Below are 57671 nucleotides of genomic sequence, written 5' to 3'. Positions count from 1 at the left end.
ACAAACTTGCTCATGAACGCATCATAAATGTCTTCATGGACGTATAGACGGGAACGCGCTTCACAGGATTGACCTGAGTTGTAGAAGATACCAAATAACGAACCATCGACCGCAGCATCCACATCCGCATCTTCGAATACAAGACTAGGAGACTTACCTCCGAGTTCAAGTGTGACTCGTTTTAACGTCTGCGATGCTTTGCCCATGATGTCTTTGCCAATCGGCGTTGAACCTGTAAATGCCACCTTATCTACTTGTGGATGTTCCACTAAAAAGTTCCCTATTTCCGAACCTGATCCAGGTAGGATATTTACAACCCCTGCCGGTACACCTGCTTCTAAACAAATTTCTCCCAGAATGATAGCTGTTAACGGCGTAAGCGATGCCGGCTTTACAATGACAGAACACCCGACAGCAATTGCAGGGGCCACTTTCCAGGCCGCCATCATTAAGGGATAGTTCCACGGAATGATTTGTGCACAAACCCCCACTGGCTCTTTCTCCGTATAGTTATGGAATTGCCCTGGGACATTGTTAACGGTTCCACGGTGGCCGACAATTGCACCCGCATAGAACTCAAAATCCTCAATTGCTTGAGTCACTTGACCTTGTGCAGCATGAAGCGATTTACCCGTATCGAGGATTTCCAATTCAACAAGTTCATTGAAACGTGAACGCATAATCGCAGCTATTTTATTCAATACCTGTGAACGACGTCCAACGGGGAACTTCTTCCACTTTCCATTATCAAACGCATCTCGGGCTGCGGCTATCGCCTTTTCCGCGTCTTCTGCTGATGCTTTTGCTACTTCTGCGATGCGTTCATTCGTTGCAGGATTATAGATGGTAATCGATTCGCTTGTACTACTTTTCACTTTTTCTCCATTAATAATTAGATGGTAATAGGACCGCTTCATCGATTCTTGTTCGATCGTATTGTCATGTGTTTTTGTCATTTGATGCTTTTCCCCCTATTGTCCTGAAAAAACAGGTTTTCTTTTCTCCATAAATGCGTTGACGCCTTCACGATGATCTTGTGTTAGACCTGCAATTCGCTGACCTTGGGCTTCTTGTTCAAGATAATCCTCAAAGGACAGCACTGTAGTCGCTTTCAATGATCGTTTGATTAACCCAATTGCGGTTGTTGGTAACGCGGCAAGTCGAGTTGCGAAAGCGGTTACGTCTTCATCCCATGTATCCACTGGAATAAGTCGGTTCGCAAGCCCCATTTCCACTGCCTCAACAGCGGTCACTTTCACTCCTAATATAGCGAGTTCAGCCGCTTTTGAATGCCCAACGAGTTGCGTTAGATAGTAGAGATTACCGGAATCCGGAATTAGACCGACATGTATAAAGGCGTTGACAAAACTTGCACGTTCTGACAAAAGTCTAAAATCACAAGCCAACGCTAGACTGAACCCCGCCCCTGCTGCTACCCCATTTACCGCAGCGACAATCGGTTTGTCGCATTGTCTCATTTGCTTCATCATCGGGCCGTAATGGTCTCTAACGACTTGACCATGATCCATCTGTTCATCCACTTCTGCTAAATCCTGCCCGGAACAAAATGCTCGTCCCTCTCCCGTTATCACTACGCAGCGCACTTGTTCATCGACAGAAGCTACTTTGATGGCCTCTTTGATTTCACGATTCATTTGCGCGATAAAGGCATTTAATTTGTCTGGTCTATTTAAGGTGAGCCACGCAATTCCCTCTTTGACTTCGTAACGTATCGTTTCAAACATGCCGTCACTCCCTACTTTCCTTGATAATCCGGTTTTCTTTTTTCAGCAAATGCACGCATCCCTTCTTTTTGATCCTGCGATGCGAAAAGAAGGTAGAAATTTTTCCGTTCATATTGCATGCCCTCATACAAAGGATAATCCACTGCTTTATTCACCGAATCTTTAATAAGGCGTAGGGAGAGTGGGGGCTGTTTGGCTAGTCGATTGGCGAATGTCATCGTTTGTTCCATTAATAGTTCAGGTGCCACTATTTTGTTAATCATCCCGTGTTTGAGGGCGATTTCTGCGGAAATACGTTCACCTGTCCACAGCCATTCCAGCGCTTTCGTACGGCCGACTAGTTTCGTCACCCGTTGCGTTCCTCCAGCGCCCGGCATGACGCCAAGGCCAACTTCGGGGAATGAAAACTCTGTCCCACTAGCTGCAATTAACAGATCACAACAAAGTGCAAGCTCGAATCCCCCTCCAAAAACGAAGCCTTTTACAGCACCAATAATCGGTTTTTTAATCAGTGCAAAACGGTCCCAATCGGCAAATTGGTTTAACAATTCAAGACTGATGGGATCATCATTTGTCATCTCTTCTATATCGGCCCCAGCAGAAAACGAACGCCCTTTTCCAGTGAGGACAATCACACGTACGTCTTCCTCGCCATCAAAACGTTCCATTGCTGTGATAATTTCATGAACCATCTTCCGATTCAATGCATTTAATTGGCGTGAACGATTCAGTTCAATCACCGCAATGCTCTCCGTCACTGTTGTTTCAATGAATTCAAAGCCAGCCACTACGCATCCTCACCAATCATTAACGTGACAAGATTACCCGCAAACCCCATCAAGTCTTTACCGGATGCCTTTCCTTCAGCTGAACGTAACCCTTGCTGCAACGCTTCAAGACTGTCATACTCCATCTCACATGTGAGGTAATACTTCCCTTCTCCTCCCATTGGAGAACCCGTCACTTTTGTCACTTTCATATCGCGAAGACCAGGAATTTTTGCGGTTAGCGGGGCATGTACATTGAAATAATGATCATCAAAAGCCTCTTTGTTTTCAGGGTGTTTGTATAATGCGATCAATTTAGCCATCTATGATTCTCCTCACTTTATAGTAGTGTTGACACGGGTTTCATTGCCTCAAAGACATTTTTACAGCTCTTGCAGTACAAAATACTTCTGCAGGCAGTCGGTCCAAAAATGTTTTCCAGTGATACATAATCTGATCCGCAATAGGCGCAATCCACATGCCAGGAGCCATCTTCTTCCACATAGCTTGGCGGAGGTGCGATGCCAAACTGTCGTAAATTCACATGACCCTGTTCTGTGATGCGGTCCGATGTCCATGGCGGATGAAAGACGAATTCTACTTCAACAGCCTCAACCCCAGGCATTTTTTTCACCGCATGTATCGTATTCGTTTTAATAAATTCAAGAGCCGGACAGCCCAAAAAAGTAGGGAGTAGCGTAATCCTCACGTCATTTCCTGTCGTTGCGACTTCCCCTACCATACCCAGGTCCACAATACTCACTGAGTCAATTTCCGGATCCTTGACATGCATCAACACGTCCAAAATACGGTCGCTTGTTACATTAATTGAAACAGTCATTTCAGCCCCCCCTGTCCTTGTTCCTTTTTACCAAACGGCTACTGGATCCAGCTTGTATACTTCGGCAAGTGTGAGGAGCGCTTCATCCAAATCGGTTGTATGCTCACCATTGCGTCCATTTTTCACGGGATGATCAGGAATCTTGGGCACTGCCATTTGAAGGGCTCCGAATACTGGGCCAACGTTAGCGATCCATTGCTTCTTCAAGTCTTCTTCACTACCGATTAAGGCATGATTCTCAATCGCTTGCTGCTCGTTTCCAAAAGAGAATAAATCGCCAAAGTCATCCATGACAAGGGTGATGGCAGCATTCATTTTACTTTTGGCCACATCCGTCGAGCTCATCAATTGCTTGAACCACGTTTCCCAGTGCAGGCGGTGATAATACAGTTCCATCCTCACTTTTACCGCCACTTCGGCAACAGGCTTGTACGAGCTTGCGCATAACGCATCGATTTTCACCTTTTTTGCCTGCGTATAAAAATAGCTTCTTGCAACTTGATAAGCCCAATCGTATTTTGGCGTTTCCATATAGTACCCTTCGCCATTCACCCGTTCTATCAAAATGCTATTTTTTCTGTCATATGCAGGGCGTAAATGCGCCAGATCATCTGCTCGTCCAACCCCGACATCTTCGAGTAGCTGATAGAACATTGCCGCGTGGCCCATGCTGTCTTGGCTAATGGACGAGGAAGCGACGTCTTCTTCAATGTGGGGAGCGAGTCCGAGCCATTCCGAACCACGGTAGGCATACAAAAAATCGTCATCTGCTAATTGGAATAACAAACTAGTGATGGCAGCTTTATATTCTGGGGTCATACAATCGTCTGCCGTAGTCACTTCCGATCCCCTCCCCATGACAAAATCTCTTTTTCATCTAGCACTTGCTGCTCGTATTGGCGCCACTTTTTCTTTAAATAACCGTAGCCTTTTGTTGTCCGATACTCCTTATTGTCAAGCCTAGCAAGCGTCATTTTCTCTTCGGCATCCATTTTTCTAACGTGTTTTCGATTTACAATCCAAATGTCTGTAACCGGCTCGCGTCGCATGAAATTTTCCTGTGCCAAAACGAGTGCCATATCTTCATTTGGAGCCAGCAAGCTGAATTGGTGTTGGTATGCCGCGTTCGGTGTACGCTTGCTAAATACTTCATATTCTTGATAAAACGTTATTTCTTTGCCCATTTTCTCTGACTCCCTTCATTAGTTAACAACCACACTCAATGCATCACGCACCCATGCATTCTGTTCATAGGAGGTACGACGCAAGTTCAAACGTGCTTGAGAACGAGGACCTTCATTTTTTATGATTTTCTTGAATTCATTCCAATCGGGCTGTTTGTACGTCCACATTTTGCTCTCGGCATCGAATCCTATGGTCGGATCTGGAATGGTCAATCCGAGTGATAAAATGCGCGGGATGTATTTATCGAAAAAGAGTTGCCGGAACTCTTCGTTTGTTTTCGTCCGAATTTTATATTTCAGGGTCAAATCTTGTTTCGAGGAACCGGTTGTTTCTTTGCTCGCAGGTCCAAAGAACATTAGCAACGATTCCCACCAATAATTAATGGAGTCTTGTATCATCGCTTTTTGCTCACTGGTCCCTTCTGCCAGTGCTATAATAATCGATTCCCCATGCTGAGCATGAAATACTTCCTCCGCACAAATACGCTGCAATGCTCTACCATAAGGTCCGTAAGAAGCTCCTAGCATATTGGTTTGTGTAATAATAGCAGCCCCATCAACGAGCCATCCAATAATGCCCGCATCCGCCCATGTCGTTGTTTTCATATGGAATACATTATGAAATTTTAAGTCCCCATTGAATAAGTCTTGCATTAAATCCCCACGATTTTTTCCATAGGGCTTCAGTAAATCTTCGGAAACGCGGAGAAGCAGTTGGCCATGTCCCATTTCATCTTGAACCTTTGCCATGATGCCTAACTTTCGGGTAAGAGACGGCGCTTTCGGCACCCATTCTTTTTCAGGAAGGGCCCCCATAATTTCGCTCATACCATGCATAGAAATCAATTTTATCAACGTTTGTCGGTATTCTTCAGGCATCCAGTCATCTGCTTCAATTTTGTCGCCAGCTTCAATCCGTTGCATAAAGTGTGCGTAATTTTTTTCATCTGTGTTTTGCAAATTGGTCATCACATAGCCTCCCTACCCTAAGCTATGTGTGATGGACAACATATATCACACATTCATCGCCTTACTTCTAAGGAATAAAAAAACCTATCAGCTATTCATAGTTGAATGGCTAACAGGTTCTACCGCAACACTTTTCAGATGTCTTGCTGTTTTAGCTTTAACACAGCGTATCGATGGATGGCGTCTTTTTGGAAGAAATCGCGATGATTGGTAGTACGTCTGTTGATTAACCAAAATCACCTCGTATATAACTTGATCAAACACTAGGCGCTACGTGTATAGGTACATGTGGGACGCTTTGAATTGAATGACTTCTATATAATTACCAAGATATCTGGATGTGTAGAAGTGCGACGTTGTCGCATTTCTACACATTTTTATCGGTAATCGTATGGTGGTCCTTCATCCGCCGCTCTCCAAAATCACAAATACACGAAATGCTAGAGCTTTTTGGGATGAACGAATAGCATACTTCATACCGAGAGAAGAGCCTCCAAAGATACAATTTTGGCGGCCGAGGCTTTCTCTATGGCTTTTTCTTCTTTCATTTAAGAAGTATCATTTTCTATAAGACATCACAGGAGGAATTGTAGTGCATTCCTCCTGTGATATGGAGCATACTCTTTGCTAAAAGTAAGAAAGAAACGCATTGTATAAAGTACTAGAGCGCCCGAAATTGTATTTTCGGGCATTTACATTCTTTATAGAACGACATCTATTCTTACCTTTCAAATAAACTGCATTTTTCACTTTAACAATGTTGGGACGCGACAGGCAATTAATCACAACAAGATAACCGAAAATAGTGTCATGATTAATTTGCCGAAAGCGGACCGGAAATGGACTAGTGAATTAGAGTTCCCAATCCCTTCACACCAGTATTTCCCTCAAAAAAATGATTAATTTACAGATGTGTAAATCTGCGTGGCATTAATTAACAGGGATTGAAAGGAAATATTATGCACAGGATACGCGCATGGAGGTGATTTATTTTGCCAGATAACAACGATAGAAATCAGAACCGCAACCAACAACAAAATCGCAACAACAATCCAAACCCAAATGATATGCGCGAAGAATTCGGCACTGAGTTTGACATTGATCAGTTAAACAATCAAAATACTAATAATCGAAAACAAAAAGATGCACGCAAAAACCCTTTCGAAAACAGATAATAAATCAGCAAAAAAAGAAGACAGCAGCATCGTGCTACTGTCTTCTTTTTTGCTTTATACTAGATAATTCAACAAGTAGGTTTCCCATCAATAAGATGATATTCGACGTCCCTATCACTTATACAGGGACAGGTATCCGCTTAGGAGGGAAGCCTTTCCTATCTAGTCTGTAGGGCATACTGGGCGATGGTTAGTCATAAATGAGGAGAAGGCCTGGTTCATTGCGTATCAGAACCAAGCCCCCTCATCCAAAGTTTTTATCATTTTACAAAATCGTTTTACGGAACAACCTCGAACAAGGGTTTAACATGTGGATCTGCCGCAATATGTTCAGGGAAGATAAAGCCCTTTACATCACGTGAAAGTTCGATATCTAATTGTTTGAAGCACTCATCTATGAATTCTGAACACATATAGTCCTCATCATCTTTATGTTTTCCGATACCTAAACCGATTCGTGCAACAATCTTAGCAATTTCCTCTTTATCATAATCCCGATTCAGCAAGTCAATCGCTCTTCCACACATTTGCTTTACTTTTTCCTGATCAAATTCTGGACTTGCCACTACTTCATGTCGACCGATATACATTTCACCTTTATACTTTTCCTTACTATTTTCATAATTGTAAAGGTAATGCGTTAAAGGAACCACTCTAACACCATCGTCTTCTACACTTTCTATGACAAGGACATGGTCATGCCAACTAACTAACAAAGCGACATGACTAAATAGGGAGTCTGAAAACTTTTTAATGAGCTCACTCACCACATAACGACCGCTACATAGAAGAATATCCCCTGTCCGTATTTCATTTTTCGCTTGTTCAAAAGCCGTTTGTTGAATGCCCGTAAATTTACTCGTCCCGATCGATAATCGCCCCTTCCTATTATCTACTTACAAATTGGGTAGAATGAAAGCCCCGTGGCAAGGTCGCTACCACTACCTTCAGAGTTTGATATCTCCGGGTCCCTTAATAACATAGTCCCTTACCGACTCTAATTGATGGATGGGATCGTGGCTGCGCAAATCCCCAAAATCAAGACCCGTCAGCGTTTCAATTTTTGTAATGGGCACTTGATACGTTTTATATTCTCCATACGCAAATTCCAAGCTGTCAATCAGATTTTTTTGTGTCTGCAAATAAGCCGTTGCAGAGAGGTTACCGTCTTCCTTCACCATGACTGCTATTTTCCAAAACTCTTCCGGTATTTGAACGCCTCTGTAAATAATGTCATCCATTCGGAAAATAGGACCTGTAAACACGGATACTTTAAGATTCGAGTTCTCCGCATTTTCTAAAATATAATTCTCTAAATCCAGCCAACTTTTTTGATTCAAATTACTGTGCTGAGGTGCACAGTTTGTAAAATGGAATGTATCCGCATTTGCCTTTTTCGCCACATCGCCCCAAACAGGATCACGCCGGCGGACAAGATGTCCTCGATCGAGCGAATTACTTTTATATAATTCAGGTCCGCACTGGTACGCTGTATCGATACGGGAATCGAGATACCATTTGTCATTGCGTCCAACACTCACCAATTGCTTGCCGTCAATATTCACCACCGTATAATAGGCTAAACGGCGTGACTTACTCATGACAATTGAAAAATGCGTGTAATGAAGCACGTTACTTCCATCCTTTAACAACGCAATATCCTGCTCAAGATCCGACCGGAATAGCGGGTACATCACTTCATGTTCCTGACCAAGAAATCGCGTGTCATACCCCATTAAACCTTCGTACCATGACTTGTCCAATTCCCCAACTACCATCTCTTCTTCCGATTGAATGGGTACTTCCCAACCTTTCACAATGTCAGTCAACAATGATTTCTGTTCATCATTCATGTTCGGACTTTTCCCTTTGACAAACTGAATAATACTGCTGATGCGAATGCCTTCATTCGCTATGAATTCAGTCCGATTCTTTGGATCTGGTACGCCTGCATGATGGAGGGAGATGACAATCCATTCATCATTAAAAACAGGTGAACCTGAGGATCCCGGCATAGTGTCGGTCGAGTAATGAACATAATCGTCAAATACATCCATCATTTTGTTCTCCCTAATCGCGACAGCTTTGGGCGCACCCGAAGGATGTTGAATAATGGAGACATATTCACCAACCAAGCCGTTGCCCTTTTGTGGGATAAGCGGCAGGAACCCAAAATCGCTTACATTTGTGCCATCCACAGACACTTCTTCTATCGCAACTAATGTAAAATCTAGCTTCTGATCGGTTATAAAGAAGCGCTCAGGTGTAAAACGGAAGCTTTTCATCGGGCGTTCTCTTAAGTCGAGATCCACTTCATAGTTGAATTGCGCAACACTGTACTGGGCAGAATCGTAGCTCTCCAGAACATGATTATTTGTCAGTACTAAAGATGGGGAGACTAGAAAGCCAGTAGCATGTCCAAGAACTCTGCCTAAACGATCGCGGATCACAATTCTACAAACTGGTTTGGCTGCTTGGAGGCCCGCTTCCAGATATGAAATAGGAAATAGGTCACTTTGGCCAATAATGCGCTCGATAGCAAGTCCATCTCGTGGATCAATTAGCGATTTACGGAGTGCGACCCGCTCAGGCGTATCTACTTCCAAAGGATTTTTTGTTTGTAGATCACTAGCCATACGTTCACGCTTACCAGAACGCGCGATAAAACGCTGTAATGCCTGTTGTTGTTGCAAATCCGAACGATCGGCATCCAAAACCTGAAGCTTTTCAAGACGTTTAATGGACATGATTACCCTCCTAAAGTATAAAACTATATTTTATTCAGATGGTTATGACTATTCTATCATCTGGAGCAATTTTATAAAAGTTACTTTTTCAGGGTAATGCAAAAATCATCTAGGATGTCCAAATGTCCTGGATGATTTTTTGGTCATTCTACTAACTGGTTGTACATTTTATCCTGTGAACAACATGTACAACAGCTAAATTCCCAACATTTATTGTAATAATTCGACATATACCCATTTCTTGAACATATACTTAATAGAAACACGTGTATCTTATTCCTAATTCCCGCCAAACAGCATCTCAATTTCACATGATGCTCACAAAATGTACAATCAATTGTCAGTTATCTTTACTAGCAAGAAAGAAGTAACCGTCCTCCCTCGGCAAAAGTGCGGATGATTACTTCTTCTCTCATAAACAACTGCTTTTTCTAACTGACCATGGTTATTGTATGTCACATTTTTTATAATATGATGAACCGCCAACAGAAGTGCTTCGTCTTATTACTATAGCCGTTGGTCAACATCGCTTTCTTCGCATAAGGTCAATGAAAAAATGATGCACTTTCTTTTTCATAGTTTGCAGATCTGGCACTCGAAATGTAGAAAACGCCCACAATTCACAGGTATTATGTATCAATATATATATACAACTCTATCAATTCCTCTTCAGACACAGTCATATAGAATCAAAAAACTTCCTATTCAATAAGACTTATGAATCTATTATTCAAACTATTCATATTTATATGGACTGAATAGTCAGATAATGGTATGCTTTATTTGGAATTACTTCTATTTTATTACTTTAATCCACTTAAACCAAATCAACAATTAGCATATATTTCTAAATTTTCCACACCAAATGGACATATACCCATTTATTCCACATATACTATATAGAAACTCATCTTAGAATATGACTCAACTTTTTGAAGACTGTGTGACAAGTGAATAGGCACACTACATTGAAGGGAGGTGAAAAATTATATTGGAGCTAGGACCACTAACATCGTATTTGGTAGACACTCCAATTGAAAGGTGGTGAAAACCAATGACAACGTTCGAAACACTGAGCTTACTCCTTCAACTGTCTGGTGGATGGATTGCTGCTATGTCAGTGTTGTTGTCAGTCGTCTTCTTCTTATCAAAAAAGAAGTAACCGTCCTCCCTCGGCAAAAGTGTGGACAATTACTTCTTCACTCACGGAAAACTGCTTTTTCTAGCCAATCATTGACACTGTCGCACGGTGTGCAACATCATTTACGCATTCGACTTACCCACTAATTGTGTAAGTTCGAATACGCTAACGCCCAATCCCTTTTTATTGTATGTTCCATTTTCAAAAATATGATGTATTTCAGATGAATGAATTTAAAAGCAATCCAATCACATAATGAGGAGGTATAAGATGGAAAAGTATGCACATGTAATTCCATACGAAGTGATCGAAACAATAGAAGAGGTCAACGAAGTTCCCGAGGGTGTAGTGTTAATTCAGGCACCAAAAGTTTGGAGCGAAACGAAAGGAAAAGGGATTACCGTAGCCATTCTTGATACAGGATGCGATCAGAATCACCCTGATTTACAAAATCAGATTATAGGCGGTCGAAACTTTACGGATGATGATCAAAGCAATCCGAGTATATACCTCGATTACAATGGCCATGGCACGCATGTTGCTGGAACGATTGCAGCCCTGCAAAACAATGTAGGCGTAGTCGGAGTTGCCCCCGAGGCAAGTTTGCTGATTGTAAAGGTGTTAAACAAAAAGGGTTCGGGACAATATGAGTGGATTACCAATGGCATCAATTATGCAATCGAACAAAAAGTGGATATCATCTCTATGTCACTAGGTGGTCCGCATGATTCACCTGACCTTCACGACGCGATCAAAAAAGCAGTCGCTAACAATATCCTTGTCGTTTGCGCAGCTGGTAATGAAGGAGACGGCGACGATAAAACCGATGAATTCGCCTACCCTGGCTATTATAACGAAGTCATATCTGTAGGTTCGATTAATAACAAACGACGCTCTTCCAATTTCACCAATTCTCACAACGAAATCGATGTTGTTGCCCCGGGTGAAGCGATACTCTCTACCTATTTAAACGGAAAATATGCGAAGTTAAGTGGAACTTCCATGGCTACCCCTCATGTTTCTGGCGCACTGGCCCTGATTAAAAATGTAGCAAACAACCGTTTCGAACGACAACTTACCGAACCAGAGCTCTATTCCCAGCTCATTAAAAGAACCGTTCCACTAGGATTTTCGCCAAAACTTGAAGGGAATGGACTCGTGTATTTAACAGTACTTGAGCACTTGGCCGATGTATTTGAGCGTGAAATGGAAGACTTGGTTTTGCATGCACAATGAGGTAGATAATCAGTGGTGCTAGGTGCACAGATTGATTTCAAGGATCTGTGCACCACGATTTCATAGAGTAGTCAGTCTTGTACACAAACGGCTGATTACTCTATGTCTGTTTATGCTAGTAAAGGGTACCGGGGGCCCCAGTACCCTTTACTATTTTACATATAATTCAAGTAATGGACCTCTACCCTGTAAATCAAACGATTGATCTGCTTTTGTAAAAACGGCTTCACTTTTCCATTATAGTCCTCTAGGGATCTACAGTTATAACTCTCATGCAAATATGCCGTATAGCGGCAAGTAATCTCTAGCGATTGTGTATCGCCAGCAGTTAACGGTCGCTCGGCTGTTTTGATAATTTTCATATGTACACGATCATTTTTTATATAAATACCCGATGTAGGCACTTTGTCTTTTGACAAAAAAGAGATAATTCCTTCCGCATAAATCATTCTACTTCCTTCCCTCCCATCCATCGTGATAACAGGCAAGAACAGCGCCCCACTGATTTAGGTTATCTGCAAATAGTATATCATAACCATAGTTAAGACGAGTTACTGCGCTTGGATGGTATAATTTGGAGTGACTGCTCGAGGGTGAAATCTTATTAATCCTTACTACCACTTACAAACCTGCAATCACAAAAACACCCATCCCATACTATTTTCAGGGATGGATGTTTGCTTTTGTTGAGTATCAGGTTCACGCTTTTTACTCTAACTCGTCGTTCGTGTTGTCTTTTTGCTCATTCGGTTCATCGCTCCCACGATAACGATGATAAGGGAGAATGTTCCAAGTTCGCGCTTGTAAATGCCCATCATCCAGTACTTTCGGAATGTCCGCAAGAATCTTTTTAGCGACATCCAGTTCACGTTGAGATTCTTCCTTATCCTGATACAAGAATTCATCGGAAGCGGCGATTGGTGCCTGTGCCACTTTTTCCTCCAAATCCTGAATGACCATTTCCTGTTGGACGCGTAATGACGCCCTGGCGTCCGCAATCCATTCCGGCTGCAAATTCCGATTGATATCACCGACGCTGCTATACTCGTCAAAGATGTCCCGATAGATTCGATCCGCATTCGTGCGGACATCCAGGTTCGCCGCCTCCAAATCAAGGTTTGTTAGGTCCTCCACCGTCAAAGGCTTAATACGCTTTCTTCCACCGAGCCTTGTCCTTTCCAAATAAAAAGGGAATATACTTTTAAGCGTTTTACCAACCGGTGAAATGGCTCTTTCAAACGCATCAAGCCCTTTTGGCTGCACACCTTGCATCGCAATACGGGCAGATTCAGGACGTACAATCTCCTTCGGCGGCATAATCCCATGGCGAAGCATTTCTCGTATGCCCGTACCAGAAATATTTATCCGGTACTGTTCATCATGCGGACAGGACTGCCCTGTAGCTGGACTATCACAACGTGTGCAATAGAATACTTCATGAAACAGTCGAATTTCTATGCCTAACTCTTCCGGTTTAAACTCGTCAAATATACTATGGCTTGCATACTTATCATAATAATCACCAATTCCCGCATGATCACGGCCAATAAGTGCATGCGTACATCCATAATTCTTCATGATTAAGGCATGCAATACAGTTTCTCGTGGCCCCGCAAAAATATACGTCACCCGTAAAGGTGCAAGAATGGATCGACCTTGCGGGTAATACGTATCCAAAACACTTCGATAAGATAACATTCGGAATTCATGACGTGTATACTCACGCTTGGCCATCTCAACTAAAGGTTGAAGAAGCAAGCCATCCAATTCTTCCAATGCGTTCTTATGAATGTACTCATGACCCCTATGCAAAGGGTTGGCCCCTGTTATAAAACCAGCCGTAGTCCGAAACTTTTTCTCTTCATAAAATGTATGCCATGTATCTTTTGGCTCTAGACGAAGCTTTTCGAATGGTCCCCAATCCACTCGCTGTAATAATCGAATAGGGCCCCCTAAAGACACATCGCCCATTCTTCTATAAATCGCATCTACCCCCGGGTGATTACGATCCGTCGTCCCAAAGAGAGATGACGCCCGCTGTTCCTTATCATACTGAAAAATATCTTCTATTTGCAAAATAGCAACAGGTTCATTATTTTCATCGGCCAGTGTTACTTCATCCCCAACCTTCAGGGATTTCACAATTTCCTTGTTCCGATTCCCGATAGGTGCAAAGCTTAGCGGCGCAGGCCATATTGTCCCATTTGCTAACCGCCCTTTCGTAAGAACCGAATCATAATCTACTTCGTTCATAAAGCCCTCATTAGGCGACAATACCCCCGTCGCGATCATTTCAAGCGTAATCACAGCCTCCATGTCTACCCGGATCGTTGGTAGTTGCTTGGCTCTGATTAACTCCTCTTCCTGCTCTTTTCCCGTCACTACTTTATCCACCAATTTGCCGCCATGTGGCTGCTGCGGATAATTTAGAAACCTATTTTTCTCCGGTACATTTACCATCCCATTCCATCCCCTTTTAAAATGGTTATCTACACCCACAGAAAAAAAATCCGTAGTCTACCTGTTACTATACTATTGTATTTTAATAAAATCAAATACTCTGAAACTTCAAATGATTATTGGTACCTGAATTAATTTCATAATAGAAATATTGGACTTAATATCCGAACAAAGTTGATTTGCGCTTCAGTCGGACGCTTTCCGCGGGCACGGCCTCAGCCTCCTCGTCGCTCCGCTCCTGCGGGGTCTTCAGCTCGCGCTGTTCCCGCTGGAGTCCCCGCCTTACGCTCCAATCAACGAATGTAGTAGGTAATATTGGTGACTGAATAAATGAATAACCCTATAAGCGTTCGGGTTCTTAAACGTCATAGGTAATTATGAAATTGACTCATCTATGAACTTTTCCATGTAAATTTCATCAATATACTTGCAGGTTACGTTACGTCACCATTTACACTACATACATACCATAAAGGATGCGGAGGAATCGTATTGAAACATCAAAAGTTATTTTTTAACCAATCACCGTGGTCGTGGAAAGAATTTGCTCAGCTACTCATTCTTGTGTTAGTGCTTATCCCTTTTTTCGTTGAGTATTTATTGATGAATTACTTGTCTGCATCATTTCAAAATGAGTTGTATGCCGGAACCTTAGTTGGATTTATCATGTCAATCCTGTTTATGTGTGGACTTTATTTGATCGCGTTAAAGCCTAAACAGCTCGACTGGCGTGCAGTAGGTTTAACCCGTTTCCCTAAAAAATATTGGGGGCCGATTGCTGGATGGACAGTCATTTTAATTGCAATCAGTCTTGCGTTGGTGCTGATTATGGAACTAATGGGGATAGGCGTGGAGAATAGCAAAACGGAGAGTATTCAATCTCAAGTAACACCCTTACATTTCCTGATTGCTTTCGTGTCAGCATGTATCATTTCGCCAGTCTATGAAGAGATATTTTATCGGGGGTTTCTTTATAGACTGCTAAGAAGTAAACGAGGTATTGCTACAGGGATGCTCGTTAGCTCATTCATTTTCATGATCGTTCATATTCCTACCTATAACGTCTTGCCAGTAACCTTTGTATCTGGACTAGTCTTTTCATGGACTTACGAAAAGACTGGGTCTGTGCTTCCAGGCATTATTATGCATGGCACATTTAACGCCATTGCCCTTATACTGACTACTTTTTCATAAATAAATCAAACACCGTTTGCTGTAGCAAACGGTGTTTATCCATTTTTCAGCCTAAAGAGCTTGCTCGATAAATTCGATCATAGCGGGTTTAATGGGATAGAGTCTTAAATCCGATGATGCTTTTTCAGATTTCCTGACTTCCCAGAACTTATCCATCAATTGTTGATCTCCGAGAAATGTTTCTTCGGACAGGATACCCATATCATCCATGATTAGCTGCATTTCTACCGATTGTGGTGATAACTGCTTTTCCATGCACAGCTCAATTCGTTTGATCAAATTTAGCCATTTCTTTGTGGTTAAATCATCCTTTTCAAGTTTGGGAAGTTGCTTGAGCAACATTTGTTTTTCATCTACCGTAAAATATCGCTGCCAATTACGCTCATTTTCTTGCTTGACTACTAAGGTAAGTATGTCTTCCCAATTGATGGATCCTTCCAATTTCAAAACATTTAATAAGGATGTCGTATGTTGAATCGATTTGTGTACGCTGTCCGCTTGTTCTTCCAATAAAGATTTATGCGCCAACAAAACGGATGTAATCGATTTTTCGGTTACGATTTTCTTACTATCCTCAAGAGACAGTGAAAGTGATTTCAACAGCAGAATTTTTTCAAGTGCTAAAATATCTTCCTCTGTATAAAATCGCTTGCCTCCTTCCCCTTTTCTCGATGGTTGGACTAGACCAATTTGGTCATAATACCGTAGTGTTCTAACAGACACTTGTAGACGTTTCGACAATTCCCCCGTTGATAAATAATTCATTGTGTCCCCCTCACAAATTCAGCTTTATCACTTGCTAGATTTTCCCCTGTTACCTCTCTAGTATAGACTAATTACTTCCAAAGTTCTGATGATTGATAGTTTAGATTTTCAAATTGCGCAAATGCGAATTGATAAAAATAGATAATTCGTCGTAAAGATGTATACGACTATTACTTTTCTTTTCATTCTTTACATTCTTGTTAGTTGTTAGCTGTCTGTTAGTCGTCTGTTACCTTTCTGTTAGTTGGATTATTGTCATCTAACACGAGCCCGTTATAAACTCCCATTTCACAAGGGTTTGCAGCCTTTTGTCAGCTGTTGAAGCGTCTGTTAGAATTTCGACTGTTGCACCATTTTTCTAGCCGATGAAGAGCGTCCGCAAAAATTGTATAAGGTACCTACGCCATCCCGTATTAGGAAAGTTAAGCACATAAAACAAACCGCTCCACCACTATTTATCTACAAAAAATCTCGTTAATTGGCGTATCATACTCCTTAAAAATCTCTCTAAATAACGCCTTGTCAATCAGTTCACGCAAGACACCATCGAAATAGCCGGGGATATTCCGGATATTCTTACGCTTCGTTGCTTGAACAGAAATGTGAAGGGCTTGGACGGCTAAATCCTCAAATAACTCAGTTTGATCCTCGTAGATACTGAACTTCAATAGGCGCAGGGACTGGGCACGATAGACACCGAATAGTCGGCGTGCTAGTGAATCTTCTCCGATGGTTGTAGAAAGAAGTGCCTTCATTTTCCCAAACAGCGTTGTAGGAGACTGTTCCGCAGGAGACGTTCTCTTAAGATCTTTAGTAGTTATAGATTTAGAAAATAACGGTTCAGTTTCAGGCTTGTCCTCTTGCGAATTACTGTCACAAGGCTTTGCCACTTTCTCTGGTGTGGTCATTTTCGACTGGTCATGGAAGGGTAAAATACTGTAAATATTAGCGCCAAGACCGTTCATGATGGGACGGATGTAATGGATGCGTTCGATGATGCCAAGCTTTTCTAACTTGCGGATGGCGCGGCGAACAGTGACATTTGACTTGTCCACAGTCGTTGCAATGGTGTCGTGTTTCAAATGGGCGGCGCCGTATTTAACGGAGTAGCGACGGATCATATCGAGCACAGCACGGTCAGTTTTGTTAAGATCGTTCCAGTTGGCTGTTAGATGTCGATTGACTGCTTCATCCATATCGTGCTTGTTTGTGAAGTGTGCGTAATTTGTTAGGTAAGTGGTCATGATTATAATCCCCTTTATTCTTTAGATAGAAGGAAATCATGCAATCGGATACAAAATCGTGAAAATAATTTTTTAAGTTGGCTCCTGACAATTTAGTCGTTGGACATACACCATTTCCTGTTCGTAAAAATCAATAAAAAAAGTAGTACAAACCATGTTCTTGGTTTGTACTACTCCTGATCGTCTATTTACTTTTTCTAACGTTTTTACATCCTTTACATTTACTTACGTATTGTTTTTAATGCAGTTGTCCAAGGGATAACTTGATCTAACATTTGATTTACAGACGCTGCTTGCACGTCCGCTGGTTTGAATACTGTCCCGTTTTCGAAGTCAGTAAATAGGGATAGTGCTGGGTGTACGCGAACATGCGCTATAAGTAATTCACTTAAAATACCGCGTAAGTGTTCTGCTGCACGAGCCCCACCTACTGAACCATACGATACAATACCAGCTGCTTTATTATTCCACTCTGCGCGTAAATAATCTAACGCATTTTTTAATGCGCCTGTGATTGAGTGGTTATATTCTTGAACGATGAATACAAATCCGTCGCAACCATTAATTTGTGTTGACCAAGCTGCTGCGCCTGATGCATCCCCGCCTGGTTCACCTAATAGTGGTAATTTGAAGTCTGCAATGTCAATGATTTCATATTCAGCGTCTCCGCGTTTGTCTGCTAGTTCTTTCACCCATTGTCCTACTTGTGGACTAACGCGTCCTTCACGTGTACTTCCTAAAACAATTCCAATTTTCAACATATCATTTCCTCCTATTTGCTCTTCATTTGTGTTTAATCCAAATAACTTTTTAATGAAACTCATTGTTATACCTCATATTCTTTTGCAAATTTGAAATCTGTTTCTTACTCAGCGATCTGTCGTACTCCTCGATGCTTGGAATCCAAATTCCTCAAGTTGTTTCGTCCATTCATCCTGCATTACACGAGCCTCTACGCGAAAGGTAACGTGATGAAACTGTACCATATCGGTCGTACAATTGGTCATGTCGTATGATTATCTACAATAACTTAGGCACGGTTCCATCACTCACCCCCTTTCAAGTAAATGATACCTTTCTTCTGAATTCACATCTTTAACATGGAAGAATTTTTCTAACATGCATTCCAACTATCACAACTATAAACTGTACTTAAAACAGTCATCGCATACGTTGTGCCAATTGATATTCAACCTTTTTTCCAGGTTGTAGAGTAAGGTTTTTCACAGCGTTATTAATTCCACAATCCTGCGTTTTCTAGTTTCTTTTTACCTTTAAAGGCAAAAACGATAGCTATTACATTCAAGATTAACATCGTCACAATGGCATATAGCACATATGTGTAACTACCTGTTATTTCAAAAATATAGCCATATCCAGGTAATGCAACAATTCCTGCGACTGCTAATCCTATAACTGCTGAAGCATATATTTGACTGTATTCTTTATTGCCAAATAAAGCTGTTGTTAATAGTGGTCCTAATGTTCCAAGTGACGCAACAACAAAGCCATAAATCCCGATCGCCAAATTAAACATCAATGCGTTTTCTGGAACTAGTAGAAGAATCCCGACAGGAACTAGACCTAAAAGCATAGCGAAGATCGCTGTATTTTTCGCGCCAATCTTATCACTTAATACACCGAAACTTAACGCGCCTATTAACACACCTATCTGCCAACCACCCATTGCACTACCAGCAAACTTGACATCATAACCTAAGCCCATTGCGAAAGGTGCAACGTGCTGACCAAAACTACTGATGGCTGTGATAAAGAAGAAAAAGATCAATAATGAATAAAATGCACTAGATTTTTTTGCTACAGAAGCGGTAACACCTCTATTTGTAACTGTTTGTGCAGGATTCTTATCCATTTTATCCCCTTCAAGCGCTCCATAAGGCTGTAGCCCTTTTTGTTGAGGAGCCATTCTAATCGTTAACAATACGATTGGAATAACGATAGCCATTACGACTAAACCTAACGTAATATACGTAGTTCTCCAACCTTCATTAGAAATCAAGTTACCTGCCATAGGTTGAAGGATTGCGCCGAATATACCGCCTGAGGCAACCATAATTCCCATTGCCAAGCCATTATGTTTTTTAAACCAGTTATTGATTAATACTGGGCCCGCCATTTGAGTCACAAAAATTGAACCAATTGACATTGGGATACAGAACAAGTACCAACCCCAAACAGAATTCATAAGCCCGAACATGGCAAATGATCCTGCTTGTAAAATAATTGCAGATATTAAAACCACTCGAATATCATACTTCGCCATGATTTTACCGGCGATTGGCAAGAAGAGCATTGTGACAATGGATGAAATACTAAAGTATAAAGTTAAGCTACCCATCCCAATGCCTAAATCCTCAGTAACAGGCGTTAAAAATAATCCACCTGCTGTCATAATTCCTCCTTTTGCCAAACCGACCATAATGGCTAAACCTACTAATAACCACCATGCATAGTGGATTTTTTTCTTTGTCTGACTCATGATGCAATCCTCATTTCACAATTTATTTAATTACTGTTTTGTTAAGCAAAACGGTATTATTGTCAAAATCAATAAGTAATCTTTATGTCTAATTTGAAATTCACCTATTTATTATGTGAATGCCCTTTGTTTGAAGGGCATTCACCCCGTTATATTTATAAGATTTAACGTAATTTAATGGAACCACCATCTACCATGATTGTTTGTCCAGTAATATAATCGGAATCTTCACTCGCTAAGAATACCGCAACTCGTCCGATATCATTTTCAAGTTCTCCAAGTCTCCGTAGAGGTATTTTTGAAAGCATTCCTTGATAATACTCTGGATTTTCTTCAGCCCATTGAAGCATTCCAGGCGACTTAGCAATTGGAGCAATTAGGTTTACATTGATACCAAATGGTCCGAATTCATTAGCAACTACACGAGTAAGTGCGCGAATAGCTTCTTTTGCTGCAGCATAAGACGCCTGATTAGCATCACCATTAATACCCGCGCCAGACGCAAAGTTAATGATTTTCCCTTGTGTTTCTTTTAAATAAGGAAGAGCTGCTTGCATAAGATAGAAAGTTGGATAAAATCCAGTGTTAAAGGATAAATCAAGGTCTTCTTGTGTTGTTTCAAGGAACGGCATGTTTCTTGAAGCATGCGCATTATTCACTAAAATATCCAGTTTCCCATATCTTTCAATAACCCTTTTGACGATGTCAGCTAATTTGTCATGTTCCGCAAGATTCGCTTGAATGAACATGGATTCTGATTGATATTCCTGTAATTTCTTAATAGTTTGGTTTCCTATTTCTTCATTTAAGTCGACAATTACTACTGTTGCTCCTTCTTTCACAAAAGCAGTTGCCATACCCATACCAATTCCACCTGCTCCACCAGTAATCATTGCGATTTTCCCTTCAAGTTTTTTCATTATGATCTTCTCCTTTGTTTTTAAATTATTTTTAAGTATCCTACAACCATTTTGAAACTTAGAATTACCACTCATCTAACTTGTCCCTTGAAAAAATTTACCATCCTACTAAAAATGACAGTACTTTCAATGCCCACCACCAATCAATAGAATTAATAAGGAACTTTTAAGCAACAAGTTACTTTATGTAACCATAATAGAATGAAATCTATAATGTGTCAACAATATGAACTCGATTGATTAGTCAACTGTATAAATGATTTGATATAAAAAAGAATATGATATACATAACTAATAGTTATCTTGTTATTAATAGTACCTTCTTTCTAAACCACTTATGTTTATAAGGAGATGTTCGTTTTGAGTGCTAAGCGCATTGAGGGAGCCAATCAAATTCGAGGAGAACGAAATAGATCAAACTGTTTACTTCGTATGATACTTGTTATTTTCCGATAGCCTTATCGATATTTCGGTGCAGTCTGAGTGCGTCATTATTCGAATCACACTGGATTTTTAGTTTCTAACTAGACTAAGCACATCTCAATTTAATTCATTCTTACTTCCACTGGATAACTCACTATTTTCCCCCAAAAAAAACCTTTCCAGTTGTATAATTCGGGTTTCAATACCCGTTTTTCAACGAAAGGTGTTTTGGTTTGTCTCATTTTTTATTCAGTTTTCGATGTATCACAAACTATAGTCTAGAAAGTTCAGATGAGCGCCTAAATAGTGATACCTGTCTCCCAGAATGTAAGCCCATTGGGGTGTTTAAATTGCATTTGACACTTTTTCAGCAATTACATATATCATTATTAGTGAGAGAATTTAAAGAGGCGAGAGTACTAAGTACTAGAACAATTCAGTGTTAAATGAGAACACGACAGTTTATTCAAAGAGCATCGAACAAAAAAACACTGAAAATCCGCTGATGGATTTTCAGTGTTTTTCTTATTGAATGAGTCTATCAAGTCGGTCAACATGGTTCCTGTTATCCTTTTTTCCATCCCACTGGCCAACTCATTAAAACTGAATCGGAAGATCCCACAGAAATGATCGATATGCATCAAAATAAAGATGAATAATTTACCCACCGGATCATCGCTGAATTTAAAAACGGAGATAGCATTCCTCCCATCAATCATCTCCATTGGGATCCTACTTTTTTTATTTGAATATGATCCTTACTTGTCTCCATCACTTTTATATTCTAAAATATCTCCTGGCTGACAATCTAACGCTTCACATATCGCTTCTAAAGTAGATAATCGAATCGCTTTCGCCTTCCCATTCTTCAGGATCGAAATATTTGCCATCGTGATGCCAACCTTCTCCGAAAGTTCCGTTACACTCATTTTTCTTTTAGCCAACATTACATCAATATTGATAATAATCGCCATTGTTTTCACCTCAGACCGTTAAATCATTTTCTGATTTTATTTTGATCGCTTCTTGTAAAAGTCTTTGGAGAACAGCAGCAAAGACGCCAATCACCATTGAAGCAAAAATGATGACCATTCCGATTACGATGACACCTGGAGCATCGTCTGCCTCCGCCAAAAGATAAAAGAGTGGCATGCCTATCACAAACAAGCTACTAATTGCGATTGCACAGTATTTGATTGTCTTCAAAGCTCTTACAGATAATTCCGAGAAGGCTTTATTTTTGTCAATATAGTTTAACAGTTTAAAAGCTTGATACAGCGCAAAGTAAAAAGGTATTGCTGCTGCATACAAATCGATACAAATTAGATATTTCAAAAAAGCCATATCTGGATATAATTCTGCTGTAAAACTCGCGATCTCAGGCACTACAAAAATGCACAAAGCAAGAATTGGAATTCCCATTAGTATAACAGCTATCCTTAAAAATAAGGTTGTTCCTCTTTTCATAAAAAGCACCTCGCTGATTTATTTTTTATTCACATTTTCCCCTAATCATCTTTTTTACTTGATAAAAAAATAACAAAATCACGTTATTTCACTTCATATCGTCAGGTCATTTTCTATCCGTCGATCCAGTGCTTCTTGTAACAGCTTTTGAAGAAGTGTCGCAAAAGCTGCAATAATGCCTGAAGCCACTGTGCCGATTAATCCCAGCATAATCACGCCCGCTCTATCCCCTTCCATAAATAGTGCGATAAAGACGATTGCTAGTACGATGGAGATACTAATTGTGATTGCGCAGTATTTGATCACCTTCAATGCATGGACAGCTAATTCTGAGAAGGCCTTATTCGCATCTATGTAGGTTAGCAGTTTAAATGTTTGATACAACGCAATAAAAAATGGAATAGCCAATCCATATGAACACGCTAAAAATGGATATTGCAAGTATGCAGTCTCTGGATTCGCTGCTGCATCCCTACTCGCTACCCCAGGCAACCAAAAGAGACACAAAGCAAGAACCGGAGTCGCCATAAGAAAAACAACTACCTTCAAGAAAATGGTTGAACCTTGCTTCCGTTTCATAAAATCACCTCACTTATTGATTGCTAATCTGATTTTAGCATCATATTTATCGTTTTGCAATAAATAATTATTCATTATCAATAGTTTTTATCGATATCATTATATTTCAGCTGAAAAAGCATTCCTCATACCAAAGAAATGCTAGTCACTTTAAACTGATTCAAACCCAAAACACCTCTTGAAACTATTTTCAGGGGGTGATGCCATTACACTTTGCGAACAACAATTTCTTCATCCTCAACACCAACATGGACTTTTCCAATGTTTTCTTCCAAAACGAGGTCCGTTAATGGATCTTCAATTTTATCTTGAATAACTCTGCTCAGTGGTCCGGCACCGAAGCGCTTGTCGTACCCTAGTTTGACCAATGCTTGTTTTGCTTCCAAAGAAATCGTAATGGCAATATCATTTTCTTCAATGGTTACTTGTAAATCTCCAAGCATCAAGTACACGCTATCAAGTGAATTTTCTGCGATCCCTTTCATTTTCACTTGTTTCGCTACTTATAATTTTGTCATAGGAATTTCTGTTTTTTCTTCTACAATTAACTCAATATCTGCAACCTTCACTTTTACTTGCGGGGTATCCCCTTTCTGTTTCGCTTTGTACAATTGTTTACGCAATTGGATTTCCTCATAACATAAATTTGCCGCTTGCTCATTTTGTTGAAAGACTTCGTTTAAATGCGTTCCGATTGAATCCGAATCGGATGACGTGTTTCATCATTATGCTTATATACTTTTATCGAAAATTACGAAAGGTAGAATAACAAGGTTTTCCATTGTATAATTAATAAGAAGTGCTATACTTTTTATATTAATTAAATACTCCCATTCACTGATGGGGTAGAGGTCGCAACTTATAAGAGTAGGACGGACGAGATTCAATGACATTTAGGACTCCGTTTGAAAGGATAAGTTGCCGAAGTTTGGATAGATCATTGTCTATTCATGCTGGTGATGTGTTCGAAGAGGGACATCATTGTCACGTATTTTACGTGGAGAACTATCTTCGGAAGGATTAATCGGACTTATATTATTCAGCCGTCGATTTTCTTCGATGGTTGTTTTTATTTGCCCTAAAAAATTCAACCTTCCAACAAAAAAAGGAGTGTACAACTTGGCGAATTCATCAACGTCATCGAATCCAACACAATTAAAAAGAACACTGAAGGCACGCCACCTGATGATGATTTCTCTTGGAGGATCGATCGGAACAGGCATTTTCTTAGCAAGTGGTGGTGCAATTCATACTGCCGGTCCTGGAGGGGCACTCGTTGCCTATGCAGCTGTCGGGATTATGGTTTACTTCTTAATGACAAGTCTTGCAGAGATGGCAGCTTTCATGCCAGTCGCGGGTTCATTCAAGGTCTACGCGACAAAGTTCGTTGACCCAGCATTTGGGTTTGCAATCGGCTGGAATTACTGGTATAACTGGGCGATTACGATTGCCGCTGAACTTGCTGCAGTTGTATTGATTATGAAATTCTGGTTTCCAGAAAGTCCTTCATTTATTTGGAGTGCACTTGCACTTGTCATTATGTTCGGCTTCAACTATATGTCTGTCAAAGGATTTGGGGAAGCTGAATTCTGGTTTGCGCTGATCAAAGTCGTGACGGTCATTATCTTCATTATTACTGGATTTTTAATGATTTTCGGGATTATGGGTGGGGAATTTATCGGCTTTACCAACTTTACAATTGGAGACGCTCCGTTCAACGGCGGGTTCTTTGCGATTCTTGGTATTTTCATGGCTGCAGGTTTTTCATTCCAAGGAACAGAATTACTTGGGGTAGCAGCTGGTGAGAGTGAAAATCCGGAAAAAGCAATCCCAAAGGCCATTAACTCTGTATTTTGGCGAATCCTTCTTTTTTACATCTTATCGATTTTTATAATCGGATTGATTCTTCCCTATACAGATCCCCGATTATTGAGTGATGCAATTACAGTGAGCCCGTTCACTCTCGTTTTTGAACGCGCTGGATTTGCATTTGCTGCATCCGTTATGAACGCAATCATTTTAACGGCTGTCTTATCCGCGGGTAACTCGGGCATGTATGCCTCGACTCGAATGCTTTGGGACTTAGCGCGCGATGGCAAAGCACCACGATTTTTAGGGAAATTAGATAAAAGAGGCGTGCCGGTTAATGCATTAATTGCAACTACGCTGGTTGGTTCCCTTGCATTTTTATCTACTTTCTTCGGAGATGGTGTTGTCTATATCTGGTTGTTGAACGCATCCGGAATGGCGGGATTTGTTACATGGCTCGGTATTGCCATTAGTCATTACCGCTTCCGCAGAGCCTATGTTGCGCAAGGCCATGACCTAAAAGACCTTCCGTACCGCGCAAAATGGTTCCCGATTGGTCCTTTACTAGCGTTGGCTCTCTGTATGTTCATTATTTTAGGTCAAAACTTTCAAGCCTTTATGGGCGGCAAGATCGATTGGAATGGGGCATTCGTTTCCTATATCGGACTACCTCTGTTCTTGGTCGTTTGGCTCGTCTATAAAGTAAAACATAAAACGAAGTTAGTTCCATTGAAAGATTGTGATTTTGAAAATAAATAATGATAAATAAAGTAGCTGAGTGTTCAGCACTTAAAAGCCTCCTTCCACGATGAACAATCGCAGAAGGAGGCTTTCCTTAATAAATATGGGTAATGCCATTATAATTTACGAACAACAATTTCGTCATCCACAATAGTTCCCTAGCGTTTCAAGCATGGTGACGGATTCATGTACGGTCTGATTGAACCCGACACTTACTTTTTTGTCGCCCGTTCCGGCGTTACTCGTCATAATGATGACCGTTTTACCCTCACGGTTCGAGACTTGGATCCTATAGACAGTTGCACATGCCTAGCTCACAAAAACAGGCTATTTCATTTGTGATGAAACAACCTGTAAGCGTTGATATATTAATGTTTTTATTAAGATTAACGTTTTGATAAATGCGGATGACAAAGTGCACCAATGAAAATATATATTTTACATTCGGTGTACATTCACTAACCAAAAATCACATTAAAAAAGTTAGTAAGTGACACCCATACTGCGCGCCTGTAAGGTCCAGATCTTTCTTAAGCCAACCGAAGATCTGTTATCATCGTTCCTTCAAGCGCGGGGTGTCTTTCAATTCTTGAATCGTCTGCGCCCCGATTCCGAACATTGACATCCGGAGTTCCATTTCCCGGATTTTCATCACCTCAAGTACATCTTTTGTGCTCTGGGTCGCTTCCTTCAATATGGAACGCCCGAATCCGACCAGATCGGCACCCAACGCAATGGACTTAGCGCCATCCAGCCCCGTCCGCATCCCACCGCTCGCAATCAGCGGACGGTTCCCAATCTTGCCGCGAACCATTCGGATGGATTCCGCTGTCGGTATCCCCCATTCGCTAAATGCTTCAGCGGCAACACGAAGGATCGGGTCGTTGGCGCGGAACTTTTCCACCTGACTCCAAGAAGTGCCTCCCGCTCCGGCGACATCGATAAACGCAACACCGGCCTCACATAACTTTTGGGCTGTCTGGCCATCGATTCCCCATCCGACTTCCTTGACCCCGACTGGAACTTCCAGCACGCTACACAGTTGTTCTATCTTCTGTAATAACCCTTTAAAATTCGTATCTCCCTTTTCTTGTATCACTTCCTGAATACTATTCAGATGAAGGACAAGCATATCCGCCTCAGTGATCTCGATAATTTTCCTGCATTCCTCGACACTGTATCCGTAATTGAGCTGAACGGCGCCCAAGTTTGCAATGATAGGGACACTCGGTGCGTACTTCCTCATAAGGAAAGAAGATGGATGTCCATCGCTATCGAGCAGCGCCCGAGTGGACCCGAGCGCAAGGGCCCATCCCCTTTCTTCTGCCGCTACAGCCAAGTTTCGGTTAATGTTCTCGGCTAGGGCTGTCCCACCCGTCATGGAACTAATAAGGAACGGTGTTTTGCATGCAAAATCAAGAAAAGCGGTTTCAATGGAGATGTCGTCAAAAGCGATTTCCGGGAGTGCATTATGGATAAACGCAAACGACTCTAATCCTGTGGAAATCGACTCCCCCGTCACTTTTTCGTTCAACGTAATTTGAATATGATCAGATTTTCTTTGCTCGATTGAATTGGTCAACGCCAACACCTGCCTTTACTATCTAGATTCGTACAAATCTCGTTATTGCTCTATGTTGTAGCCGGCAGATTGCAACACATACAAGCCCTCTACACTTGAGATGAATGAATTCGAACTTCTTCCACCGTTTGTTCTACTTCTGCACGTGTCATTTTTTCGCGCCCCTCTTTCATCGCTTTTAACGATTTATGAGCCAGGGCAAGCGGCAGACGACAGAATAATAAAATCGTTTTCTTGTTAAGAGACTTCATATATTCATCTGCTTTTGCCAGGTTTTCCTCTGCATAGTCGAATAGTTCTTCACGGTTCCAGCCTTCGGGTACAAAGCTTATCCCACGTTCATCCAAATCTTCCTTCTCATTGCGTAAAATATTTACCGCCTGTAGACCACGCCCATAACCGATAGCAAGTTCCCGATCTGTTTTGTCTTCGCCATAGAACTCCCAAAGGTCCGACAGCATGACACCAACAAGCCCTGCAACGTAATATGTATAGTCATCCAAATCTTCACGTGTGCGGATTTCCCAGTTTTCTTTTGCCCATTTCGCCATTCCATATGCCATTTCACAAACAGCGCTTGTCACAATTGACAAGGCACCTTTCGGACAAACTTGCAGCCATTCTCCTAAACGAAGTGTCACTTCAGGCATTTGCTCTTTTGTTTGTCCAAGAATATTTAAATACGCTTCGTTATCAAATGGTTGTTTAAATAATTCGCTTATTTGCATTAAAATCGTGCTTTTCACATCATTGTCCAATTCCTCATGATCTTCAATCTCATCAATTGCCCGAAATACTAAATAGGCAGATGCAACCGAATACTTTAACTCTTTCTGCAAAAAAGTAATCGGAATATAAAATGTACGACTCGTCTCTTTTAGCACACGCATTGCATCTTTCGGAAACATACTCATTCTAATTCAGTACCTCCCTGTATAAATCTGACTATACTCATTATCGTAACTCAATTTTCAAAAAAATTCACTAAAAAAAGCAAAAATAACGCATATATAACCAAGAGATTGATAAAAAACGCTTCCGCTTTCTAAATACTCCCCTTCGGCACTATTCTTATTGAATCGTGTGGGCGCACTGATGCCTAGAAAACCGCTTACAATAAGTTTCATTTGACATCATGTCTCTTGATTAACCATTTACTTGCATAAATTGTAGGTAAGCAAAGGCTTGAAACCACTATTTTCACAAGACTATTTCCGGTTCGCTTCCGTCGAAGTATTCACGACATCATTACCGAGGAGAGAGTGTGTTTAGAAATGACCTTGTCATTTCTAAACACACTCTTTTTGGTAATCTTGGTGCAAATAGTTGCCTGCCGCGTACCTACAATGCTTAAGTTAAAAATGCGGTTACTTTGAAACACAAGAATAGATAACCTTCTACAGAGATTGTAAGTGCCCGAAGATGCAATTTCGGGCACTCTAGTACATTGTACAATGTGTTTCTGCCTTACTATAAGCAAGGTTATGAATCTTATCATAGAAGAAATACACTACAATTCGTCCTGTAAAGTCCTATTGAAAGTGAAACTCCCTAACATGAAAAAGGAAAAGCCCATGGCGAAGGCATCAGCGGCCAAAATTATATCTTTGGCCGCTTCTCTCCAAGTAAAAAACCCGCTATTCCCTCGTTCCCAAAAAGTATTAGCACCTTGTGTATCTGTGATTTTGGAGAGCGACGAATGAACAACCACCATACGATTACCGTAAACATGTATAGGGATGCGGCGAAGTCGCATCCCTATACATAAAAAATAGCACGGTAATGGAATAGAAGTTGTTAAATCCAAAGCAATCCAAAACAGCAATTATACATGGAGTACCTAGTAGTAGATTAAGTTTTACTGGTTAATTTTAGTTAATCAACACGCGTGATTTGACATATAAAAACTATTCCATTATTGTTTATGTAGACCAATCACTATAATTTGGAGATGGATAGCATGTCAAATAAAAACCAATCACGTGAAAAAATTTTGCAAGCAGCGACGCGATTATTTCATTTAAATGGTTACCATGCAACTGGTTTAAATCAAATTTTACAGGAAAGTGGCGCTCCGAAGGGCTCCTTATATTATCATTTCCCCAATGGCAAGGAGCAGTTAGCTGCTGAGGCCATCCAATTATCTGGACAGATAATTGCAGCCGATATTCGGACACGTTTAAACGCTTTTGATGATCCCATTGAAGCGATTCAATATAATATTCAATTGATTGCTGAACAGTTTAATCAGGTCGAGAAGCTAGCCGAACTACCTACTGTACCACTTGGTTTACTCGCAGCTGAAACGGCACTAGTCAATGAAAATTTACGACAAATCTGCGAAGAAACCTTTGATATGTGGGATAACATTTATATTGAAAAATTAACGTCAAGTGGTTATTCAGAAGAGCGTGCACGGTTAATTAGTATTACGACGAACGCACTCATTGAAGGCGGCGTAACACTTTGCTTGACGAGAAAATCAAGTGAGCCCTTATTACAGATTCAAAAGATGATTCCTTTATTACTTACAAAGTAAGTAAAGGAACTTCTTTCCGCACTAAATTATATAGACCAGTCTAATAACACGGTTTTACAGAAAGGAAGTTTATTTTGACATCTTCAGAAATTGTACAAGTTCGTAATCCGAAAGCTATGGCTTTTGCCCTCATGATTGGGGGTTTTATCGGGTTGTTTGGTGAAACAGCCTTAAATATGGCACTCACAAATATTATGACCGACTTCTCTATCTCAGCTGCTACAGCACAGTGGCTGACTACTGGTTATTTATTAATGCTAGGTATTCTTGTGCCTATATCATCATTGTTAATTCAATGGTTTACAACCAAACAATTGGTCGTTACCTCATTGTGCTTTTCTATTGTAGGTACGATTTTAGCAGCTTTAGCCCCTAACTTCGTTGTTTTATTGATAGGACGTATCATTCAAGCAGTTGGGACAGGTATATTATTACCTTTAATGATGAATGTTATTTTGCTTATTTTCCCGATTCATAAACGCGGGGCCGTCATGGGAGTCTTGGGCCTTGTGATGACAACAGCCCCTGCCATCGGACCTGCTCTATCAGGTATAATTGTCGATACGTTAGGTTGGGCGTTTATTTTCTGGATTAGCCTTGTGCTTTATCTGGCGCTAATCGTATTTGGTCTTAAACAAATCGATAATGTCTCACAAATTACGAAACCAGCCATTGACGTCGTATCGATTGTCTTTTCTACACTTGGTTTTGGTGGGTTAATTTATAGTTTAAGTTCTGTTGCAGAAAAAACATTCACTTCTGCACACGTCTATATTCCATTTATCATAGGATTCACTGCCCTTGTTTTGTTTATCCTACGTCAATTTAAGATGAAACAACCCATGATCAATTTACGTGTATTTAAATATCCCATGTTTACAATAGGAACGCTGTTATTGTTTATTGGTATGCTTCTTATTTTATCAACGGCTATTTTATTGCCACTGTATTTGAAAGGTTCTTTACTGCTGAGCTCAGCAATAGCAGGACTTATTCTTATACCCGGGAGTGCCACGAATGCGATATTGTCTCCGGCGATAGGTAAATTATTTGATCAATTTGGCGCGAAGAAAATTTTACCACTAGGTTTTCTTCTAACAGTGATCGCAAGTGTGCTATTTGTTCTGACGCTTTCTACTGAAACACCGATTTGGCAAATCATCGTGTCATGCATGATTTTATTTGCCGGGATTTCGATGATTATTATGCCGGCACAAACAAATGGTTTAAACGAATTACCACGTGAGTTATACGCAGATGGTGCTGCTGTGATGAATACCTTACAACAAATCGCAGGTGCAACCGGGACTGCATTGGCGATTACATTAATGGTCAGTGGACAGAATTCGCTTCTGGCAAGTTTCCCCGGATCTACAGCAGCTGAATTATTGGCTGCAGGCACAAAACACGTTTTCTTCTTCATTACAGCATTCGCTGTTATAGGTTTTATCACATCACTATTTTTGAAACGCGTTCGCGTATAACAATAAGAGGGACTCAAAACCTCTAAATCAGCAAAGCACCCCACTGAAAAATCTTCAGTGGGGTGCTTAATTTTATGATACGATACGTACAACAATCTCTCCTTCCACAACATCGACATGGACTTTTCCAACGTTTTCTTCTTCCAATATAAGATCCGTTAATGGATCCTCAATTTTGTCTTGAATGACTCTACGCAATGGTCGAGCTCCGAACCGTTTGTCGTAACCTAGTTTGACCAATGCTCGTTTTGCTTCCGAAGAAGTCGTAATATCAATCGCATTTTCTTCAATGGTTGCTTGTAAATCCACAAGCATCAAGTCCACGATTTCAAGTAAATTATCTTCTGTTAATTCATTGAATGGAACAATCGCATCGAAACGGTTGAGAAATTCCGGTTTGAAATAGTTCCCTAGTGTTTCCAGCATGCTGACCGATTCATGTACGGGTTGATTGAACCCGACACTGACTTTCTTCTCACCCGTGCCTGCGTTACTGGTCATAATGATGACCGTATCTTTGAAGCTAACTGTTCGGCCATGCGAATCCGTTAGTCGACCATCTTCCATAATTTGCAGGAACATATTTTGAACGTCTGGATGCGCTTTTTCAATCTCATCCAACAGTAAAATGGAATACGGATTGCGGCGAACACGTTCCGTCAATTGACCGGCTTCTTCATGCCCTACATAACCTGGGGGTGAACCGATAATTTTAGAGACCGAATGTTTCTCCATATATTCACTCATGTCGAGACGCATTAACGTGTCGCGTGAACCAAATAGTTCTTCTGCCAGCACTTTTGTAATCTCCGTTTTACCAACACCTGTCGGACCAACGAATAAGAAGGAGCCAATCGGACGGTCTTTCGATTTCAGTCCTGCTCGACTACGACGAATCGCTTTGGCAATTTTATCGACCGCATCTTGTTGTCCAATCACTTTTTCACCAAGACTTTTGGCGATTCCATTCATTTTCGCCTGTTCAGCTGCTTGGAGTTTTGTCACAGGAATCCCCGTCTTTTCTTCTACAATCAACGCGATATCCGCAACCGTCACTTCCATTTGCGGAGCGTCTCCGTTCTGTTTCGCTTTGTCCAATTGTTTACGTAATTGGATTTCCTCAAAACGTAAATTTGCCGCTTTCTCGTAGTCTTCCTTTTCTGCCGCCTGTTCCTTTTGTTGAATGACTTCATTTAGACGTGTGGCAATTGCCTCCGAATCAGCTGACGTATGTGTCAGATTTAAGCGTGCCCCTACTTCATCCATCAAGTCGATTGCTTTATCTGGCAAAAATCGATCTTGAATATAACGCTGTGATAAGGTGACAAAAGCTTGAACTGCTTCATCGGGATAGCGTACTTCATGGAAATTCTCATAACGATCTTTAATGCCGTTCAGAATTTGAATCGTATCTTCTGCAGACGGTTCCTTCACAATAATAGGTTGGAATCGGCGCTCTAGTGCAGCATCCTTTTCGATTTGACGATATTCTTTCAACGTCGTTGCGCCGATAAGCTGTAAGCCGCCTCGTGCTAATGCAGGTTTCAACAGATTACCAGCATCCATTTGCGAGCCTTCTGCAGTACCCGCACCCACAAGCAAGTGAATTTCATCGATGAAAAGAATGACATCTTTGCGCGTCTGCAATTCTTCGATCAATTGCTTCATTCGCTCTTCAAACTGCCCGCGGATACCCGTATTCGTGACGAGAGAAGCGACATCTAACAAATACACTTGTTTATTCATCAGTTTCGCGGGTACATCGCCCTCGTGGATTTTCACAGCAAGGCCCTCGGCGATGGCTGTTTTACCGACACCCGGTTCCCCGATTAACACCGGATTATTTTTATTTCTTCTATTTAATGTTTCAATAACTCGCTTCACTTCTTGATCACGTCCAATGACGGGGTCAATCCGCTCTTCCTTGGCATCATCAGAGATATTTTTACCAAGTTGGTCCAACAAACCATTGCCAGGTTGTTCCTCAGCTTGTCTGGTTTGTGTTCTTGCTTGTGGACTGCCGTTTGCTTGAGAAAAATACTGGGCATCATTGCTAAATGACGGCATTTTCCCTGCAGTCAATTGGCCTTGGATATCTTGAAAACACGTGTGACAAAGATGAATTTGCATCCCTTGATGATTCACCTGAAGTCTCAAACTCATCGTCGCGTCGTTTGTACCACAATGTTGACATTTCATATGTGTTCCTCCTTCATATGATCATTTGACTTTGACTATATTTAACCTTTGACCATATTATATACTGACCTTTATTGACTTTCAAGTTAGATGCTTGGGTTTTGCTGTTTGTTAAATGACTACAATCAGCCATTGGGTTATGTTAACTATATTGACTTCATACAAAATCAGTAGCAGCAGCGAATTGGTTCGTTCATATAATAATGTCTGGTTGATTGCCTAGCCCTTTAATAAAAAAAAGGTATCTAATTTGACATAAATAATCCATTCTACGCCGCTCTGCGCTAGGGGATGCCTCCCGTGATAAGCCGGACAGAAGGTCACTGTCAGTCTTATCACTTCGGCTACCCCTGTTAGGCGCCTTCGCTGTAGATTTGATAAAATCATGGGTTCAACTACTACTGCTATGGGGTCTATTTTAAAAGAGAATTCTCCACGAACAATAGAGACTAGCGAGGATAGGATATCGCATTCTTGTTTGCGAAGTGTGGAAATAAATCCGCGGATTTGGGCAAATTGTGTAGCCCCTTCAATTGTACAGAAGTGGCCTGATACTTTCTGTTTCACTTTCATCATTGGGATCTACTACTTTCTATACAACTTATGATTTTTCCATAATCTCCAGCGAAGGCGTCTACTGGGGTAGCCGAAGCAATGAGACTGACAGTGGTTTTCTGTCTGGCTCATTGCGGGAGGCATCCCCAAGAGCCGAGCGGTGTTGATGGAGTATCCTATTTAAATCTATATTGATAAAGATGAGTTTATTAGATAGATACCCAAATAGAAAATTTTGAAACAATTCATGTACCTAAGTAATAAAAAAAAAGCTTAACTCCTTTTGAGAGTCAGCTTTTATAGAAGCATCAACATAGATTCGAAAACCCTTTACACTACGGTTAAAGTTGCTTCAAACCTGTTTTTTTAACTTCCAGATTTCTGTCGCATAATCTTGAATTGTCCGGTCGCTGGAGAACTTTCCTGAATGAGCGACATTCGTAACACTCTTATGGAGCCAAGCCAATTTATCACGGTACGTCTGCTCCACCAACTCTTGGGTTTCAAGATAAGGCTCAAAATCTTTCAAGACAAAATAGGGATCATTTTGAGATAGAATATTGTAATAAATATCCTTAAACTCAATTTCATGCGATCCAAATTCACCGTGATTTAATTGATTCAAAATCCGGCTAACCCTGTCGTCCGTATTGTAAATATCTGTAGCATTATAACCGCCATGTTGATAGTAATTCAATACCTCATCCGCTTTCAAACCGAAAATGAAAATATTTTCACTGCCAACGGCCTCTTTAATTTCAACATTTGCACCATCTAGCGTACCAATGGTTAAAGCGCCGTTCATCATCATTTTCATGTTTCCGGTACCTGATGCCTCTTTACTCGCAGTCGATATCTGTTCACTAATATCGGCTGCCGGTATGATTTTTTCAGCAAGGCTGACATTATAATTTTCTAAAAAAACAACTTTCAACTTACCTTGAATACCCGCGTCATGATTGACAATCGAGGCCACCTTATTAATAAGCTTGATGACTTCTTTCGCTAAATGGTAGCTTGGTGCCGCCTTTGCCCCGAAAATAAACGTGCGGGGAATCATATTTAGATTTGGATTTTCTTTTAATTCATTGTATAAATAAATAATGTGGAAAATGTTAAGCAACTGACGCTTGTATTCATGAAGCCGTTTAATTTGTACATCAAAAATGGATTGATCATCCACTAAAATCCCCGTACGGTCATGAATGAGGTCAGCTAATATTCGCTTATTGTCATGCTTCACTTGATCAAACTTCTCTAAAAATGCAGCATCCTTCGAGTACTTTAATAAGCTGATTAGCTGTTTAGGGCGTTGTATCCACTGCGGACCAATGGACTCCGTGATAAGTCCCGACAATTTAGGATTTGCTTGTAACAGCCAACGGCGATGGGTGATCCCGTTCGTCTTATTATTAAAACGATCTGGGAACAATTCATAAAAATTCTTCATTTCCTTTTTCTTTAAAATATCCGTATGAATTTGCGCGACACCATTTACACTGAAGCTGCCTACTACTGCGAGCCGCGCCATGTGGATCTGCTCATCAGCGATAATGGCTAGCTCCGGAATTTTCTCTCTCAGGTCCTGATGATCAAACCAGAGTCCTTGACAAAATCTCTCGTTAATTTCATTAATAATCATATAAATACGTGGAAGCAAATGCTCCATCATTCCTTTTGGCCAAGTTTCAAGTGCTTCACTCAATGTTGTGTGATTCGTGTAAGCAATTACTTTTGTCGTAACTTCCCAGGCGGCGTCCCAACCGAAATGCTCTTCATCCATAAGTATTCTCATTAGTTCAGGGATTGCTAGCGTTGGGTGAGTATCATTCACTTGAATAACCACTTTTTCAGGTAAATACTTTAACGATTTTTGATGATTCTTTTTAAAGTCCTTAATGATACTTTGTATACTGGAAGAAACAAGAAAGTATTGTTGCTTTAAGCGCAACTCTTTTCCTTCATACTTCGAATCATCCGGATATAAATAACCGGAAATTTGCTCAATCGAATGCTTGTGATCAAGGTCATGGTAATAGTGCATCCCTTCTTCGGATGAATCATCCCGATCTAGTCCTACTGATTCTGCACTCCAAAGACGAAGTGTATTGATCACTTCATTTTTATAGCCAACAACAGGAATATCATAAGGGATTGCCATGACTTTATCTGTGTTCGTGTGTTTAAATTCGATATTTCCATCATTCCGCTGAAACATATGTACGTCTCCGTGAAAATGAATGCAAATAGCTTCGTCCTCTTTCCGCGTTTCCCAAGCGTACTGATCCTTTAACCAATAATCTGGAAGTTCAATCTGGTTACCATGGATAATTCGCTGTTCAAATAAACCATAGCGATATCTTATTCCGAAACCGTGTCCTGGATATTTAAGTGAGGCTAATGAATCAAGAAAGCAGGCCGCTAACCTACCCAAGCCGCCATTCCCTAAACCTGCATCATGCTCATGGGCATAAATGTGATCAGGGTCGAACCCTAACTGCTTTAGCGCCTCATTTGACTGTTCAAGCATGCCACAATTAAGCAGGTTACTTTCAAGTAAACTGCCAACTAAAAACTCCATCGATAAATAGTAAACTTGTTTACAGCTTTTCTCGTTATATTTTTTTTGAGTCGATTGCCAATGCGGTAAGATCTCTTCATTGACGATTGAAGCAATTACATAAAACATATCTTTACCAGTCGCATCCGCTACTTCTATTCCGTTTTCTGCTTGTAATTTGCTTATGATCCGTTTTTTGAACTCATCCACAGTTAGTTCAAGCAAAATTCTGCCCCCTATACATATATTGTCAATAACTGGTCATATATCGTCGCATAATCCCGCGCTGAATCCTGCCAGCTGAACTGACTTTTATTCACATTTTTACTCAACACTGACCACTGATGAGAATCGTGATAAATTCTTAGAGAATAGCGTAGGGTGGCCAATAAATCATCTGCATTGTAATTTGTAAAACTAAATCCATTTCCTTCACCCGTTATTTCGTTAAACGGTAGAACTGTATCTTTCAGTCCCCCTGTCTCCCGCACAATGGGTACCGTTTTGTACTGTAAGGCAATGAGTTGAGCTAATCCACAAGGTTCAAACTTTGATGGCATTACAAAGAAATCGGCACTTGCATATAATTGTCGCGCCACTCCTTCATCAAAAGCCAATAATGTCACAACTTTGTTTGCATGATAATTAGCCGCTTCCGCAAAATACGTTTCAAATTCTTCATCGCCAGTTCCTAAGATAATGAATTGAACATCCTCATGTAGAAAATCATCTAAAATATGTTGAACAAGATGCAGCCCTTTTTGTTCAACAAGACGAGTTATAATCACATAAAGGGGCTTTTCAGCGGCAATCGGCAATCCTAGTTTCTTTTGGAGTATCATTTTATTTTCCTTCTTTTTAGCTCTTGAAGAACGGTATTTAACTGCAATTGCCGGATCCGTTTGTGGATTATATTCTTTGGTATCAATACCATTCAGCACACCGCTTAAATCAGCAGACCGCTCCACAAGAAATGGATGTAGATCCTCACCATAATAAGGATCTTTTATTTCTTCTCCATAACTAGGACTAACGGTTGTGATTTTATCGGCATGAAACAAACCACTTTTTAAACAATTCAACATCCCATTCCATTCAAAACCACCGATATGCTCACGTGATAGATCAAAGAAATCCTCATAAATGTCAATTGGCATTAGCCCTTGGTACTTAATATTATGAATGGTCATGACCGTTTTCAAATCGGCAATTGGCTGAATAATTTTAGCAAGCGCAACCGCCATACCCGCTTGCCAATCATGTGCGTGGAGTACGTCTGGTTTAAAATCTAGATGCGTTAAGGCTTCAATAACAGCACGGCTAAAAAACAAAAACCTTTCACCGTCATCATAATACCCGTATACCCCTTTACGGGTGAAATAATACTCATTTGAGACAAAGTAATAGATGATATTGTTATATTCTAATGAATAAATACTTGCTTCCGAATTACGCCACCCTAGTGGTACGTTGAAACTCATTTGAAACTCCATTTGAGTTCGCCATTCTTCTGGTATTTCATCATACAGCGGAAGAATCACGCGCACCTCGATTCGTTCATTCTCTTTTAATGCTTGTGGAAGTGACCCAATCACATCTGCTAATCCACCGGTTTTAATAAATGGTGTACATTCCGAAGCTACAAATAATACGTTTCTCATATGAAATCTTTCCTTTCCACCCACGATTTCTTAATTTACATGACTTGTCTCTTGGCAACGACATAGGGTTTATCCTTCGATCCGATTAATTTTTGATTTGCGGTCACATGAACGTCTTTATCTAATATCACATTCTCCAAATAGACACCTGCTTCAATCGTACAACGTTGCATGATAATCGAGTTTTTTATCGTGGCGCCTTCTTCTACAGTTACACCTCGGAACAATACACTGCCCTCTACCTCGCCAGCAATGATACAACCATTTGCCAGAATTGATTTTTTGACACTCGCTTCATTTCGATATTTCGTAGGTGGCTGATTCCCAACTTTTGTTTTAATAAAGGGTTGTTTATAAAACAGTGCCTGATAATTTCCCTCGGATAATAGATTCATATTATGCCGATAAAAACTCTCGATTGAATTCATAAACACACCATACCCGTTGTTCTTAAACGTTTGAACCTTTAACTCAGCAAGATTTTCTTTAATTCCATTTACAAAGAAATGATCTTGGTGATGTGCGATACATTTATCAACTAGCGTCATTAATAAGTCTTTGTTTATGATATAAACACCTGTGAAAAGGTTTTTATTTTCCTTATCATTTGTGATCGTAGTAACCCGTCCATCTTCGTCTGCTTCTATACGAAAAGCAGAATCATGTTCTGTATTTAACGTCTCGACATGAGTAGAAATCAGCGTTACATCTGCTTTATTATCCAGATGACTTTTAAATGCCTCTTGATAATTGGTATTTGAGATAAATTGACTTCCGCTAATCAGCACATAGGAAGACTTTCCACGATCAAAGTAATCACGGTTATTGTGAAAAAAGCTCAAATCGCCTTTGGAAATATCAGATGGGTCGTTCCAGTCCGGTGGCAGAATAAACAAACCTCCATTCCGCTCGTCCATCTCCCAGCTATCACCTGTTTGAAGATGGTCCATTAAGGATCTATATTTATTGCGGGTGAAAATCGCTACTGACTCTACATCAGAATTCCTCATATTGGAAAGTGGGAAATCAATCAAACGATAACGACCCGCAAAAGGAATTGCGGCACCACTACGAAAATAAGTTAATTCATGAAAAAAGTGATGCTCGTGTTCCAGATTAATAAGACCCATCATTGTGTTCATCGATCTTTGCCCCCTTAAATTGTCTAGTTAAGTTGAAATAAAGATTCCCTTCAAATCCGCTACGGCGCTTGGGGGAGGAAGGATTGAACTGCATCCTTCCCTGATGCCTCCCGCGATAAGCCTAATAGAAAACCACTATTGGTGAGCGATTGAACTGCATCGCTCCTTTGTCTTATCGCTTCGGCTACCCCAGTAAGGCGCCTCCGTTGGAAATTAGGTGGGAATCACAAATTCAACATCGATAGTCCTAATAACTTAATGCTAAAATCCCCTTCAGTGTTTGTTGATTAATCACGCGCGGCTCTTCATCAAGACCGACGCTAATCTGTGTTCCTTCAGGAATTTTTGTGTTTTCCATTACAATCACGCGTTCTAAAATCGAGTTCTTCCCTACCTCCACGCCTGGGTACAAGATGGATTGTTTAATCATGCTATCTGGGTGAACCACTACATTTTCAAATAATACGGAACTGTCCACTGTTCCACATACCCAACACCCCGAATTGATCAATGAATGCTTCACAACTGCCGTTTCACCGATATACTCTGGTGGGATGTTCGTTTCGTTGGTGTATATTCTCCAGTTGGCATTGTTTAATAATTGACTCCAATCTTTATCGAGCAAGTCCATATTGGCTTCCCAATAGCTTTCGATTGTACCGACATCCTTCCAGTAACCTTCAAAACGATAAGCATACAAGCGAAGACGATCATTCAGCATCGCTGGAATAATATCCTTTCCGAAATCATGACTGGAGTGACTATTTTCTGCATCCTTCAATAAATAGGATCTTAACATTGCCCATGAAAATATATAAACACCCATCGATGCTAGGTTATTTTTTGGTTTTTCCGGTTTTTCATCAAACTCGTAGATTCGCATGTTCTCGGTCGTATTCAAGATTCCAAAGCGTGGCGCTTCTTCCCAAGCCACCGGGATTGCAGAAATGGTCACATCAGCGCCCGTTTTTTTATGATTATCCAGCATTTTTGAATAGTCCATTTGATAAATATGATCACCCGAAATGACGAGGACATATTCGGGGTCATGTCGGTCGATAAAATGAATGTTTTGATAGATTGCATCGGCGGTACCAGAATACCAGTCTCCTCCGTTTTTCGCTGTATAAGGGGAAAGTATCGTCACACCTGTATGTTGCCGATTCAAATTCCACGGTTTACCATTCCCAATATGCTTATTTAATTCGAGTGGTGAATATTGAGTCATTACGCCCAATGTCTGAATCCCCGAATTTGCACAGTTACTTAACGTGAAGTCAATAATTCGATACTTACCACCAAAGTGCACTGCTGGCTTCGCTAAGTTATTCGTTAATTCACCTAAACGTTTCCCTTCTCCGCCAGCCAACAGCATGCCTACACAATCTTTCATTAATTAGCCTCCTCGATACATTCCGTTATTTTTTTGCATTTAAAAATCGTCATAGCTAAAGGGGGTACCTTTATTTTTATATGCTGTGACAATGTGTGCCATTTTTTCGGGATACTAAAGTGGTCAGCATCGCTTACCTGTCCAGATCCCCCAAATTGAACAGCATCTGAATTAAAGACTTCTTGATAAGTCCCAGGAGTTGGCACGCCAATTTTATAGTCAAAACAAACATTCGGCGTAAAATTGCAGACAATAATAAGTTCATCTCCTGGGCTTGTACTACGTCTGCGGAAAGCAATCACACTTTGATCGATATTATGAGGATCAATCCACTCAAACCCTTCGGAGTCGTGGTCTAATTCATAAAGTTCTGGATATTCCAGATAGAAATGATTGAGCGCTTTTACATAGTTAAACATCGCTTGATGGAGAGGATAATCCAATAGATGCCAATCCAATTGTTCTTGATCCTTCCATTCAGCGTACTGTGCTAGCTCACCTCCCATAAATAATAACTTTTTACCGGGATGCGCCATCATATAACCATAGAGCAATCTAAGATTTGCAAACTGCTGCCATTGGTCACCAGGCATTTTATCGAGCAATGACTTTTTGCCATGAACAACTTCATCATGTGACAGGGGTAGTAGAAAATTTTCCTTATGCGCATACATAAATGAAAAAGTAAGTAAATTATGATGCCATTTGCGGTAAACTGGATCAGCTTCCATATAGGAAAGCATGTCGTTCATCCAGCCCATATTCCATTTGAAATTAAAACCAAGCCCTCCTGCATATGTAGGAGCCGTAACAAGTGGCAAATCTGAACTATCTTCAGCCATCATCATCGCGCCAGGATCATATGAAAAAATAACTTCATTTAATTTTCGAATAAAGGCATACGCTTCCAGATTTTCATCTCCACCGTATGAATTGTAGATTTTATCCTTATCTTCTGATTTATCGAAGTTAAGATAGAGCATACTCGCTACTGCATCAACACGAATCCCATCGATATGGTATTCTTCCAGCCAAAAAAGCGCATTAGAGATTAAAAAACTTTGTACTTCAGGTCGCCCAAAGTCGAAGGTTAATGTGCCCCACATTTTTTTTTCAGCTTTACGCGGATCGGCATATTCGTATAAGGGCTCCCCATCAAATTGACGCAGTGCAAAAGCATCCTTACAAAAGTGACCAGGAACCCAGTCCATAATGACACCGATGTCCTGTTGATGGCACTGGTCAACAAAGTATTTAAATTCATCACGTGGACCATAACGTGACGTGACAGCAAAATAGCCCGTTATTTGATACCCCCATGACAGATCAAATGGATGCTCCGCAAGTGGGAGTAATTCAATATGTGTATAGCCAAGCGACTTTACATAAGGAATCAATTGATCAGCAAGTTCACGATATGAATAAAATTCACCATCTTCTTTTGTTTTCCAAGAGCCTAGATGAACTTCATAAATCGATACGGGTGATGTATACACATCAAATGTCTTCTTTTCTTCTTGCCAATCAGTATCACTCCACTCAAATTCGGATAGAATCGGGGTTAAAGATGCCGTTTCAGGCCGAAGCTCAGATTGTAGAGCATATGGGTCTGCTTTCATTAGCACTTGACCATTCTTCGATACAATTTGATATTTATAAGGGATGTTTTCAGGAATGTCCGTATAAAAACCAATCCATAACCCTTCGTTCGTGATTCTCGTTAATGCGTGTAATTTGCCTTTCCAATGATTAAAGTCACCCACTACATGGATTTCTTTGGCATTAGGTGCCCACACGACAAATCGATAACCTTGCGTACCTTCCCATTCAATCAAATGGCAACCTAGTAATTGGTGGCTATGATAATTAGTACCTTGGTGAAACAAAAATATATCCTGTTCTGAAATATCGTAGTACACGTACTGACTCCTTTCTTGAGCCAATTATGATTATATTCATGAAAGTAAATGAATATGACTATTTCTTCTTTGGTATAGCTGGCTATAGAAAACACAACTTTCATATTCCTAAGCAGCACCATACGGATCGCAGAAACCGTATTTTGGTAAGGGTGCGCCAAATTCTATGTTAACAGATTATTGCGTAAAAAAATTTTAAATATTTCTACAAATTTCTTTTTATACCAATTTTATTGTCGATAAATGCTGAATGAACGACTTCCCTTCGACTCGATAGCCATAAAGTTCAATCGAATTGTTTAAAATTGAAATAGGATGACAATAACTTTATGTGAGAAAAAACTCATCATTTCGAGGTGGTATCCAGTTAAGTTTCCAAATATAGGGGTAGAACATATACTAGGATGAGATTAGTTTGAACGGAAATAGCGGGAGAGGTTTTGGGTATCGGCAATAGAGATTTGGGCGCTGGAGCCTATACGATTAGAAAAGGGGTTGGTTTTGTGGAAACTCATGTAGCTTGGATCGATGATGTTCACGTGTTAACCGTCATCGTGAACGAACTATCCATATTGCTGAACACGGAAGAACCACCCGTCATTTATTGGGAAGCACAAGAGAAGTACTTTTTGACAAAGGTGGAAAAAGTAATCGCCGATTCCACCGTAAGAATCATTTTTTTAGAAGAACTGCCAATCGGAGAAAATCTTGACCTCTTATGGGGCACAGCAAAGATCCCGATTTATCCTAGGGCCATCGTCCGAACGGATTGGTTTGATCAGCACTATGCCAATTTGAATACCACATTAGGGATTGACTACGATGACTCGGCCACAACATTTTCTATTTGGGCCCCGACGGCTACATCTGTACAGGTACAATTAGATAATCGTTGTTTCTCGTTAAATAGAGAAGATAATGGACTATGGAAAATAAAGATTGATGGAGACTGGCATGGTTTTACTTATGATTATCAGGTCATTGTCAATGGACAAACGAAACGTTTGAATGACCCCTACGCGAAAGCTATGCTTGCTAACAGTGAAAAAAGCGTGATTATAGACCCTGCTAAAACGGACCTGCCTAACTTTAACAAGCAGAACAGGCCAACACTTCAAAATTTACAAGATGCAATTATCTATGAGTTACATGTTAGAGACGCAACGAATCAAGTGGACAGCGGGGTCGTTAATCGAGGAAAATTTTTAGGTTTGACAGAAACCGCTACAACCACTAAAAATGGTTTTTCAACAGCGCTCACTTATATGAAAGAATTAGGTTGCACGCATGTTCAACTGTTACCCATTAATGATTTTGCACGCGTAGATGAGACTAGCCCGAACGTTTCTTATAATTGGGGATACGATCCATTATACTTTCAAGTTCCAGAAGGTAGTTATTCCATAACACCCAATGATCCCGTAGCAAGGATCAATGAATGTAAAAAAATGATTCAAGCTTTTCATCAAGAAGATATCGCGGTTATCCTTGATGTCGTTTATAATCATGTTTTTATCATGGAAGAATCACCATTTGAAAAACTTGTTCCTGGATATTACTTTAGATATCACAATGATGGCAGCCTTAGCAATGGAACTGGGGTAGGTAATGATTTTGCAACCGAGCGAGCAATGGCAAGAAAATTTATAGTAGATACAATTGATTGGTGGCTGAATGAATATCATGTGGACGGATTCCGGTTTGATTTGATGGGAGCCATCGATATCGAGACCATGAACAAAATTCATGAACGGTGCCAACAAGAAACAGTGCCGATCATGCTGTTAGGTGAAGGTTGGGATCTGCCAACCGCATTAGCTTCCGAAAAGAAAGCTACTTCGATGCACGCCAACCAATTAACAAATATCAAATTTTTCAACGACTACTTCCGTGATTCACTGAAAGGCCAGTTATTTAACCAACACGATACGGGTTATGTAAATGGTCAAGGTCGTTTCATCGAAAGGCTCCCCCACCTCATATCTGGAACTGCCTTAGAAGAATTCGGTGCACCATTTGTCGCCGAGGTGAACCAAACGATTAACTACGTCGAATGCCACGATAACCATACACTGTGGGATCGGCTCCTACTTAGTAATGACCAAGACAGCGAATTGACGCGAAAAAAAATGCACCAACTTGCTTCAGGTATCACGTTATTAAGCCAAGGGATTCCGTTTATCCATGCTGGCCAGGAATGGTTTAGAACGAAACAAGGCGATGAGAATAGCTATATTTCCGGTGATTGGATCAATCAGTTAGATTGGCGGAAAAGAGAAGTAGAAAACGACAATGTTGAATTTATCAAAACGCTCATTACCCTACGCAAAAAATATAATGTATTTCGCCTTACGTCTAAACAAGATATTAGAAGGAGATTATATATAGTTGACACACCCGCAACCGTTTTTGGCTTCACATTACTCGGAGATAACGAAGACTTTGCCATCTATATAAATCCAACAAACACATCTTATTCGTTGCGCTTACCTTCATCAGCTAAATGGCGAATTATGGCGAACAATAATTTTACAAAGAACACAGCCCAACAGGAAGTAATTGGTGAATTTACTTCTATCGATCCTTACGAGTTAGTGGTCTTTAAGAAATCACGGGAGATCAAATAAGGAAGGGTACCCAGATGCTTGGCTTTTGGGCACCCTTTTTGTGCTTTATTTTTTATAGTGATTTACATATGACAAGAGGTGGAAAACTTGTTGCGTAGCACGATTCATATTTAGAACTTCTAGATACAGAACAAACCATTGCTGATGTGATATTTAACGAACTTCAGCATTAGTTGCCAGGGAGGAGTTTCATGAAATGAAAAAAAGTTGCCTGGTACTGATACAATTCCGAATTGTGTCAGTACCAGGTAACTTATTTATTTTAGAGAAGATTTTGTGAGAATAGTATCATGAATAAAACCAACTATGCGAATGATTTCTTCGCATAGTTGATTTTATTTTTTTCGATGAAGTATCTACACTGAAGGTCAAGCTGACTAGTGTAATCGGTCTAATCGCACTTTACATAATAATTTTCCCTTTAACTGGATTTCAGGTGCTTCTGTGCATATAAACAATCCAAAAGTGCTTTCACAGCGACTTCGCCTGCATGGATCCATCGGTTTTTATCGATAATTTTCCCGTCTGTATCAATCGGTTGTTGGAATTGACTAAACCCTGTAGCATTTAACAATGAACTTTCATCACTATCTAGACCGACATGCACGACATGCTTAATCACGTAAGGTGTTCCAAACTTTATTAACGTGTCATATTGATCAAGTTCTCCGTCCATGACGAAAAAAGGTATTCGGATATAAATCGTTTCCCCCCCTTCGTTGCATAAAATATGGTCAAAGCATCCTTTATGATAATCCCAATTCCCCCCCAAGTGATAGCCGAGCCCTTGAATACAATTGCTGACCTCACCAAAAATAGCCATTTGTCCTTCAAGCTCTGATTGCAATTTCAACATAACTTTCCCTCCTTTTTATTTATTCCCTAGTTAGTATTCACCAAAGCAGAAGGAGAAATACTACCATTATTGATGGGACGTATAACAAACAGGAGTAGCACCTTTTCAGGTATTTTTTGCTTAAACAATCCTGAAATGGGTATTCTAAACCTAACATGAATAGGAGTGATTTACCCATGACCAATGTTCAAAATGGCTGTCCCCTTTCAGCTATTGAGGCAATTGATACAATTGAAAAAAGAGCAGGGTTGTTTCCCGCCTACCGTAGAGCACATGCAAAAGGAATTGGCTTTGATGCAACATTCTCTCCAAATGGCTGTGCTACCCCTTATACAACTGCTTTTCACTTATTACAACAAGATACTCCTGCAATCGTCCGGTTTTCACATAGCACATCCAATCCGAACCCTACAGAACAATTAGTTCCCGTAAAAGGAATGGCAGTTCAATTTCAATTACCCAAAGGCAAAGTCACCAATCTTACAATGGCCACCATACCTGTTTTTATTACGAAAACACCTGAGGAATTCATACAATTACTGCAACTAGGTACTAGTGATAAACATTCATTCTCCGAGAGACTTTCCACACTTAAGAAGAATTCTAATTTCCATGCAGCATTTACAATTTTAAAAAACATCATACCACCGAAAAGCTTTGGAACAGGACACTACTATAGCATTCATGCTTATTATTTGATCAATGATCAGAAACAACGCCATGCTGTAAAATTCGAGTGGGAGCCTATCGTTGAAAGCAAGACCCCAACCAAATACACAGCATTATCTACGAATCCAAATGCAATGGAGGATGAATTATTGACCCGTCTGGAGAATGGGCCTGTACGTTTCAATCTACTGATTCAACTGGCACAACCAGGAGATTCGATAGATGATTCCACACAAAAGTGGCCAGACACTCGAGAGAAGATTTGTATTGGCACGCTTACCCTACTAGAAAGACGAGCTGATAACGCTGAACCTCAAGTATTCGACCCAACCATCGTCACTGATGGCCTTCTTTGTTCCGATGACCCGGTCCTTCACTTTCGTGCAAAAGCCTATGCAGAATCAGCAAAACGAAGACAGTATTTTCCGTAAACAAAAAAGGTATCTAAGTACGTCTGGTAACTACTCAGTCTATATATTTGTTGATATAAAGAATCCTACTAACAAAGGCTCGGCACTTGGGGATGCCTCTCGCAATAAGCCGGACAGAAGACCACTGTCAGTCTTATTGCTTCGGCTACCCCAGTAAGGCGCCTTCGCTGAAGATTATATAGAATCATTAGTTCAAATCTGTTAGTTACACAGTCTAGGTTTCAAATCCTCTATCTTTTGGGTAAAGATATTAAAAGCCTACATTAGAAAGGAGGATTTTTCTATTCAACAGAAATGGTATCCAATCAATTAAAAAGCTGAATCCATAAGAGGAATCAGCTACTTGCCGTATTACTTTCAGTAGTTCGTTAAATTTCAAATGCGATAAAGCTTCCTTCGTCATCAAAATCTTTAACTTGAACAACTTTGTCGGAAAACTGTTCAACCGTATCGGTACTGCAACCGATTACAAGGGAAAGCACATTGAAGGATTTCTCTTTCTTCTTCTTATTGAACGCTTCAAGAAATGATTCCTTTACTCGATCTTCGCCATCTGTCACAAAAACAACATCAGCTTGTTTATAACGACTTTCATTTATGATGTTCACTGCTTCGTCAAGTGGAAGTGCAAAGTTCGTACCTCCACCTAAAAAGGTTCGAGCCAAACGAACCATATCAGAAGCTTTCATGTTCCCTTTTTTATATTGATAGATCTGTGTTCGAGTCGAGAATACGATTAAGCAAAAATCCCTTCGTTGCTTTCTTGCGATTGACATAAGGGCTAAAATAAAACCTTTGGATTGGGTATCCAATTTGTTCATACTGCCTGATTGGTCTAGACAAAATACGATTGGCCCCTTCTCTAATACCTCACGTCCTTTCTGTTTAAACTGCATAGCCTGGCCTTCCACTAAGCGACGAAGGAAATCTTTTTTCGATATAGGGTGCATGTATAAGGCAAATTCCATCGGGAGCAACCTCTCCATATCATTCCCTAACGTGACTCCCCTTCTTTCTACAGATTCACTATGTTTGGATTTCTGCTTTTTACGGGCTATTTGTTTGAAACGACCCGCCCAATCTGCTATTTCCTTCATCTTTTTGTCAGTAGATATTTTTTCAGCTAATGCTAGTTGGTCTCGTAAAGGTACTTTTTTCACATCTACATCACCTCGCCCCGTACTTGAACCACCTAGTAACGATTTTAGCCCCTCTTTCACCTGTTTTGTTTCTTGCATGGCTTGAGCCATCGCTTGTGAAAAGCTTTGACTGTTGTTTCGAAGCGTCTGTTTTAACTTTTCATTCAATTTAGCCGTCGCTTGCCTAAGAGTTTCTTCTAACGTTTGATTGTCTTTTTCTGCCCCTTCTTGCCACTTCTGCTCCTGAAGATGCCCCAACATTGCATGGATTTCCTGCATTAGTTTGTGAAGGTCCTCATCTTGCGCTTTTTGGTCAGCCATCCATTCGTTCGTCTTCTCTCCGAATTTCATTGTGCCAATCGCTGAGGAAACATCATCTAAACGAGTGAAGCTTCGAAAGTTTTCAAAAGATTCATCCGACATAATTCTTTCCATCAATAATTTATTAATAATAAGATCGTTGTCTACGACGACTGCCGTAATTTCAGGTTTCATCTTATATAAGGAAGCCCAAATATCAGCCAGCAAGGGTTCGAACGTTTGCAACACCCCTTTATCTCTTATCTTCTGAAGTCCCTTTGACATCTCAAAAATTTCTTTGAAACGTCTTTTATCAAATGCATCTGTATTCAATACGGACCGATTATCATTGTGGAATTTACTTCTCTCCACGAAGCACACCCGCTTTCACATTTTGAAATAGATGCCATAAGAGTCCCTCTCCATGATTTTCTTTTCATGTGGAGCATCAAAATCCATCGGTTCTATAATACTGTCAATAATTTCTTGAAGCATCGAATTCACTTTATAAAGTAAAGCGTCAATATCTGCATCTCGACTTTGGTTGTGTATTTTAAGCTGATTCAAATCAGCCACTAACGCTTTCATTTTTTGAGAAGCTTCCATTGCAGCATCTGTCGAGTGATCCCTTAGAATGGAATTGAACACTTCCTTTGCCTCAATTTGCATGGAATCGAGGGTCCGAGTCACAACATCTTGTGCATGGCTACGAATAATGAAAGACGCTGCATCTTTTTGATCCACGTTTTCCCAAAGGGCATTTTCAAGGAAGACAATATCATCTACCTTTACGACTTGCCTTTGGTCTATCAACGCTTTCGCTTGTAGAACGCTTAAAGACTGCTTGAACCGCCGATCTGACGGGCGAATTCCTTCATCCCGCAACTCGTTACGAATCTTCGAAAGGGTCTCATATACTTCATCAGGAATGGCTACCATGTCCATGGAAAACTGAAGTTGCACCAATTCATCCATCGTCATAGATGGCATTTGCGCATATTGCCCAGCACCTTTCATCATCGAAACAAAATTCGTTTCATCTGCAATATAGTCCATTTCAAATCGCAAAAGGAAACGGTCAAATAGAGCTTCAAGCCCTTCCCCTTCCTCGGGATATTCATTGGAGGCACCTATGACAGATATTAAGGGAACCCGAACAGGTGACCCGCTATTATAGAAGTGCCTTTCATTAATGAGGGTTAGTAAGCTGTTTAAAATGGCACTGTTCGCTTTAAAGATTTCATCAAGAAATACCAAGTTTGCCTCTGGCATTTTTGAAGCCGTATTCCGCTTGTACACACCTAGTTCTAGATCTTTAAGCGATAATGGACCGAATAGCTCTTCAGGTGTACTGAACCTTGTTAGCAGCCATTGAAAGTATTGTGTGCCTTGTACAATATTTGCAAGTTCAACTGATAATGCGGATTTCGCAGTACCAGCCGGACCAATCATAAGCATGTGTTGACGAGATAATATCGCTATCAAGATTGCTTCCACCACGTTTTCACGCTCAAAGAACTTGGCATTCAGCGCATTTTTAATTTCCTTTAGTTTCGAAAAGTTGTTTGGCATTTCAACTTCATCCTTTCATCTGTCCGTTTTTGTCGTAAGGATGACCGCATTCCAATTGACAACTGGAATATTAACCCCTTCTCTTGTATTGAAATGATCATGTGAATTTATTTAGCTTTCCCAATCCGGACGTGTCTAAATCTGAAACAACAAAGATTTCAAGTTCAAACACTAATCAGGAAGGCACAAGGACTGTAGCATTTTATTGGCCATGCACTTATACTCATAACATTTAGGTGCAACTGAGCAATCCTTGGCGGAAGTATCATGATCTAAGTGGTATTTTTATTGATGGCGTTTTCAGAGATGTTGTTTTGTGTATTAAAGAGGTGATTCGTTTTAATACAGTGTGGGTAGCCTATTACTCAATAGTGCCGGATAAGGTTGCGAAATCCAAATACTGTCTTAATTGGTTTTAAATTAAAACAAGAGCAATCTACAAGTCATAAAGACTTATGGATTGCTCTTGTATTAATTTCCTTTACGATTCATAGTCCCAGGTAAGTACCGCGGACTTACTTAAGGCCAATCATAACCGCTACAATCAACGCGATTGTCGTAATCGTTAGCCACCCAACAATAAGTTTCCAAACAAATTTTACCCAACGCTCGTATGGGATACCTGCGATTGCTAGATAGCCCATTAATGCCGCGGAGGTAGGAATAATCGAATTGGTCACACCATCTCCGTATTGGAACGCTAACACAGCAACCTGTCGTTCAATGCCTAATAAGTCTGCTAAAGGAACCATAATCGGCATCGTTGTCGCTGCTTGACCACTACCAGAAGGGATGAATAGATTAGTAACTACTTGTACGAAGAACATTCCTACCGCGTTCAATGTACTAGGCAATGAACCAATTAACGCCGCCAAACTATTAATCATTGTATCAATAATTAATCCGTTTTCCAGAACGACTAAAATTGCACGTGCAAAACCAACAATAAGCGCACCAAAAGCAACTAGTTTCATGCCTTCCACAAAAGCATCAAACATATTATTAATTCTCAATCCACCAATGATTCCGGCAGCAAAACCAACAATGACGAATGATGCTGTTAGTTCAGTCAAATACCAGCCCCAGTTAAACACTCCGTACATATTAATGCTTAACCCACCAGCAATAATTAGCAAAACGAGTGCATGACGAATGGTAAAGTCCGGCAATATATTCTGCCCTTTTAACTCTCTTTGCTGTTTGTTTTTCAATTCTAAATCATAAACAATACTTTTTGTCGGATCATTTTTCACTTTAGCTGCATAACGCATAACATAAAAAATCGCAAACGAAAGAATAAATATGTATACACTAAAACGGAATGCAATACCACTAAACAACTGTAGCTCCGCCATTGACTGTGCAACACCTACAGTGAACGGATTCATCATCCCTCCTATAAATCCACTAGCCGCTCCTAAACTAATCATCGCTGTTCCAGTAATCGCATCGTAGCCAATAGCTCTGGCAATCGCAATTCCAATTGGCACGAAAATAATACTTTCTTCTGCCATTCCAGTCGTTGCCCCTGCAATCGAAAAGACGAACATCGTAATAGGAATTAACAGTTTTTCACGTCGCTCTAATTTACGAACAACCTTATTGATTCCAGCCTCAATCGTACCCGTTTCACGAATGATGCCAAATGCCCCTCCTACTAAAAATATGTAAAATATGATGGTTGACCCTTTAGACATTCCCTCTGGAATCGCTTTAAACATTTCAAAAAAACTAACCGGATTAGATTCAATCTCCTCATAGCTACCAGCAACCACAAGCGTTTTCCCATCCACCTCAACTCTATCGAATTGGCCAGCCGGTACAAAATACGAAGCGACTGTAGCTAAAATAATGATAATAAAAATTATTGCATATGTATGCGGTATCCTATTCTTTCTCTTTTCGTTTACTTGTTGCTCCCCCACTCGTACACCCTCATTCCGTCGTTAAATAGTCGTTAATTTGTAATAGAATTTAATTCTATCAAAAAAACGGTATAAGTCAATTCGGAATTTACTATACAGTCAAAACAATACTTTCAGCTATATAGAACGAAAATGCTGGAAACTTGGACATAATTGCGTGAGGACAATGCATGCTAATTACCATAGATTAATACTTATCAGCTTTTCTAATATCGGAATTGTTTAGAATGCTGGTACTTTAATTAATGTTTAAGTCGTTTGCGGGGTTAGAGCTAGCGGAATATTGTAGGAAAAGACTGTATCTGAACAGATCAAGGTTTGACATATGATTTGGACTTCTGCAAATGAACACAGACGAAACAGTTGAATGGCAACCAAAAGAACAACAACAACAACAACAACAACGCGCAAAGGGACTTTCAGAAAGTCAGTGAAAACCGACCTCTGGAAAGCCCTAGTGTTAAATTTTATAGTTCCTTATAGCAACATCCGCAAAAATTGTTCAAAATTTACGCCTGCCTCACTTGGAATTTGTTGTTTAGACGTAGCTTCAATTGCAGCAGCTAAGAACGTCTCCGCAAGCTTCATTGACTCTACTGAATCTTGCCCGCGCATATGACCACCCATGATGACAGATGCAAACAAATCACCCGTTCCGGAATAGTTCTCGCCATTGTAGTCAAGGAGACTATGTAATGAACGATTTGCATCCAAATACATATTGCCTACATAGCGCTTGTTTGGAACAGCTGGCGGCGGATTCACCCCGGTAATAATAACTTTCGCTCCAGTTGCATGCTGTAGCTGGTAACCGGCCTCTTCTAGCGCGTGAATATAATCCGAGACGCTTTGAAAGCTCACTAACTTCTCATACGACAAACCTGTAAGCAAGCAGCACTCTGTCACATTTGGCGTAATAATATCTGCACACTTCACGAGTTCTTTCATACGATCAAGCAACCCACTTGTAAATATTTTATACCCTTCACCACTATCGCCCATTACCGGGTCGACAAGCAGCGTCGTTTCTCTTGAGTGAAACACGTTTAAAAACTGAAATAAGTTATCGATTTGCTCTCTTCCAGTCACGAAACCTGTATGAATGCCATCAAAGCTTGCACCGAGCTTGCTCCATTCATCAACAAAACAGTCCATTTTTGACGTTAAATCTTCACAATAAAAGCTCGGATAATCTGTTTGCGCCGTTAAAATCGCAGTTGGCAATGGTACTGCCTGAACACCCATTACAGACAACACAGGAATCGCAGCCGTTAACGAGCACTTCCCAAAAGACGACATATCTTGAATGACAGCAACTTTTTTCATTGTTATCTACCCCTAGCTCTTTGGCACTTATTCTTTCTTCATCGTAACACAAGTAGACAAAGGCAAAAATACACCTTCTAAAATTGAAAGGTGTATTTTCAATGAAACACAATCTGACCTTGAAAACTTCCTCGAAAGTGACACTTTTACAATGGTCAGCACTTTGGTAAAGTTAATTTAATCAAAAAATTCAACTTTAGTGAGGGATAGAAATGCAAAATATACAAAATCATTCCTATACCAGTACACGGACCAAAACATTTGATTTAGTCTTAACAGCGATTTTAGCAACCCTTGTTTTAGTTTCAACATTGTTTATTAATATTAAGCTTCCGATTGGACAAGGCGGTTTGATCCATTTAGGGACATCCATGCTTTTCATATCGGCGATTTTATTCGGTCCTAAAAAAGGAGCACTTGCCGGAGCCATCGGGATGGGCTTATTCGATATCCTAGGTGGTTGGTTAATTTGGGCGCCAATTACAATCGTCGCCCGCGCATTACAAGGTTTCATCGTTGGAAAAATCGCTTGGTCGATGGGACATCGAGGCGACAACATTAGATTTAACATTTTAGCGGCAATTGTGTCTATGCCTGTGATGATGGCGGTCTATTATGTCGGCCAAGGATTCATGTACAATAACTGGGTCGCGCCATTGGCGTCCATGCCAGGGGATTTCATTCAAAATGTAGTCGGTTTACTCATCGCGATTCCTGTCTGTATCGTGCTGAAAAAAACACCTTACTTTCGAAAGAATTTTTAACTTAATAAAAAAGAGCTGTCCAGAAGTAAAAAAATAACTTAAGGACAGCTCTTTTCATTTAATAAATACAAGTCATTATACTTAAAACTTCTTATATGATGTCAACCTTTGTATAGGAAGCAAACTCTCCAGATACTCTTCACTCACCTATTAATGGCTACGCAAAAACGCCACAAGGTCTTGATGATTCTCTGGCGTGACACCATGTCCGTCATTATATGTCTTAAAGGTTACATGTGCACCTAGAGATTCGAAGTACTCCTTACTTTCCTCGCCCCAATGCGGCGGAATAATATAATCATACGCCCCATGGGATATAAAGACGTTCAAATGATCGACTGCGCGCTTTTCATAATCCACCTTCACAAAATCCGGTACATAGCCACTTAACGCTACAACGCCACGTATCACGCCGCCCATCGTTAACGCTAAAGATTGAGCAAGGACTGCTCCCTGACTAAATCCAAGCACATAAATCTGGTCCTCATCCAGTCCAAATTCCACAATCGCCTCTTGAATAAAGGATTGAATATAGCGTAGCACTTCATCGAATTCAGCGCGAATAGGCTTCCCTTCCTCTTCATTCGTAAAAAAAGCATAGCCCGGATCAAACACAATCGGACCACGCAGACTGAAAATATGGTGGCTACCTTTGAAGTCTTGGACAAGCTGCGGCAAATCTTCCTCGTTACTTCCCATCCCATGCAATAAAAAAATAGCTGATTGCTTGTCAGTCGTAGTTTCAGGTACTGTATGTATACATGTAAATGGTGATTTCATCCCAAACGCTTCCTTTCATAATTAACGTATATCTATCTTAGCATAATCATGAGGGATGAGCATTTGCCATAAGGTCAGCTTTCATGAACGCTTTTTCAACGAAATTTCACCACAAAAAAGTAGACCGCCCGATGCCTATCCATCAAGCGGTCTACTTTTATTGGACCTCTATTCGGAAAGTTCCTTCACTGTAGGTTTTCCTGCCTCCTGCAACACTTTACTCCGACCTAAGAAAACGCCGGCGATCAAAATGAGGATCCCTGTTCCTACTAGTAACCATTCAATTTTCACAACATCCGAAATCGGACCGAAAATGAGCATCCCAATCGGCATCATGGAAGTGGAAATCATTCCGAACACACCGAAGACCCGCCCTAGATAATTACCATCCACTTTCTCCTGGACTAAAACCATCGTCGGTGTATTGAAAATCGGCATCGCAACACCAAACACACCCATTAAAATTAAATAGATCCAAAAAATTGGGACAAGCCCAAGTGCAAATGTGCAAACTCCCATCAAAATACTCGCAAAGGTCATCGTATACACTCTATTGGAAAAACCGCCCCAAGCGGCAATGATGCCTCCACCTGCCATCATTCCGATTGAAAAAGCGATTTCGATTGCGGTCAGGCGCCACACATCATCACCAAAGCTGCGCGCCACTTGCAAAGGCGTCAAAAATGCAACAGGGGCCATCAGCACAAATAAAAAGGCGAAAAAGAGAAAGAACTTTTTCAGAAACGCATGCTGATTAATATAAGACAAGCCTTCCTTAAAATCACTCATATAACTCGTTGTCTGTTTTTCAGCTGCTTTCTCATGCACAGCGATTTTCAAAAATACGACTAACGTGAAAATCGCGATCGCGGCAGTGATGACATCAATGAAGAAAATGATTTCAAGGGAAACCATCGTCAATAATGCCGCACTGACCATCGGAGCCACGAACATGATAATCGCTTGAAGACTACCATTGGTTCCATTCACTTTCGTCAACTGATCCTCTGGAACAATTTGCGGCAAGATCGCTCCGACACTCGGAGTCTGGATGCCAGCCCCAACAGCACGGACCGCCGCCATAACAAATAATAACCAAATGGAGTCATACCCCATTAAAAACAAGATTGCGAGGATTAACGTCGATAGCGCAATAAGCCCATCCGACACGATAATCAGGATCTTCCGGTTATAACGGTCCGCCCAGACTCCCGCAACCGGTGATAATAAGAAAGTCGGGATAAACCCACAAATGATGTACAATGTCATCATCATCCCAGACTGTGTAGTCAACGTAATATGCCACATAATAGCATATTGGACTAAAGAAGAGCCAAAAAGGGAAATGGTTTGGCTACTTAAAAAGATAATAATATTTCTCTTCCAGTTTTCATATCCAGAATTCATCTACTTCACGACCTTTTTCAAATTAATGGGTGCTAGTTCAAAACGGTAAGGTCCTATCCTACTGGAAATGTTTGTGATTCATTTATGTTTTTAGGCAGCAAAAAAGAGGGCAGACTCGTCACCCTCTTTCTAAATGATAAATCAAGTTTTCCTCAAATAGACAGACCAATCCCATTTACCCTGCACAGGAGCAGAGCTTTTGAATGTATTCAATTAACGTTTCAAAACTTGGATTCTAAGTCTCATTGACGCTGTCACAAGGAAAACCTCCGTTTCACTTTAATTAATGCTAATTTTACCATATGTGTTTTTGGCATTACAACTGCTAAAGTGAATGAATGATTGTTTTAAGGTGCCTGGTTCTAAAGCAATTCCAAAATGAGATCGGGTACATGAACCTCCCCCACTTAATACGAGTCATTTTTGTATAGTTCAACGTGCAAGTCCCGTGAGTACCCTTCACCTTTTTTTGTGTTACCATATAGAGTACGAAAAATCTTAACAGAAAAGGTGACAACCCCTTGAAATCATTGTGGAATCTATATAAAAAAATACCGTTTGTTGTGAAAATAACTACCGGTTTTATCCTTGGTGCAATTGTTGGCATCGTCTTTGGGACGGATGTTGGATTTCTTAGTCCACTAGGCACCTTGCTGTTGAATCTATTTAGCTTGGTTGGTATTCCCGTCATTTTCCTCACAGTCGTCTTAGCCGTGAATCAAATGAATGTTACACAGCTGGGGCGGATTGGCGGCAAACTGATCCTCTATTATGCGGCCACTACAGCGGCTGCCGTTCTGATCGGTCTTTCACTTGCACTTTGGTTTGCTCCAGGTATCAACATGACCTTGCCCAATGTGACGGTTGACAAACCAACTACGCCTCACTTTTCCGATGTCTTACTACAAATTGTGCCCAAGAATATTTTTGCCGC

General features: G+C 40.5%; 46 protein-coding genes and 1 riboswitch (2 of these 47 cut by a window edge). Of the genes, 10 read left to right on the top strand and 36 right to left on the bottom strand.

The window, feature by feature from the left end; translation table 11 throughout:
* The 8 genes in view from ACIQ0H_RS19250 to paaA are tightly spaced (at most 27 nt apart) and all read right to left on the bottom strand, a layout consistent with a single transcriptional unit that may run on beyond the window.
* A protein-coding gene (locus tag ACIQ0H_RS19250) for an aldehyde dehydrogenase family protein (RefSeq protein ID WP_403418402.1) crosses the window boundary here: on the bottom strand, window positions 1–956 show its 5' portion. It extends 562 nt beyond the left edge of the window; only the first 956 of its 1518 coding nucleotides appear in the window; its start codon is at window positions 954–956; its stop codon lies beyond the left edge, outside the window.
* Window positions 957–971: 15 nt separating this feature from the next.
* A complete protein-coding gene (locus ACIQ0H_RS19245) occupies window positions 972–1745 on the bottom strand; it encodes an enoyl-CoA hydratase-related protein (protein WP_403418401.1) in 774 nt (257 codons plus the stop codon).
* A gap of 11 nt (window positions 1746–1756) precedes the next feature.
* Window positions 1757–2533 (bottom strand): enoyl-CoA hydratase/isomerase family protein, encoded by a 777-nt coding sequence (locus ACIQ0H_RS19240; RefSeq protein WP_403418398.1) that lies wholly within the window; start codon window positions 2531–2533, stop codon window positions 1757–1759.
* Complete coding sequence (locus tag ACIQ0H_RS19235) at window positions 2533–2835, bottom strand: EthD family reductase (RefSeq protein ID WP_403418395.1); 303 nt, start codon at window positions 2833–2835, stop codon at window positions 2533–2535. Before ACIQ0H_RS19235 ends, ACIQ0H_RS19240 begins: the two co-directional genes overlap by 1 nt.
* Window positions 2836–2852: 17 nt before the next feature.
* On the bottom strand, window positions 2853–3353 hold the full coding sequence (gene paaD / locus ACIQ0H_RS19230; protein WP_403418392.1) for a 1,2-phenylacetyl-CoA epoxidase subunit PaaD: 501 nt from the start codon (window positions 3351–3353) through the stop codon (window positions 2853–2855).
* Window positions 3354–3380: 27 nt separating this feature from the next.
* Entirely contained in the window at window positions 3381–4211 is an 831-nt protein-coding gene (paaC, locus tag ACIQ0H_RS19225) for a 1,2-phenylacetyl-CoA epoxidase subunit PaaC (protein ID WP_403418389.1), read from the bottom strand.
* On the bottom strand, window positions 4190–4537 hold the full coding sequence (gene paaB / locus ACIQ0H_RS19220; protein ID WP_403418386.1) for a 1,2-phenylacetyl-CoA epoxidase subunit PaaB: 348 nt from the start codon (window positions 4535–4537) through the stop codon (window positions 4190–4192). Before paaB ends, paaC begins: the two co-directional genes overlap by 22 nt.
* Before the next feature lie 18 nt (window positions 4538–4555).
* The gene (gene paaA, locus ACIQ0H_RS19215) at window positions 4556–5506 is read right to left on the bottom strand and encodes a 1,2-phenylacetyl-CoA epoxidase subunit PaaA (RefSeq protein ID WP_403418383.1); all 951 of its coding nucleotides are present in this window, start codon (window positions 5504–5506) and stop codon (window positions 4556–4558) included.
* 992 nt (window positions 5507–6498) lie between these two features.
* Here paaA and ACIQ0H_RS19210 point away from each other — a divergent pair.
* Window positions 6499–6681 carry a hypothetical protein gene (locus ACIQ0H_RS19210; RefSeq protein ID WP_403418381.1) on the top strand — a complete coding sequence of 61 codons (183 nt, stop codon included), beginning with the start codon at window positions 6499–6501 and terminating at the stop codon, window positions 6679–6681.
* Window positions 6682–6959: 278 nt separating this feature from the next.
* On the opposite strand, the gene ACIQ0H_RS19205 is transcribed toward ACIQ0H_RS19210, so the two are convergent.
* Together ACIQ0H_RS19205 and ACIQ0H_RS19200 are read right to left on the bottom strand one after the other, a co-directional pair.
* A complete protein-coding gene (locus ACIQ0H_RS19205; protein ID WP_403418479.1) occupies window positions 6960–7490 on the bottom strand; it encodes a YiiX/YebB-like N1pC/P60 family cysteine hydrolase in 531 nt (176 codons plus the stop codon).
* A 138-nt stretch (window positions 7491–7628) separates the two neighbouring features.
* Window positions 7629–9428, bottom strand: coding sequence for a DNA/RNA non-specific endonuclease (locus ACIQ0H_RS19200; protein ID WP_403418378.1), 1800 nt, complete (start codon window positions 9426–9428; stop codon window positions 7629–7631).
* A 1411-nt stretch (window positions 9429–10839) separates the two neighbouring features.
* Between ACIQ0H_RS19200 and ACIQ0H_RS19195 the strand changes: the two genes are divergently transcribed.
* Window positions 10840–11805 (top strand): S8 family peptidase, encoded by a 966-nt coding sequence (locus tag ACIQ0H_RS19195; protein ID WP_403418375.1) that lies wholly within the window; start codon window positions 10840–10842, stop codon window positions 11803–11805.
* 155 nt (window positions 11806–11960) lie between these two features.
* On the opposite strand, the gene ACIQ0H_RS19190 is transcribed toward ACIQ0H_RS19195, so the two are convergent.
* Window positions 11961–12293, bottom strand: a complete 333-nt coding sequence (locus ACIQ0H_RS19190; protein ID WP_403418372.1) for a hypothetical protein — start codon at window positions 12291–12293, stop codon at window positions 11961–11963.
* 220 nt (window positions 12294–12513) lie between these two features.
* Window positions 12514–14265, bottom strand: a complete 1752-nt coding sequence (locus ACIQ0H_RS19185) for a sulfate adenylyltransferase (RefSeq protein WP_403418369.1) — start codon at window positions 14263–14265, stop codon at window positions 12514–12516.
* 492 nt (window positions 14266–14757) lie between these two features.
* Between ACIQ0H_RS19185 and ACIQ0H_RS19180 the strand changes: the two genes are divergently transcribed.
* Window positions 14758–15459, top strand: coding sequence for a CPBP family intramembrane glutamic endopeptidase (locus ACIQ0H_RS19180; RefSeq protein ID WP_403418366.1), 702 nt, complete (start codon window positions 14758–14760; stop codon window positions 15457–15459).
* A 51-nt stretch (window positions 15460–15510) separates the two neighbouring features.
* Here the strand turns inward: ACIQ0H_RS19180 and ACIQ0H_RS19175 are convergent, their stop codons facing one another.
* The 9 genes from ACIQ0H_RS19175 to ACIQ0H_RS19135 all read right to left on the bottom strand — a co-directional run bounded on the left by ACIQ0H_RS19175 (window position 15511) and on the right by ACIQ0H_RS19135 (window position 23842).
* Window positions 15511–16224 carry a MerR family transcriptional regulator gene (locus ACIQ0H_RS19175; RefSeq protein ID WP_403418363.1) on the bottom strand — a complete coding sequence of 238 codons (714 nt, stop codon included), beginning with the start codon at window positions 16222–16224 and terminating at the stop codon, window positions 15511–15513.
* Between the two features lie 455 nt (window positions 16225–16679).
* The gene (locus tag ACIQ0H_RS19170) at window positions 16680–17468 is read right to left on the bottom strand and encodes a helix-turn-helix transcriptional regulator (RefSeq protein WP_403418360.1); all 789 of its coding nucleotides are present in this window, start codon (window positions 17466–17468) and stop codon (window positions 16680–16682) included.
* Window positions 17469–17689: 221 nt separating this feature from the next.
* A complete protein-coding gene (locus tag ACIQ0H_RS19165) occupies window positions 17690–18292 on the bottom strand; it encodes an NADPH-dependent FMN reductase (protein ID WP_403418358.1) in 603 nt (200 codons plus the stop codon).
* 410 nt (window positions 18293–18702) lie between these two features.
* Window positions 18703–19968 (bottom strand): MFS transporter, encoded by a 1266-nt coding sequence (locus ACIQ0H_RS19160; RefSeq protein ID WP_403418356.1) that lies wholly within the window; start codon window positions 19966–19968, stop codon window positions 18703–18705.
* Between the two features lie 164 nt (window positions 19969–20132).
* Complete coding sequence (locus ACIQ0H_RS19155) at window positions 20133–20888, bottom strand: SDR family NAD(P)-dependent oxidoreductase (RefSeq protein WP_403418355.1); 756 nt, start codon at window positions 20886–20888, stop codon at window positions 20133–20135.
* Between the two features lie 1181 nt (window positions 20889–22069).
* A complete protein-coding gene (locus tag ACIQ0H_RS19150) occupies window positions 22070–22285 on the bottom strand; it encodes a helix-turn-helix domain-containing protein (RefSeq protein ID WP_403418352.1) in 216 nt (71 codons plus the stop codon).
* Window positions 22286–22295: 10 nt separating this feature from the next.
* Entirely contained in the window at window positions 22296–22778 is a 483-nt protein-coding gene (locus ACIQ0H_RS19145; RefSeq protein ID WP_403418349.1) for a DUF2975 domain-containing protein, read from the bottom strand.
* Window positions 22779–22871: 93 nt separating this feature from the next.
* On the bottom strand, window positions 22872–23357 hold the full coding sequence (locus ACIQ0H_RS19140; protein ID WP_403418346.1) for a DUF2975 domain-containing protein: 486 nt from the start codon (window positions 23355–23357) through the stop codon (window positions 22872–22874).
* A 206-nt stretch (window positions 23358–23563) separates the two neighbouring features.
* The gene (locus ACIQ0H_RS19135; RefSeq protein ID WP_403418476.1) at window positions 23564–23842 is read right to left on the bottom strand and encodes a hypothetical protein; all 279 of its coding nucleotides are present in this window, start codon (window positions 23840–23842) and stop codon (window positions 23564–23566) included.
* A gap of 353 nt (window positions 23843–24195) precedes the next feature.
* Window positions 24196–24373: riboswitch (Lysine riboswitch) on the top strand.
* A gap of 43 nt (window positions 24374–24416) precedes the next feature.
* On the opposite strand from ACIQ0H_RS19135, the gene ACIQ0H_RS19130 reads away from it, so the two are divergent.
* Entirely contained in the window at window positions 24417–25925 is a 1509-nt protein-coding gene (locus ACIQ0H_RS19130) for an amino acid permease (protein WP_403418474.1), read from the top strand.
* 535 nt (window positions 25926–26460) lie between these two features.
* On the opposite strand, the gene fni is transcribed toward ACIQ0H_RS19130, so the two are convergent.
* Entirely contained in the window at window positions 26461–27489 is a 1029-nt protein-coding gene (gene fni / locus ACIQ0H_RS19125; protein WP_403418343.1) for a type 2 isopentenyl-diphosphate Delta-isomerase, read from the bottom strand.
* Between the two features lie 89 nt (window positions 27490–27578).
* Window positions 27579–28403: a squalene/phytoene synthase family protein gene (locus ACIQ0H_RS19120; RefSeq protein WP_403418341.1), complete on the bottom strand. Its 825-nt coding sequence runs from the start codon at window positions 28401–28403 to the stop codon at window positions 27579–27581.
* A gap of 1046 nt (window positions 28404–29449) precedes the next feature.
* On the opposite strand from ACIQ0H_RS19120, the gene ACIQ0H_RS19115 reads away from it, so the two are divergent.
* Both ACIQ0H_RS19115 and ACIQ0H_RS19110 read left to right on the top strand, forming a co-directional pair.
* Window positions 29450–30028, top strand: a complete 579-nt coding sequence (locus tag ACIQ0H_RS19115) for a TetR/AcrR family transcriptional regulator (RefSeq protein WP_403418338.1) — start codon at window positions 29450–29452, stop codon at window positions 30026–30028.
* 116 nt (window positions 30029–30144) lie between these two features.
* Window positions 30145–31512: a DHA2 family efflux MFS transporter permease subunit gene (locus ACIQ0H_RS19110; protein WP_403418471.1), complete on the top strand. Its 1368-nt coding sequence runs from the start codon at window positions 30145–30147 to the stop codon at window positions 31510–31512.
* A 72-nt stretch (window positions 31513–31584) separates the two neighbouring features.
* Here the strand turns inward: ACIQ0H_RS19110 and ACIQ0H_RS19105 are convergent, their stop codons facing one another.
* The 6 genes from ACIQ0H_RS19105 to glgB all read right to left on the bottom strand — a co-directional run bounded on the left by ACIQ0H_RS19105 (window position 31585) and on the right by glgB (window position 42941).
* Window positions 31585–33711, bottom strand: a complete 2127-nt coding sequence (locus tag ACIQ0H_RS19105; RefSeq protein ID WP_403418335.1) for an ATP-dependent Clp protease ATP-binding subunit — start codon at window positions 33709–33711, stop codon at window positions 31585–31587.
* A gap of 907 nt (window positions 33712–34618) precedes the next feature.
* Window positions 34619–37051, bottom strand: a complete 2433-nt coding sequence (locus ACIQ0H_RS19100) for a glycogen/starch/alpha-glucan phosphorylase (protein WP_403418333.1) — start codon at window positions 37049–37051, stop codon at window positions 34619–34621.
* 11 nt (window positions 37052–37062) lie between these two features.
* Window positions 37063–38487, bottom strand: a complete 1425-nt coding sequence (gene glgA / locus ACIQ0H_RS19095) for a glycogen synthase GlgA (protein ID WP_403418330.1) — start codon at window positions 38485–38487, stop codon at window positions 37063–37065.
* Between the two features lie 35 nt (window positions 38488–38522).
* A complete protein-coding gene (gene glgD / locus ACIQ0H_RS19090; RefSeq protein ID WP_403418328.1) occupies window positions 38523–39629 on the bottom strand; it encodes a glucose-1-phosphate adenylyltransferase subunit GlgD in 1107 nt (368 codons plus the stop codon).
* 247 nt (window positions 39630–39876) lie between these two features.
* On the bottom strand, window positions 39877–41022 hold the full coding sequence (locus tag ACIQ0H_RS19085) for a glucose-1-phosphate adenylyltransferase (protein ID WP_403418325.1): 1146 nt from the start codon (window positions 41020–41022) through the stop codon (window positions 39877–39879).
* Window positions 41022–42941 (bottom strand): 1,4-alpha-glucan branching protein GlgB, encoded by a 1920-nt coding sequence (gene glgB, locus ACIQ0H_RS19080; RefSeq protein WP_403418322.1) that lies wholly within the window; start codon window positions 42939–42941, stop codon window positions 41022–41024. Before glgB ends, ACIQ0H_RS19085 begins: the two co-directional genes overlap by 1 nt.
* A gap of 503 nt (window positions 42942–43444) precedes the next feature.
* On the opposite strand from glgB, the gene pulA reads away from it, so the two are divergent.
* The gene (pulA, locus tag ACIQ0H_RS19075) at window positions 43445–45568 is read left to right on the top strand and encodes a type I pullulanase (RefSeq protein ID WP_403418320.1); all 2124 of its coding nucleotides are present in this window, start codon (window positions 43445–43447) and stop codon (window positions 45566–45568) included.
* A gap of 421 nt (window positions 45569–45989) precedes the next feature.
* On the opposite strand, the gene ACIQ0H_RS19070 is transcribed toward pulA, so the two are convergent.
* Window positions 45990–46424, bottom strand: a complete 435-nt coding sequence (locus ACIQ0H_RS19070; protein WP_403418318.1) for a YugN family protein — start codon at window positions 46422–46424, stop codon at window positions 45990–45992.
* Between the two features lie 176 nt (window positions 46425–46600).
* Here ACIQ0H_RS19070 and ACIQ0H_RS19065 point away from each other — a divergent pair, with 176 nt between their 5' ends.
* Entirely contained in the window at window positions 46601–47524 is a 924-nt protein-coding gene (locus ACIQ0H_RS19065; protein WP_403418316.1) for a catalase family peroxidase, read from the top strand.
* A 368-nt stretch (window positions 47525–47892) separates the two neighbouring features.
* Here ACIQ0H_RS19065 and ACIQ0H_RS19060 read toward each other — a convergent pair whose 3' ends face one another.
* The 4 genes from ACIQ0H_RS19060 to ACIQ0H_RS19045 all read right to left on the bottom strand — a co-directional run bounded on the left by ACIQ0H_RS19060 (window position 47893) and on the right by ACIQ0H_RS19045 (window position 53786).
* Window positions 47893–49335: a vWA domain-containing protein gene (locus ACIQ0H_RS19060; protein WP_403418313.1), complete on the bottom strand. Its 1443-nt coding sequence runs from the start codon at window positions 49333–49335 to the stop codon at window positions 47893–47895.
* Between the two features lie 15 nt (window positions 49336–49350).
* Complete coding sequence (locus ACIQ0H_RS19055; protein WP_403418310.1) at window positions 49351–50535, bottom strand: AAA family ATPase; 1185 nt, start codon at window positions 50533–50535, stop codon at window positions 49351–49353.
* Window positions 50536–51050: 515 nt separating this feature from the next.
* A complete protein-coding gene (locus ACIQ0H_RS19050) occupies window positions 51051–52460 on the bottom strand; it encodes a YfcC family protein (RefSeq protein ID WP_403418308.1) in 1410 nt (469 codons plus the stop codon).
* 477 nt (window positions 52461–52937) lie between these two features.
* The gene (locus tag ACIQ0H_RS19045) at window positions 52938–53786 is read right to left on the bottom strand and encodes a pyridoxamine kinase (RefSeq protein ID WP_403418305.1); all 849 of its coding nucleotides are present in this window, start codon (window positions 53784–53786) and stop codon (window positions 52938–52940) included.
* Between the two features lie 212 nt (window positions 53787–53998).
* Here ACIQ0H_RS19045 and ACIQ0H_RS19040 point away from each other — a divergent pair, with 212 nt between their 5' ends.
* Window positions 53999–54550: an ECF transporter S component gene (locus tag ACIQ0H_RS19040; protein ID WP_403418302.1), complete on the top strand. Its 552-nt coding sequence runs from the start codon at window positions 53999–54001 to the stop codon at window positions 54548–54550.
* Window positions 54551–54700: 150 nt separating this feature from the next.
* Here ACIQ0H_RS19040 and ACIQ0H_RS19035 read toward each other — a convergent pair whose 3' ends face one another.
* Both ACIQ0H_RS19035 and ACIQ0H_RS19030 read right to left on the bottom strand, forming a co-directional pair.
* A complete protein-coding gene (locus tag ACIQ0H_RS19035; protein WP_403418299.1) occupies window positions 54701–55330 on the bottom strand; it encodes an alpha/beta hydrolase in 630 nt (209 codons plus the stop codon).
* A gap of 168 nt (window positions 55331–55498) precedes the next feature.
* On the bottom strand, window positions 55499–56737 hold the full coding sequence (locus ACIQ0H_RS19030; RefSeq protein WP_403418296.1) for an MFS transporter: 1239 nt from the start codon (window positions 56735–56737) through the stop codon (window positions 55499–55501).
* Between the two features lie 521 nt (window positions 56738–57258).
* Between ACIQ0H_RS19030 and ACIQ0H_RS19025 the strand changes: the two genes are divergently transcribed.
* On the top strand, window positions 57259–57671 hold the start of the coding sequence (locus ACIQ0H_RS19025; RefSeq protein WP_403418293.1) for a dicarboxylate/amino acid:cation symporter. Its footprint extends 814 nt past the window's final position; 413 of the gene's 1227 nt are visible here — the first part of the coding sequence; it begins with the start codon at window positions 57259–57261; its stop codon lies off the right edge, out of view.

Source organism: Sporosarcina sp. NPDC096371 (assembly GCF_044762865.1).
Lineage (GTDB): Bacteria > Bacillota > Bacilli > Bacillales_A > Planococcaceae > Sporosarcina.
Note: the sequence above shows the minus strand (reverse complement) of the source record. Positions and strands in the feature narration are given on the sequence as shown.

What these genes read in the sequence shown, in the direction of transcription:
- ACIQ0H_RS19245 (WP_403418401.1), bottom strand. Translation starts at nt 1,745, where the DNA reads ATGTTTGAAACGATACGTTACGAAGTCAAAGAGGGAATTGCGTGGCTC.
- ACIQ0H_RS19235 (WP_403418395.1), bottom strand. Translation starts at nt 2,835, where the DNA reads ATGGCTAAATTGATCGCATTATACAAACACCCTGAAAACAAAGAGGCT.
- paaD (WP_403418392.1), bottom strand. Translation starts at nt 3,353, where the DNA reads ATGACTGTTTCAATTAATGTAACAAGCGACCGTATTTTGGACGTGTTG.
- paaC (WP_403418389.1), bottom strand. Translation starts at nt 4,211, where the DNA reads ATGGGGAGGGGATCGGAAGTGACTACGGCAGACGATTGTATGACCCCA.
- paaB (WP_403418386.1), bottom strand. Translation starts at nt 4,537, where the DNA reads ATGGGCAAAGAAATAACGTTTTATCAAGAATATGAAGTATTTAGCAAG.
- paaA (WP_403418383.1), bottom strand. Translation starts at nt 5,506, where the DNA reads ATGACCAATTTGCAAAACACAGATGAAAAAAATTACGCACACTTTATG.
- ACIQ0H_RS19200 (WP_403418378.1), bottom strand. Translation starts at nt 9,428, where the DNA reads ATGTCCATTAAACGTCTTGAAAAGCTTCAGGTTTTGGATGCCGATCGT.
- ACIQ0H_RS19195 (WP_403418375.1), top strand. Translation starts at nt 10,840, where the DNA reads ATGGAAAAGTATGCACATGTAATTCCATACGAAGTGATCGAAACAATA.
- ACIQ0H_RS19185 (WP_403418369.1), bottom strand. Translation starts at nt 14,265, where the DNA reads ATGGTAAATGTACCGGAGAAAAATAGGTTTCTAAATTATCCGCAGCAG.
- ACIQ0H_RS19175 (WP_403418363.1), bottom strand. Translation starts at nt 16,224, where the DNA reads ATGAATTATTTATCAACGGGGGAATTGTCGAAACGTCTACAAGTGTCT.
- ACIQ0H_RS19170 (WP_403418360.1), bottom strand. Translation starts at nt 17,468, where the DNA reads ATGACCACTTACCTAACAAATTACGCACACTTCACAAACAAGCACGAT.
- ACIQ0H_RS19165 (WP_403418358.1), bottom strand. Translation starts at nt 18,292, where the DNA reads ATGAGTTTCATTAAAAAGTTATTTGGATTAAACACAAATGAAGAGCAA.
- ACIQ0H_RS19160 (WP_403418356.1), bottom strand. Translation starts at nt 19,968, where the DNA reads ATGAGTCAGACAAAGAAAAAAATCCACTATGCATGGTGGTTATTAGTA.
- ACIQ0H_RS19155 (WP_403418355.1), bottom strand. Translation starts at nt 20,888, where the DNA reads ATGAAAAAACTTGAAGGGAAAATCGCAATGATTACTGGTGGAGCAGGT.
- ACIQ0H_RS19150 (WP_403418352.1), bottom strand. Translation starts at nt 22,285, where the DNA reads ATGGCGATTATTATCAATATTGATGTAATGTTGGCTAAAAGAAAAATG.
- ACIQ0H_RS19145 (WP_403418349.1), bottom strand. Translation starts at nt 22,778, where the DNA reads ATGAAAAGAGGAACAACCTTATTTTTAAGGATAGCTGTTATACTAATG.
- ACIQ0H_RS19140 (WP_403418346.1), bottom strand. Translation starts at nt 23,357, where the DNA reads ATGAAACGGAAGCAAGGTTCAACCATTTTCTTGAAGGTAGTTGTTTTT.
- ACIQ0H_RS19135 (WP_403418476.1), bottom strand. Translation starts at nt 23,842, where the DNA reads ATGAAAGGGATCGCAGAAAATTCACTTGATAGCGTGTACTTGATGCTT.
- ACIQ0H_RS19130 (WP_403418474.1), top strand. Translation starts at nt 24,417, where the DNA reads ATGGTTGTTTTTATTTGCCCTAAAAAATTCAACCTTCCAACAAAAAAA.
- ACIQ0H_RS19120 (WP_403418341.1), bottom strand. Translation starts at nt 28,403, where the DNA reads ATGAGTATGTTTCCGAAAGATGCAATGCGTGTGCTAAAAGAGACGAGT.
- ACIQ0H_RS19115 (WP_403418338.1), top strand. Translation starts at nt 29,450, where the DNA reads ATGTCAAATAAAAACCAATCACGTGAAAAAATTTTGCAAGCAGCGACG.
- ACIQ0H_RS19110 (WP_403418471.1), top strand. Translation starts at nt 30,145, where the DNA reads ATGGCTTTTGCCCTCATGATTGGGGGTTTTATCGGGTTGTTTGGTGAA.
- ACIQ0H_RS19105 (WP_403418335.1), bottom strand. Translation starts at nt 33,711, where the DNA reads ATGAAATGTCAACATTGTGGTACAAACGACGCGACGATGAGTTTGAGA.
- glgA (WP_403418330.1), bottom strand. Translation starts at nt 38,487, where the DNA reads ATGAGAAACGTATTATTTGTAGCTTCGGAATGTACACCATTTATTAAA.
- glgD (WP_403418328.1), bottom strand. Translation starts at nt 39,629, where the DNA reads ATGAACACAATGATGGGTCTTATTAATCTGGAACACGAGCATCACTTT.
- ACIQ0H_RS19085 (WP_403418325.1), bottom strand. Translation starts at nt 41,022, where the DNA reads ATGAAAGATTGTGTAGGCATGCTGTTGGCTGGCGGAGAAGGGAAACGT.
- ACIQ0H_RS19070 (WP_403418318.1), bottom strand. Translation starts at nt 46,424, where the DNA reads ATGTTGAAATTGCAATCAGAGCTTGAAGGACAAATGGCTATTTTTGGT.
- ACIQ0H_RS19065 (WP_403418316.1), top strand. Translation starts at nt 46,601, where the DNA reads ATGACCAATGTTCAAAATGGCTGTCCCCTTTCAGCTATTGAGGCAATT.
- ACIQ0H_RS19055 (WP_403418310.1), bottom strand. Translation starts at nt 50,535, where the DNA reads ATGCCAAACAACTTTTCGAAACTAAAGGAAATTAAAAATGCGCTGAAT.
- ACIQ0H_RS19045 (WP_403418305.1), bottom strand. Translation starts at nt 53,786, where the DNA reads ATGAAAAAAGTTGCTGTCATTCAAGATATGTCGTCTTTTGGGAAGTGC.
- ACIQ0H_RS19040 (WP_403418302.1), top strand. Translation starts at nt 53,999, where the DNA reads ATGCAAAATATACAAAATCATTCCTATACCAGTACACGGACCAAAACA.
- ACIQ0H_RS19035 (WP_403418299.1), bottom strand. Translation starts at nt 55,330, where the DNA reads ATGAAATCACCATTTACATGTATACATACAGTACCTGAAACTACGACT.
- ACIQ0H_RS19030 (WP_403418296.1), bottom strand. Translation starts at nt 56,737, where the DNA reads ATGAATTCTGGATATGAAAACTGGAAGAGAAATATTATTATCTTTTTA.